The organism is Ideonella sp. FW305-24 (assembly GCF_058788035.1).
Genome location: NZ_JBYTAI010000008.1, coordinates 1 through 57,671 on the forward strand (window position 1 = coordinate 1; position 57,671 = coordinate 57,671).

The window sequence follows — 57,671 nt, forward strand, 5'->3', positions numbered from 1 at the left end:
GACGAGAAGGGCGACATCAAGAACGGCGCCCTGACGCTGTACACCTACAAGGGCGACGCCCGCGAGCAGATCGCCGTGATCCACTGAGATGGCGAGGCTGGCGCCGCGCCAGCCTTTCATCCGGTTTTTCTTTCGTGAGTGCGGCCTGGCCGCCAGGCGAGCGGACTGACCTGCTCGGCTGGCCTGCCGGGTCCCGAAACCCGGGGCGGCGTCTTGCAGGGACGTGGGGCGCTGCCAACAGGGGTCGTTGCGACATGCAGCAGGCGCTGAACCGCCGCCGCATGTCGTTTTTTTTGGCCAGCACGCTGGCTTCGTTTAGCACAGACTGCGCTTAGGTTCTAGGGGCAGGGATTCCGCAGGCGCGCGAGGGGTCTTCGCAACACGGCACCGTAACATCGCCGCTTTGTTTTTGGCGCACTCGCGCCACGGAGCCCGTGCATGTCGATCCATGTTTCACGGCGGCGCCAGTTGATCCTGGCCGCCAGCTTGTTCTCCCTGGGCCTGGCCGCGGAGGCGGTCACCCCGCCAGCAGCCCCCAGCCAGGCGGTCACCGAGACGCTGCACGGCGTGGACGTCGCGGATCCGTACCGCAACCTGGAGAACCTGAAGTCGCCCGAGACGCAGGCCTGGCTGAAGGCGCAAGGCGCTTACGCTGCCGAGCAGCTGGCGGCGATTCCTGTCCGCGATGAGATCCAGCAGCGCATCGAGATGCTGGCCCAGGCCACCGGGGACCTGGTGCGCGGCGTTGTCCGCATGCCGGGAGAGCGCTACTACTACCTCAAGCGCAAGGCCGGCGAGAACCAGTTGAAGCTGGTGCTGCGCACAGGGCTGGGTGGCGTCGAGAAGGTGCTGGTGGACCCGGAAGCGCTGACCAAGGCGGCCGGCGGCGTGCCGCATGCGATCAACTACTTCGTGCCGTCCTGGGACGGGCGCTACCTGGCCTACGGCATCTCGGCCGGCGGCTCGGAAGACGCTTCGCTGTACGTGATGGACTTGCGCAGCGGCAAGCCGGTCGGCGCGCCGGTGCCGCGGGTGCACGAGTCCGCCGTGCACTGGTTGCCCGACAGCAAGGCGTTGACCTACAACCAGATCCGCGAGTTGCCGGCCGGCGCGCCCGACACCGAAGCCTACATGGACAGCACGGTGTTCCTGCTGAAGGTGGGCGACATGGCCAGCGCCGCGCGGCCCTTGTTCGGTCCGCTGGTCAACCCGGAGTTGAAGCTGGACCGCCTGGACGTGGGCAATGTCTTCTTCAGCCCCGGCAGCGCCTACATGGTGGCGCGCACGACCGACACCACGGTGCCCGAGGGCAAGGTCTTCATCGCGCCGGTGGCCTCGCTGAAAGCCAAGACCGTGTCGTGGCAACGGGTCTCCGGTTTTGACGACAAGATCACCGACGTGCAGCTGCGCGGCAAGCAGCTGTTCCTGCGCACCTACGAAGGCGCGCCGCGTGGCCGCGTGCTGGCGCTGGACCTGGCCAAGCCGGTGCTGGCGAACGCCCGCACCGTGGTGCCCGAGCCGGCCACCGGCGTGCTGGAAGCGTTCGCGCTGGGCCGGGACGCGATCTATACCGAAGAGCGCCAGGGCTTCACGCTGCGGACGCTGCGTCATGCTGGCGGCAAGACCAGCGACATGGCCCCGGGCCTGGCTGGATCGACCTTCCTGGGTGGCGACCCCGCGCATGCTTACTCGGACATGCTGCTGACCACCAGCAGCTGGACCGAGCCCGCGACCATCCTGCTGGCCGACGGCCACGGCAAGGTGCGCAACACCGGGCTGCGCGATTCGCAGAAGCCGGCCGGCGTGCCCGAGCTGGTGGTGACCGAGGTGATGGTGCCCAGCCATGACGGCGTAAAGGTGCCGCTGGCCATCCTGCACCGCAAGGGCCTGATGCTGAACGGCAGCAATCCGACACTGCTGGTGGGCTATGCCGCCTACGGTTTTTCGATCGAGGCGACCTACGATCCGCGTGCCTACGCGTGGTTCGAGCGCGGTGGCGTGCTGGCCTTCGTGAATGCCAGAGGCAGCGGTGCCTTCGGCGACGCCTGGTACCGCGCGGGCTTCAAGGCCACCAAGCCCAACACCTGGAAGGACGGCGTGGCGGCTGCGCGCTACCTGATCAACCAGGGCTATGCGTCGAACAAGACGCTGGGCGTCTGGGGCACCAGCGCCGGCGGCATCTTCGTCGGCCGTTCGGTGACCAGCGCGCCGGACCTGTTCGCGGCGGCGATCTTCGACGTTGGCATCATGGACGCGGTGCGGGCCGAGGAGTCGGCCAATGGCGTGACCAACATCTCCGAGTTCGGTTCGGCCAAGAACCCTGCCGAGTTCCCGGCGCTGCTGGAGATGAGCACCTACCACCAGGTCAAGGATGGCACCGCCTACCCGGCGGTGATGTTCATCCACGGCTTGAACGACCCGCGTGTGGACGTGTGGCACAGCGCCAAGACCGCTGCGCGCCTGCAGGCCGCGACCAGCAGCGGCAAGCCCATCCTGCTGCGCCTGGACGGCCAGGCCGGCCATGGTGTGGGCAGCACGGCCGCGCAGGGCTACAGCAAGCAGGCCGACATCTACAGCTTCCTGCTGTGGCAGTTCGGCATGGCGGGCAACAAGCCGGCGAACTGATGCGCCGATCAGGCCACGGCGGCCAGGCCCAGCCAGCGCAGCAGCGTCTCGTAAAGCTGGTGCGCCTGCACCGGCTTGGCGACGTGGTCGTCCATGCCGGCGGCCAGGCAGGCTGCGCGGTCTTCGGCGAATGCACCGGCCGTCATCGCGACGATGGGCCAGTGCGCACGGCCTGGCAGCTGGCGGATCTGGCGCGTGGCTTCCAGCCCGTCCAGCCTGGGCATCTGCACGTCCATCAGCACCAGCGCGTAGTCCTGTTCGGCGGCCCGCTGCACCGCCTCGACACCGTCGCAGGCGTTGTCGACGACAAGGCCGGCAGCGCTCAGCAACTCGGTTGCGACCAGGCGGTTGACCGGGTTGTCTTCAGCCAGCAGCACGCGGGTGCCGCTGAAGCGCTGGCGCAGCTGCTTGTCCGGGGTGTCCGCGGCTGTGTCGGCAGGCAGGGCTGGCGTGGGCGGCTGGCCCTGCAGGCTGCTCAGCAGCGCTTCGGTGGCGGCGGCCACTTCGGCTGACTGTGCGGGGTCTTCGTCGGCTGTGATGTCGCGGGCCAGCGCCAGTCGGCCGTTGGCCTTGGGCACGCTGGCCTGCAGTTGTGCGGTGAACCAGAAACGGCTGCCCACGCCGAGTTCACTGTCCACGCCCGCCTCGCCACCCATCAGCTCGGCCAGCCGGCGGGTGATGGCCAGGCCCAGGCCGGTGCCGCCGTAGCGGCGGGTGGTCGAAGCGTCGGCCTGCTCGAAGGCCTGGAACAGGTTGGCCAGCTTGTCCTGCGCGATGCCGATGCCGGTGTCGCAGACTTCGAAGCAGGCCAGCAAGGGCGGGTTGTGGCCGTGGCCGGCCTGGTTCGCAGCTTCCGCGGCAAGGTCGGGTGGCAGCGGCAGGCTGCTGCAGCGCAGCGTAATGCTGCCGTGCTCGGTGAACTTGCTGGCGTTGTTGAGCAGGTTCAACACGGCTTGTGACAGCCGTGTCGGGTCGCCGCGCAAGCCGTCGGGCAGGCCTTCGACTTCCAGCTTCAGCGCAATGCCTTTGGCACGCACGTGTTCGGCCACCAGCGTGCTCATGCGCTCCAGCATCGCGCTGAGCGAGAAGTCTGTTTCCTCCAGCACCAGCTTGCCGGCTTCGATCTTGGACAGGTCCAGGATGTCGCTGATGACGGCCAGCAGGTGCTGGGCGGCATGGTTGACCTGGTCCAGCCGCAGCAGCAGCGCAGGGTCTCGCTGGTCCTGGCGCATCAGGTAGGTCATGCCGATGATGGCGTTCATCGGCGTGCGGATTTCGTGGCTCATGTTGGCCAGGAAAGCGCTCTTGGCCTGGCTTGCGGCTTCGGCGCGGTCGCGGGCCTGCTGCAGTTCGCGGTTGAGCTGCTGCAGCTGGCGTTCGGTGCGCTTGAGCTGGGTCACATCATGGAAGGCGACAAAGACGCCGCGGACTTCGCCGGCGTGAAGGTCCGGTGTGAAGGTGGTCCAGGTCTGGGTGATCTGGCCGTCCACGCCCACCAGTGCACGTTCGATCTGGCGAGCCTCGCCTTGCAGCGCAGCTTGCAGGCAGGGGTCGGTTTCCCCGGCGATCTGCTCGCCTAGCAAGTCGTCGGCATGCCGGCCGATGAGTTGGGCCGGCGTGCTCTGCATCCACTGCGCGTAGGCCTTGTTGGCAAAGCGGCAGCGCGACTCGCGGTCCCAGTAGCTGACGGCACCCGGCATGTTGTCGGTCATGGTCTGCAGGAACTGGTTGCTTTCCTGCCGCGCGTGCACTGCGCGCTCCAGTGCCACGCTGCGCTCAGTCACCAATTGCTCCAGGTGGTGGCGTTGCTGGTCCTGCGCCTGGGCCAGGCGCTTGCGCTCGGTGATGTCCCGGCAGGTGCAGAGCACGAGCGCACGGGCGCCGGTATGCGTCGGGCTGGCGCTGATCTCGACGTCCAGCAGGCTGCCGTCGGCCCGCCGCCAGCGGGTTTCCAGCAGCGGGTGGCTGGGCTGTTTGTTCGCCAGCGCCGCCAGGGCCTGTTCGCGGGTCCACTCCACGTCCCAGTCCCACAGGTGGAGTTGGGCGACCTCTTCGCGCGAGCGCCGCAGCATGCGGGCAAAGCTTTCGTTGGCCTGGAACACGCCACCTTCTGGCGTCAAGACGACCACACCGTCCTGCGTCTGCTCCAGCAACGCGTGTCGCAGTTCGGCTTCCTGCTCGGCCAGGTGCTGCAACTGACGCTTTTCGGTCAGGTCGCGCAGCACGCCGAACAGGCCGATCAGGCGACCATGCGCGTCATGCAACGGACCTTTGGTGACGCTGAAAAAGCGGTTGTCCGGCCAGTTTCGCTCGAAGTCGATGTTGCGCTGTTCGCGCAGGACCTGCGCGTCCTGAGCCGCGAGTTCGGCCGCACGCTCAGGGCCGTAGAGTTCCAGGTCGTTGCGACCGATCACGTCTTCCGGCTTGCGCGCAAAGCTGCGCCCGGCACCAGGATTGAACAACAGGTAGCGGCCGTTCAGGTCCTTGGCGAAGATCAGGTCAGAGGAGCCTTGGGCGATGGCGGCAACCAGCGCGGTTTCGCGCAGTTGCGAGAGCTGCTGGCGGCGGCGCGCGCCGTGGCGGTCCCGCATGGCCCGCCAGCGCCGATGCCGCCATGCCCACAGCACGACCAGCGTCAGCAAGATGCCAAGCAGGGTGCCGACAATGGCTGCGATGGCGATGGACAGCTCGGTCACAGTGGCATTCGAAGCATGCCCGTGCTGCGCACCGGCCTTTTGCAGGCCAAGCGTCGCTCAAGGGGTGTGCCACGGTAGCACAAGCGGCCTGGTGCCCAAAGCGCAGGTCAGACCTTGAAATCGGCGTCTTTTCCGGGCACCGCAGGCAGGTTCAGGGCTTGTGGCCCAGCAGCCGCGCTGGCAGGTAGAGCAAGGCGCGTAGCAGCGCAAACATGGCGCCGACGACCACGCCCAGCAGGCGCAATGGCAGGCTGAGCAGCCACAGCAAAGGGGCGACCAGCAACAGCGCCAGCGCCACGGGCCAGCACAGCACCCACAACAGGCACCACAGCAAGAAGGCGATCAGCAGCGGCATTGGGCGGTCTCCCGATCAGCTGCGCAGGCCACGCGAGGGCTGCAGGCTGCAGCTCTGGGCGACCACCGTGCTGCGCTGGAACTGGGCTTGCGTCAGTTCTTCGTGCTGCCGGTTGGCTTCCGATCCCAGGGCCCAGAGGCTGGCGGTGGTGATGCCGAGCGCCAGGCCGAGGCCGGTCAGGCGGGGAAGGAAGAGCGGGGATTGGGCAAGCGGCATGGCGGGGCTCCGGTTCCAGTGGTCAACGCACACAGCGGGCGTTCAACAGGCTGGACTCTAGGGAGCGTGCGCGCCGCTTGCGACGGACAGGCGACGAACCGTCGCTCGGAAGGCATGAACCGCAGGTGTCAACGACGAACCCGACGGTGGGCTGGGCAGCGCCCTCCCTTGATCAAGCCAATTGCCGCGAGGGGCAGACAGCTCAGCGGCGACGTGGGCTGTTGCCGCCCATAGGAGCACCGGTGCGCTCGATGTGGCGGAAGGTGATGCGCCCCTTGTTCAGGTCGTATGGCGACAGCTCCAGCGACACGGCATCCCCGGCAAGGATGCGGATGTGATTTTTCTTGACCTTGCCGGCGGTGTAGGCCACCAGCTGGTGACCGTTTTCCAGCGTCACGCGAAAGCGCGAGTCTGGCAACACTTCATTGACGACGCCACGCATCTCGATCAGTTCTTCTTTGGCCAAAGGGACTCCTGATGACAAAAGGTGCTGGCCAAGCCTCGGCTCGAGGGCAGCGGCAACAGCGTCGGCGCACGAGCCGCGAGGGCAGGAAACGCATGGCGCCTTGCAGCGCAACGCGGAAGACCATTCACGGTCGGCCTACCGGCAAAAGCGGCGAACCGAACGCGGCCCGACGGCGCCAGCGCGGGGTGAACAGGCTTGGTGACCGGGGATGGCTCAGGGCCGGTCGGTGACGGGCGGCTGCAGGTGAGGGCAGCGGGCCACGATGCCTGGAAAACCCAGCGCGCCGGATGGTGTCGCGGGTCGTGCCTCCGCTTCACCATGCGTCGAGCCGGGCATTGTAAGAGTTTTCGAATTCTTCTACCTGGCTTTCCTCACGTTTGGCCAGCAGGCGTTGGTAACGGTCCATCACGTCGGGGTCGGTCACGCCGAGCCGCTTTGACAACTCTGCAGGCGCAACACCTCGGCGCAACTGCCGCAAGGCATAGGTGTGGCGCAAGCGGTAGGAGCCTCCGTCGACCTGGCCAAGGCCCGCGGCCGTCAGTGCCTTTCGCACGGCCTCGTAGTGCGCCACCTTGCCCCATGGCGCACCGGCTGAACGGGTCGACGGAAAAACCATGCTGCCGGGAAATGAAAACTCGCTGCGCAGCGTGAGCCACTCGTCCAGCAATCGTGCGGGCCAGCCGTTCAACTGCACCGTGTGCGCCGGCGAATTGCCGTTGGCGGGCAATGTCAGCGCGGTGGGGCGCCGTGGCACCGCCGAGTCGGCTACCGCTTGCTGCACGTGGCGCAGTTCCAGCGCCCTGATCTCGCCCGGCGTGAGACCTGCGCCAAGTTGCAGGCCGATCGCCGCGCGTATGCGCATTTCTTTCCAGGTTGCCGAAGATCTGGCGGCGGTCTCCGGCTCGCCGGGCGACAGCCAGCGCAGCAGGGCGGCGGCTTCCTGGGCGCTCAGCGCCTCCGGCAGTCCGTCTTGCTGGCTAGCGTTGGCATATTGGATGTCTGGGCGGCGCGCGAGCAGGTCTGCGCACGCATTGTTTGGAGGCGTGGCCTGCCGCATCGCCTCGAATTGCATCACCCGGTCAATCAGCCTGACCATGCGCCAGGCATGCCTCGGGCTGAGCTCCGAGTCGCGTCCGCGCTCGTCCAGGAATCGCGAAAGCTGCGCAACATTCAGGTCCGGCAAGCGGATGTGCTGCGTTTGCAGCCATGTGGCGAACGATTGCCACATGTGCGTGTAGACCGCCAGCGATGCGGGCTTTGACAGCAGACCTCGACTTTGGACGTGGGCTGTCCAGCGTGCCCAGGTTGCATCAGCGTCTTGGCTTGACGTCTGATCGTCGGAAAGTGGCAGGGAAGGCATGCCCAACTATAAATGAACTAACGGCAGACGGCGCGGCTTGCTTGTAGCCTGAGGTCAGCTTCGAAAAAAAGACATGCCGTTAGTTCATTTTTAGCCCGGTGCTTTTGCTTGGCCCGGCAGGTATGCCGGGCCAAGCAGCGTGCAGCAACGCCGCTGATGTGGACACCCATTTCAGCCGCGCATCCACACCCGGATCAGCGACAGCAGCTTGTCCACATCCAGTGGCTTGGCCACATAGTCGTTGGCGCCAGCTGCCAGGCATTTCTCCTGGTCATCACGCATGGCCTTGGCCGTCAGCGCAATGATGGGCAGCTTCTGCCAGGCCGGGCGCTTGCGGATCTCGCGCATCGCCTCGTAGCCATCCATCTCCGGCATCATGATGTCCATCAGCACCAGGTCGACCGGACCGTCACCATCAGCGGCGCCAGGCAGATCGGCGCTGGCCAAGGCATCCAGCGCTTCACGGCCGTTGCGGGCGATCACCACCTTGGCACCCTTAGGTTCAAGCAAGCCGGACAGGGCAAAGATGTTGCGCGCGTCGTCCTCGACGATCAGGATCTTGCGACCCTCCAAGGTCGCGTCACGGTCGCGGGCGGCCTGCAGCATGCGCTGGCTCTCCGGCGGCAGATGAGATTCGACCTGGTGCAGGAACAGGCTGACTTCGTCCAGCAAGCGCTCGGGTGAACGCGCGTCCTTGATGATGATGGACTTCGAGAACTTGCGCAGCCGCTGCTCTTCGTCGCGGCTGATCGAACGGCCGGTGTAGACGATCACAGGCGGCGAGGGCTGCTGCGACTGCGTCGCCGCCATGCGCTCCAGCAGCTCAAAGCCAGAACCGTCCGGCAGGTTCAGGTCCATCACCATGCAGTCGAACCGCTCCGCCTGCAGCTGGGCGAGCGCCTCGCCGACCGACGCCACATCGGTGATCTGCACCTCGTCTGCGGCCAACAGCTGGCGAATGCTGTCGCGCTGCCGGGCGTCGTCCTCGACCACCAGCACCTGGCGAACCCGCTGTGAAAACGTGGCTTCCAGTTGCTGCAGCGCGCTCACCAGCTGTTCTCGCTTGACTGGCTTTAGCGCGTAACCCACCGCGCCCAGCGCAAGCGCTTCATGGCTGTAGTCGGCCACCGAGACCACGTGCACCGGCACGTGCCGGGTCTGCGAGCTTCGCTTGAGTTGGTCCAGCACGCTCAAGCCCGAGCGGTCCGGCAGGTTCATGTCGAGCAAGATCGCGCTCGGCTTGTATTTGCGCGCCAGCGCCAGTCCGTCTGAGGCGGACTGCGCGACCATGCAGGCAAAGCCCATCTCCTGAGCGAGGTCCCGCAAGATCATTGCGAACCGCTCGTCGTCTTCGATCACCAGGATGCGCCGCGCCTGGCCGGACTCGTGGTCGACCGCCATGTCGCTCGGCTCGTCAGCCTGAACCGACACCTGCGGATCCGGCTTGGCTTTCGCGAAGTCCAGGGGTTCGCCTGCCGGCGGCGGCGTCGCCGGCCCAGGCTGGCGCAGGCGTGGCAAGGGTAGGGCAGTGGCCAACCGGGCGGGTGCTTGCAGCGGCAAGGTCAATGTGAACACGCTGCCTTGGCCAGGCGTGCTGCTGACCTCGATGTCGCCACCGAGCAAATGGGCCAAGTCACGCGAAATCGACAAGCCCAGCCCGGTGCCGCCATACTTGCGATGGGTGCTGCCATCTGCCTGGCGGAACGCGTCGAAGATCACGCGCTGTTGCTGCTGGGAAATCCCGATGCCGGTGTCCTGCACCGTGAAGGCCAGTTGCTCGCCCTGCATCCGCAACGCCACTTTCACCTCGCCGCGCTCGGTGAATTTCAGCGCGTTGGACATCAGGTTCTTCAGGATTTGACGCAGCCGCTGCCCGTCGGTCTCCAGCCACTCGGGCACGTCGGGCTCGATCTTCGCCGTCAAGGCCAGGCCCTTTTCCCTGGCCTGCGGCATCATCATCTTCAGCAAGGAATCGACAGCAGGGGCAAGCGCCAGCGGCTCGTTGAAAACCTCGACCTTACCGGCCTCGATCTTGGACAGGTCCAGGATGTCGTTGATCAGTTCCAGCAGGTCATGGCCCGCCGCGGAAATGGTCTGGGCAAACCTGACCTGCTCCTCGGTCAGGTTGCCGCGCTTGTTGTCGGCCAGCAGTTTGGCGAGGATCAGCGAGGAGTTCAGCGGTGTGCGCAGTTCATGGCTCATGTTGGCCAGGAATTCGCTCTTGTACTGATTCGAGCGGGCCAGTTCGGTGGCCTTTTCAGACAGCACCGCATGCGCCTGTTCAAGCGCGTCGCGCTGCTGCGCCACCGCACGGGATTGCTCGGCCAACTCCGCATTGGTCTGGGACAGCTCTTCCTGCTGCAATTCCAACTGCACCTGCGACGCCTGCAAGACGCGGCCTTGTTCGCTCAGTTCCTCGTTGCTGACGCGCAGCTCCTCTTGCTGGGCCTGCAGTTCCTCGGCCTGGCGCTGGGTTTCTTCCAGCAATTGCTCCAACTGCGTGCGGTCGCGAGACGAACGCAAGGCCATGCCCAGCAGCGCCGAAGCGCGCGCCAGCAGTGCCAGTTCGGTCGGTTGCAAGCGGCGGAAAAATCCCAATTCCAGCACCGCCTGCAGATCGCCGTCGACCTCGGCCGCCAGCACCACCAACTCCCGCGGGTCGGCTTGCCCGGTGCCCGACGTCACCGGGAAATAGCCGGCCGGCACCTCGCGCACATGGCGCAGGCGCCGGTCCAGGGCAACCTGGCCGACCAGACCGTCACCTGGTCGCCAGGCACTTGCGTGGCCTTCGGCAAGCGGCAGGGCATGGCCGGCCAGGCGGCGAAAGCGCCCATCCGGCTCCGGCGCGTAAATGGCACCGACCTGGGCATTCAGCAACAGGGCCAGGTAGGCCAGGACCTTTTCACTCAGCACCTCCAACCGCAGTTCGCCTTGCAGTTCGGCACCGAGACCGGCCAGGCCATCACGCACCCAGGACTCGCGCTCGCGGGCCCGGAATTCTCGCGACGAACTGACTGCCGCCGCACCGATCAAGGCCAGCAGAAGCCCGGCTCCCACCCAGGTGGCAAGTGACGCAAATTGCTGAGCCTCCCGCCAGCGAAGCTGCCGCTCGGCCAAGGCCTGGCGCTCCGTGGCCTGCATCAACGAAATCGTCTCGCGCAACTGGTCCATCGCCGCCTTGCCGCGCGAAGTGCGCACCAGGGCCAGGGCCTGGTCAGCGTGGCCGGATCGCTTCAGCGCAATCGACTCGGCCAGTTCGTCCAGCTTGTCCGTGGTGATTTGCTGCAGGGTCGCCAGCCCACGCAGATGAACCTCGCTGTCTCCCAGCAAGGGCCCAGCTTCTGCGACGGCTGCGTGAACCCGGGCGCGGGCATCGTTGTACGGCGCCAGGTAAGACTCGTCTCCAGTGAGCAGGAATCCGCGCTGACCGGTTTCGGCGTCTTTCAACACCGACAGCACCTCCTGCAGTTGCGAGATGGCTTCGGCCGACCGAGTCAGCCGGTCAGCCGTGTAGCGACTTTCCTCCAGCGCCCGAAACGAGACCAGCGTGACCGCGACCAACGCGAACACCGCCGCAACAAAACCCATCAGCGGGCCCGCAGGCAAGAGACGCGTCTTCAGCATGCGCAGACCCGCAGGATCAAGGCAGAACCACGGCAAGCCACGGACATCTCGTTGCCACAGGCCGTAACCAGGAAACCACGCCGCTCGCGCACTGCAAATCCACCCGTCATGCCAACTCCCAACGCTGTCTTTGGCGCAAATACCGCGTGCAGTGTCGCATCTGCAATCCTGCCAACTGGGCAATACCGTGTCAATGTTCGTTATGTCAAATCTAAAACCGTTGGAGCCCAGCGGCAGCCGTGCTGCGGGTCTTTCCAGGCTTTCTGCAAGGGAAGGCGGCGATCGTTGACACAACTAAAACTGATGCTACCTAAAGGGCCCCTGCGCCCAGGAGACGGCCCGTCCGTACCCCCTAGAAATTGATGCCGTGGCAGCAACTAATGTTGGAACTTGCCGGGCATTTCAACTAATGTCGATGTACCGCTGCACCGTTAGGAGCGTCGTCATGCCAATCCGAGCAAGGATAGGAAGCCGAAACGGCGGCCACCTTGAGGTTGACATCGCATCGTGGGCCGCTGTAGATGTAGACGCCCTCACGGACGAGCGTCGTGAGCAGTTCTTGCAACGGCGCAAGGCCATCACGATGTACCTGGACGGCGCCACCGGGGACGAGTTGAAAGAAGCCACCGGCCTCCCCCGCTCAAACGTCTACCGCCTCATTGTCGAACGATGCCTCGCCACACACGCCGATGGAACCCTTATGGGCTGGCGCGGGGCGCTTCCGTTCCTTCGAGTTCAAGAGTACCGGCGCAAGACTCAGCCGCAGGTCCAAGGGCCAACCGGTAGTGGCACGGTGGGCTCCCTGCAATGGCTCTTCGAGTCGCGGGGCGGCGCCGACCTCGAAGCAAGGTTTCGGAAGCAGATTCTCGACAAAGTCCCGAAGCTTGCTGCTGCGAAACGACCAAAGCAAGAGCTGTTTATCTGGTTCATCAAGGAGCTGCGCACGGCGGGGCTGGAGGCGCGTGGCGAATGGCCCTTCAACGTCGAGAAGATGGGCTACGTCACCATCGCCAAGTTCATCGACAGGGTGATGGACGAGAACCCGCGGCGTCAGCGCCAACTGCTCGGAGGGAAAGAGGCCGAGCGCAAGGCACGAGCCGGCGACGGCACCGGCCGGCCCCAACTCAAGGTCTTCGAGCGGGTGGAATGCGATGCCCACAAGCTTGACGCCAGGATGGTTGTCCTCATCCCGTCGCCTCACGGCGGCTACGAGCCGCGCAAGATTCACCGCCTATGGGTCGTCGTCGTCATCGAGGTTGAGTCCCGCGCGGTTCTGGGCTACCACCTGAGCTTGCACATTGAGTGCAACGCTGAAGACGTGCTTCGGGCTATCAAGCGATCGCTGACGCTCTGGAGGCCCAGAGAGCTGCAGTTCAGCGAGGGCGCGTACGCAGAGGGGGCGGCACTGCCTTCGGCCCACCACGAGCGCTATGTCGGCGCCTGTTGGGATGAGTTCAGCGTCGACGGCGCGATGGCCAACATCTGCGACCGTGTCGAGCGCCAGCTGCGCGAGGTTGTCGGCTCGACCATCCTCAAACCACAGGACCCTGCAAGCTATTCCAGCCGACGCAGCAAGGACGACCGGCCGTTTATCGAATCGTTCTTCCGCCAGCTCGCCAAAGGCGGTTTCCACCGGCTCTCTCCGACCACGGGAAGCAAGCCGAAGGACAAGCAGGGAGCCGACCCGGACGCCGCCGCGGCGGCGACACAGTTCCAGTTCGAGTACGCCGAGGAACTGCTCGACACGCTCATTGCCAACTACAACGCGACACCTCACTCCGGTCTTGGCTACCGGAGCCCACTCGCCCAACTCGACTTCCTGTGCGGCCGCGAGCCAAAGCGCCTACGCCAGGCCGATGCCGGCGAAGTTCGACGCATGGTCGGTATCCGAAAGCTGTGCACCGTCAAAGGCGGCATTGACACCGGCCGCCGGCCGTACTTTCACTTCGAAAACGCTCGCTACTCAGCGGAGTGGCTCTGCCAGCGCACCGACCTGCTCGGCAAGCTGCTTTGGCTACACATCGAGGACGAAGACGACGCTCGGTGGGCAACCGTCTCGACGCAAGGCGGGGAGTTCCTCGGAGCGGTGCGCGCGGCGCCGCCATGGCATCTGTCGCCACACACCCTCTACATGCGGCGGGCCATTCGCGCACTCGACAAGAACCGGCGCGTGCACCTCACTAGCCAGTGCGATGCTGTCGAGGAGCTCATTCGGTACGCCGAAGGCTCCCAAGGCAAAAAGTTGCCCGTTCATCCCGCCTACTTGGAAGCGCGGCGTGTACTGCAGCAGCACGCCGAGGCCTTGGCTGAGCAGCCGATGGTGGCCCGGGCAAGGGTTCCTGTGTCGGACGCGCCTCCGAGCGTCACCGAGCCGCCGCACACCAAGAAGGCAGCGGCCGCGCCTACCGAGAGCTCGGCGGCCGCCGCCAAGCCGGCTCGCAAGCTGCCGCCCATGCACATGGCAAAGACCTGGTGATGGACGCCTGGACCCCAGCCCCTCTGATCGCGGAGCACATCCCAAGACACCACCCGCTGGTGACGCGGGATTACTCCCTGTACACACCGGCCATCGCCCAGATGGTCGAGACCATGGGGCATTGGCTCGATGACCAGGTGGACGGCGCGACCATCTTCGGACCATCGCGTTTCGGGAAGTCCAGCGCCGTCGATAACTGGCTGCAGTCATTGCTGTCGGAGCGCTACGGCGGACACGTGCCTCTCGTCATCTGGAGCCATACCGACTCGGGAGGGTCGCAGTCTGTCGGGCGTTTCCATGCGCACTTGCTGCACGCCAGTCGACATCCGCTTGCCAAGGCCGCACGCAGCCCGCTGGACCGGCAGCACATGCTCGTGGAGCGCTGGGCAGAACTGGCCTCACAGGGCGGCGGCCGCTTTCTGGTCCTGGTCATCGACGAGGCGCAAGGGATGACGCAGCGCGAATGGCTCTGGCTGGTTGAGTTGCACAGCCTTCTCGAGAAGGAACGCATACGGCTGTGCGTCTTTTCCATCGCCTCGCTGCAGTTCTTCGACGAGCCGGTCGGCATGGCCATGTCCGGTGGCGCACACGTGGCCGCCAGGTTCATGCTCGCTGCCGAGCCGTTCCACGGCGTTCGCGACATCGACGAGCTGCGCTTCGTGCTGTCCGGCTATGACCATGGCACCGAATGGCCAAAGCGTTCAGGCGTCTCGTTCACTGCTGGCTTGGCGCCGACGGCATGGGCAGCCGGCTTTAGGATGGCCGACCAGGCCGCAGGGCTCATGCAGGCGATGCAGGACGAGTTGCCGGCCAAGTACGAGGGCCCCATCGAGTTTCCGATGAAGACGGTCGCCCAGTCCACTCGGCACGCACTGCTGCGCATAGCCGGCGGAGCAGACCCGGGCGATGTCACGTCGGCCAGCTCCTGGCGCAACATCGTGGCAGGCTGCGGCCACAAGGCCCTGATGGCCGTGGTGACCGCCGTCGCTCCCCGCCTGCGGCGCAATGGCGCGAATGGATAGCCGACATGGAGCCGGCCAAACTGACTTGGCACCCGGGCAGCATCCTGCCTTTTGCGTCACTGTGGCACACGCTGCTGAGAGTCGCGGCGCTCAATTCGTTGCGGCCACATGACTTGCCAGACGCTGACCCCGCGCGCAGACCAGGTGGGCGCTCCTCCTTCCACAGTCGGGCCAGCCTGCTGTACAACGAATCGAACGACAAAGTCGAGTCCATATCGACTCGCGCTTTGGCGACCTGGCTCAACGAACCGCATGAGGCGTTCGCGTGGTCTCACCTTGGTCGCGTGCCGAGAGGCCTGCGCTTCTTGATCCTCGACGGATTTCGCATCTGTCCAGTATGCGTCGCGGGCGGTTACCACACCGCCTTGCTCTCGCTCCGGCTGCTTGACGCCTGCCCAATTCATCGATGCCCGCTTGTGGACCGCTGCTGGTGCGGTCACACCTTTGACGGAAGGTTGGACGGCAAAACACTCGGCCACGTGGGACATTGCCACTGCGGGCGCACGGCCTTCTTCACCAGGGAAACCTGCAGGCGTCCAACAATGACGCCAGGCGAGACTGCACCGATGCGCGAGGTCGTTGCTTGGTTGGAGCGGCTGTCAAGGGTTGGGCTGCCTCACGTTCGGCATGAAGGGAGCCAGACCAAATTCAATGCGCAATGGCTGCAGCACCTTCTCACCTGGTGTGAAGCGCTCGGCCTCGGGTACCCGGCATGCTTCACTGCGCCAACGGGGCTTCCGCGACCTCGCATCGTGACAACGGTCTGCGCGGCAGTCGAAATGAGACGGCCAGTGCCGAGACGAGCGCCGAGTTTCGCTGCTGGAACGCCATCAAGCCGTTCGAGTTACTGGCACGACGACCCGGCCACCTTGGTCTATCGGGCAATGCTGCGCCACCTTCGTCGTCACGTGTCCAGGGGCGCCGAGACACAGGCCCTCGACATCCTGAGCAGTCCTGACCCTCTGCGCATCGGCAGCCTGCTGCGCTCTAGTCGAACAGCCATGGTGGCGTTTGCGGAGATGGTTTGGTGTAAACGCATAGAGCCGGAAGTCATGCGACGCCGATGGCCGTACCGTCCCATCGCGCATGGTTCGGTCGGCTTTTACGTCGGGCACATCCAGCCACCGTGGATCGGCTACCACGATAGCCCGGGGGCCGGCGTCGTTGGGGAGAGACGCGCGTGGCTTGAGTACCACGCATGTGGCGCCTTTATAGTGTCGCTATGGCGGGAGGCTCAGCGCCTCGCTCTGGCAGCGGCACGCAGCGGCATCGCTGATTGGAGGCCAAATGCGGGTGGGGACGCTTTCAGTTGGGCGACCACCATCGAGGGAGGGAAGCTCCGATTTGTCTGCCTGGAACGCCAGACCGGCTTCGAATGGACCTTGCCGCTGCCCAACAAGCCGCTACGTCGGGAGATGTGGCTCGCGAATGAAGCAGAGAGGCGCCAGAAAGTCTCGGCGGAGTGCGCCGGGCCATGTCTCACCTGGAGCGCGCGTGGAGGGTGGGAGGTCAGGGATGCGCTGGCGCCGACAGATGCCAACGTAGCCCGCCACAGGCTGTTTGGCGTGTCGGCGGACCGGCCGAAGTTCTGGCTGTTCGTCAACGGCGACATGTTCGTGGCCCGGGCCTGTGCCTTGAAACTGCAGGTGGCTGCAAAGACGCCCAAGGAGGCCATTGAAGGACTTCGCTTGGCGATTCGCCAACACCAGCGAAGCTGCCCGCCGGTGCTTGCCAAACATCCGGTTCCGCTGGTTCAGCCGCAGCCCATCCGAGACCCTCCTAGGCGCGAGTACGAAATGAACCTCGACTACATAAGACATGCCTGCGACTTCTGGCGTGGCGCCTCAGTCTTCTACTCCGCGGCGCAGGATTATCTCGAAAGAAACCAGCGACCTGGCGCCGACTGAGAGTGTCGAACAGCGCCGAAAACTAGGTGCAGCCACGCTCGAAGCGCAGTTCAGATCAAGTCGCAATTTCGCCAGATGCCATTGACTCCCTGCGCTCGGCGATGCGCCAGCACTTGAGCCGATACCCGACAGACACACCTCGCCGCCGCTGCGATGCCGCCCTGCCCGACCCGTGCAGACCTCGAAACGGAACTGCAGATGCAGGTGTCCAAGTGCCTGCAGCGATTGGGGTTCTGGCATGGCGCCAGACACTTATAAGCTGGCCGAGGAGCACCTAGCGAAGGACAGGCGACTTCCCGCAGACGAACGCGCCGAGGCCTGGCCGTAGGTCCATGGCTACCTGGCCAATCTGTGCTCCGTAGGCCTCTCTCGCCCGACCTCGTCAGCTGTGTTACCTTGGTCGCCGCACGGCGAAGGTGATCTGACTCCGTATCAACGAATTAGACGTCACACCACATGAGTACTTCAGCAGGACAGATCAGTGCCTGGGGCAACGGCCTCGCGCTGCGGCTCACAAAGCCGATGGCCAAGGCCGCGGGCCTCGCCGAGGGTTCGCCGGTGCGCGTCACGGTTGAGCCCGGCCGCATTGTCATCGAGACCGAGGTGGAGCCGACGCTGGACCAGATGCTGGTCGCCTTTGATCCCAAGAAGCACGGCGGCGAGGCGATAGCAGATCGCGCGGTCGGCAAGGAGGCGTTTGCCAATGGCGACGCGTAAATCCTTGCTCTTGCTCACAGCACAAAAAGCCAGCAGAGTTGGCCAGCTGCTGAGGCGTCGTTCGACGCCTGCTCGCTGACCAACCCGGTTGGCACAGCGGTCACCGTCAAGGTGACCTCGCCGAGCGCTGACCTGGGCGGGTCACGTCTACTGAAGCAGATGTAGACGGCTATCGACGTGGTGGCTTCGACGGTCGCTTGATACGCTGGCCGATCAAGTCTGACGCAACCCTTGCCTCAAGAGCGTGAAGAAAGTCGGAGAGGCTTCCGCCCAAGACCTCCACCCAGAGCTTCAGCTCGATGACATCCAGCCGGCGCGATCCCAACTCGCATTTGCTGACATCGCTTTGGGAAATTTCAAGGCGTCGAGCAACCTCTACTTGGGTTAAGCCAGCGTGGCTTCTAGCTTCCCTAAGCATGCCCAAAAGTATCTCGTATTGGCGGGTATATAACGTCTTGAGCATGGGCCATGTGCTGAATGACCCTGGACGTTGAATTCCAGCTTGGAATATTCCAAAATCCACTATTCCGACTTCAGAGGTCTTGCATGTCAGTGCGAATCGCTCGTTCAGATGGGCAGACGCTTCCGCTTTCGGAGCGATTGACTGCATTCCTGTCCTCGCGCGCGGATCGCTCCTTGCCGTTTTTTCTGGGCGACTGGTTGGGTGTAGTTCAGCCAGGGGTGCTCGACGAGGTCCTAGCTTCGGTCGAGGCCTTTGAGCGTGGAGACCTGTCGACATGCGTGGATGACCTGCTTCTGCTGGTCATCGTCGCGCGATCGGCCGAATGTCGCAGCCCGCACCATCTCCTGGACGAGCAACGGATCGCCCGCTGGGTCCACACGCTTCGCGGTGCGACCATCATCGAGGCCTACAAGCGGTTCGGCTGGGTGGTCCTCGATGTGCCGTTGAGCATCGTTTCGGAAGTGAGGTCGTCTATACGGCTGACTTCCGAAGGCATAAAGCACCTCGGCGAAATCGGGTGAGGTGAGGCGTCCCTCGTACCAATGGTGCGCGGCGAGCTCGCATTCCGTCCGCCGGTGAGTGCAAGGACCTGCAAAGCAGGAAGCCAGACAAACGGGGGGAGACCTTCGTCCAGGGCGTGCGCAGACTTCTACAAGTACAGCGCAAACTTATTCAGCACTTGTGCAGACTTCTTGGAGTACACAGCCTCGCTGCCGAGGCCTGACTCATTAATGAGTTTCGCAGGTAAATCAACGACTTACATCCGCCACAAGGTAGCCTGCGCACGTGTCAACAAATTCTATCCACATCTTTTCCCAAAGATTTCCACAGGCTTGCGCACATAGGGCCTGCTAGGGCTCGAATAGAATCGTCTCACGATCATGGTCGTGGTTTTCACAGCGACATGATTGAGGCGAGGGCTCACGACTCCCCTACCACAGTTCGTCGGGAGCCCTCATTTTTGCAGAGCAAAACCGAACGATCATAGCATTGCTATTGACCGTTCGGTTGATCATCCGTTTCAAAATGATCAGACATCAGTACTCGCTCGAACTGATCGAGCACAAACATCAAACATCCATCATCCAGCAGCGCGCGTCCGACGGATACATCAATGCTACCGACCTTTGCGGGGCAGCGGGAAGGCGTTGGTACAACTACGTACGCACGGAAGAGACAGGAAAGTTCCTTCGTGCGCTCGCCGAAAGCGAAGGTGTCGCCACCTCCGTTCTTACCGACGAAGTCGTGGACCGACTGGGGGTGAAGTCGACCTGGGTGCACCCAAAGGTCGCTATTCACCTCGCGCAGTGGCTCTCGGCAGAATTCGCCGTTGCGGTCAGCGGGTGGATCTACGACTGGCTGTCAGGCAAAGGGACACCAAAGCCCGCTTCCGAAGCTGTGATGCCCTATCACCTTCGCAGGCACATGACAAACTTGCAGCGTGTGCCGCACACGCACTTTTCGATCCTGCAGGAGATGACCAATACGCTCATTGGTCCTTTGGAGGCCGCAGGTTACACGTTACCGGAAAGCATGGTTCCGGACATCTCCCAGGGGCAAATGTTCTGCCGATTCCTGCGGGAAAAGCATGGGTTGGACACAACGGCGCTTCCGACCTACATCCATCGTTATCCCGATGGCCGCGAGTTTGAAGCCAAGCTCTATCCGGTAGAGGTGCTGGCTGCGTTTAGGCACTATGTGGCGGAAGTGTGGATGCCCGAGCGCGCAGAGAAATACTTCAAAGAGCGCGATCCACAGGCCCTCCCTTACCTGGACAAAGTTTTGAGGTTGACGTGTTCTACAACCTCTCCGACGCCGCCGAGGCGGCGAAACGCGGTCGTTAAAAAAGCTGCCTGATCCGGCAGATCGTGTTGGAGGCCCGCCCAGTTGCGGGCCTCTTTCGTAGAAGTCACTGCCTCCTCTGGTCGTGCTGGACACTGCTATGGCGATAAGTCTTCTTATCGCCGTAGCAAGGCGAATCCCGTAAAGTCTCCAAGTGCCAAAACGCCCCACCATCCATCCCGAGAAGTCTCACCTGTCGGCGCCCGCGCCGACCGCACAGGGGTGGCCCGACGCAGCTGCTTTGGCGGCGCTTCGCGCGTGGTACGCCGGCATGTCGACTCGGGCGGCGGTCGAACACTACTTGGCCGATCGACTGGCGCCTGGGGCATCCAGCCGGGGCGTGCTGTCGGGGGTCCGCAGACAGTTGATTCGCTGGGCGGAAGTTCGCCATCGAGATGACCTGGCGGCACTGCTCGCCCACCCTGCCGATCAACGCACCACCCACGCTTCAGCGGTCGTGCACGCCATCGAGCGGCTCCGCGCGATGGCGCTACCGGTCCCTCGATTGACCGACGAAGTGCAGCGCTGGTTGCAGGCTCGATGCAGCAAGGCCCTTCATGCCCAGCGCATCCGAACGCTTGCGGATCTCGCCCTCACATCACGCAGTGGACGTCGCTGGTGGACCAAAATCCCGGGCTTGGGCTCACAGGCGGCAAAGACGATTCATCAGTTTTTCGAGGCGCACCCCCATCTGAAGACCGCCCTGCCAGAGCCGGTGGTGACCGCAACTGAGTTGCTACCTTGGGAATCGCTTGTCGTGCCTGGTGAAGTCGACGGATCGCGGGGGCTCTTCCGGGCGCCCGCTGCGACCTGCGCTCTGGCTGCGCGCAATGACTACGAAGCCGTGCAGGCATGGCTCGAATTGCAGGAATCGGCAGCAACCCGTCGCTCTTACCGGAAGGAGGCTGAGCGCCTCATGCTGTGGGCCATCGTCGAACGCGGCAAGGCGTTGTCGTCGCTCACGACGGAGGATGCGACGCAGTACAGAGCCATGCTGCGAAACCCGAAACCAAGGGCTCGCTGGGTTGGCCCTGCCCGGCCAAGAGCAGCAGCAGACTGGCGGCCATTCCAAGGGCCACTGTCATCTCGCTCTGTGAGCTATGCACTGCAGGTCGTGGGCGCCCTGTATCGGTGGCTCACCGCGCAACGCTACGTCCTAGTGAACCCATTCGCCGGGTTGAAGGCCCGGGGTGGGCAACTCGCTGAGGCGCTGGATGCGTCACGGGCCTTCACGGAGCACGAGTGGACGTTGGTCCGGTCGGCTGCAGACCACATCGAGTGGGTCGCGGGATGGCGCGAAGACGCCGCTCACAGGCTGCGATTCATCTTGGACTTCTGGTTCGCGACCGGACTGCGGCCAGCCGAATTTGTGGCCGCAAAGCTGGGAGACATTCGACGCGACCATCGGGACGAAGACTGGCTCCATGTCGTAGGCAAGGGAGCCAAGGCTGGGAAAGTCTCCCTTCCCCCCGTCGGAGCGGGAGCGCTGGATCGCTACCTTGCGTCTCGAAAGCTTCCTGTGACAAGGGCTCGATGGGATCCCGACGTTCCACTCGTGCCGAGTCTTGAAGGACGAGGCTTCATCACCACCGGGCGACTCTGGACGGTGATGAAGCGCTTCTTCACGTATGCGGCAGCCACGCTGACCGATTCGAGCCCTGACACGGCAGCCAAGTTGAGGCATGCAACCCCGCACTGGTTACGACACACACATGCGACCTATGCTTTGAATCAGGGCGTAGAGCTGACCACGGTGAGAGACAACCTTCGACACTCGTCCGTCTCGACAACCTCGATCTACCTGCACACAGATGATGAACGAAGGGCTCGTCAAATGCGAGACGCGTTCAAACCGCGCTAGCAAGCAGCGTTCGAACGCCAGGAGCCGCGGTAATCTCCGGCGAAGGCCTGGTGCAGCTGCAACGAGCCAGTCGTGCATATCGGCTTGGTGCACAGGGCCCCTGAGGGTCAGCTAGCTCTGAAGGATCAATTGGTTGTTTCCGGTGCCTGACGGTTTGCCGACATTCACGGTATTGCCGGCCGTAGCAGTGAAGGTCTCTTGATGCCAGTGGCAGTGAGTTCACCAAGTGACCGCCCCCGACCGCAACCGCTGTGGACCCGCTAGTCGACACGGCAAGGGCAGCTCCGGGCTGGCAAGAGTCATTCCGCGGCAACTCTTACCACGGTATTGGAGTCCGCGAAACGTGCCTTGACGGCGCGGCCAGACAGCCTTCGAGCAAACGCTCAGCGATCAACGCGCAGCGGGCGGCATAGCCGTTCGCTGCCGCAGCGGGATAGGTCGCACCTAGAGTTCCTTGCACGGATTGCGCGTTGGTCACGCGCTGCCCCGCTCCCCTTCGACTATTGAGCTGCGACGATGGGCATGGTCACGGTCAAATCGACCGCAGGCTTCACCGGCCACACGGCGTTGACCTTAAGGTTCAAGATCTTCATGTTCCTCGCCGAGGCCGCGTCTCGCGGTATGAAAGAGAAGACACAGATGTCCTTGTTCTGGTCCCACGACCGCGAGATGGCGCCGTCGTCTTCCGTAGCAGGCTTCCAATCCATTTCACAAATGCTCTTCGTAAAATCTCGGTAGGCAGCGACATAGCGGTTCATCACTTGGCCAGCATTCACTGTTTCCGGCGAAGATGAGGCTGCGGCCGCGACGAGGTCTTTGACGAGCCGCTTTAGATCGCCCACCGTCATGGTCACGGGCGCTTGGAGGTTGGAATCCTGTATCAAGTAGGTGTCGAAGGAGGAAAATCTCATCTCTCGGGAGATGGTTCCGCCGGCATTCCAAGTAGCTGATGCCGATGCGACACCAAAGCCGGCACCGCCTCCGCCCTGAACCCTGCCAGCAGCGTCCGTGGAGGACGACCCGTTGTTAGAGGTCCAGAGCAGGCGCAATTCACGCTGTATCTCGAACTTGTCGCTGTCATTGGCGTCGGGCTTGACGAGCGCAATCTCCATGATCGCCGAGACCAGCAATTCAAGGCGATCCCGAGTGCTCAGGCGCTTCTGGTCCGGCACGGAGAGCGGCACTAATGCAGCCATCACCGGAGAAGTTACGGTTGCCATGCTTACTGCCAAGGCACGTGAGCCGGACAGTTGCGCGTCAGCGAACGCCTTCGCCTCTGCTCCGGGAATTTGTGCCTCGAAGGTGAACGCGGAGTTCAGGTAGCTGGAGCAATCGATGGCATACACAATGGAATCGGAGCTCTGATCGATAAGGCCCAGCGGCTCGAGCCGAGCATAGATGCTCGAGCTCTTGAGCCGCACGTGGATCTTCTTGTTCGTTGCAGGTTCGAGCAATTGCAGCGTGGCCAGCGCAGCCGCCGCCGCTTGACCATTAATTGGATTGAAGAGCGGTTCCACATTGGTGGGGAAAAGCTTGGCCTCGAGATCCCGGGGAATAAAACCGTCTTTGTCGCCAACACTGGCTTTGATTTTGGCGGCAACCGATGCAGGCAACTGGCAGGCGAACTCTTTGAACAATTGTCGAATCTCACTCTTCAGCGAGGATGTTTTTGGCTCGACAACTTCTTCGGGCTTGAACAACGCCTTCTTGTCTTGGTATGCTTTCGTGACCTTGGCGAGCAAGCTGGAATCCGCGGTCGCCTGCTGGGCACTCGCCGGGAACCCGGTTCCTCCGATCAATGCAAGTACAACAACCGCTGGGCGCATCGCTCCACACTTCGTCATAGCCATTCCTCCCTCGTTTAGTTGGAGCGAATGTCCACGTGCAAGGCGGGCTTTTGTATTCGTTGATACCCGTGAGACCGGGGGGCTCATCCACAGAGTTGCGGATGCGGCAAGACCCGATGGCCTGCTCCCATCAGGGCGTCCCAGACTGAAGAAGCAAGGGGTCCGCCATTCAGACTGGTTGCCGTCTCTCACCAACAACTGCATTGCGGCCCCTTAGCTGTGGGTAGCGAGTCCAATGGGCTTCGCACGGCGCCGCCACCACCGTCCGAGACGGCGGAAACATCACGACGCGATCCTTGCCGCCTTTGCCGGAGCGGGCTATTCCGTAAGTCCAGGCCCTTGACCCGGAGTTGCAGGACCTCGGTGATCCGAAGTCCAGTCCCATAGAGCAAGCGCGCAAGAAGTGAAGCTCGCCTGAAAGATGAGCGAGCGTCGCTGACACCTCCTTCGGTGACATCACCACTGAAATACTGCGCGTGACCTTTAGGCACCCGATTTTCGTGAGAGGGGGCTATATTGGCAGAATTGTTTGCCCTGCCCGCAATTCCCTTGGCCAGCTCACTCGCTCGGCCAAGGCAAGCTTTCAAAGAAGGCTTGAACAGTGCTGTATGCGACTTCAAACTCCGGCGGCCTTGTCGCTATGAGTGTGGCCACTGAAGGGTAGTCCTTGGCAGACAGGGCTTTGACCTCGGGGTTTCGCATGGCCGAGGAATTCATGGGCACCTGCCGATCCGCAGAAGCAGAGCGCAACTTTTCTAGCACGGTTTGCCTATCGCCCTCGTCTAGTGAGGTGCACTCCAACAGGAGGCAAAGGTCATAGATGTCCTGAAACCGTGAGCGGTTACGGATTGGCTGTTGCAGAACTGATCGCAACTTCTCGGCCATCAGATCGTGATAGGCATACATCGTCAGCGCCCCACCGTCCACGTCGTTGCGCTCAACTTCGGATGCCCACTCGTTAAAGCTGTAGTCGATCTGGACAGCCTTCGCTGACTGCTTGTTGTCGAATCTCTGCATTTCGTTGCGTGATGCTCGATTCGCGTAGCCAATCTTCAATTGAAGTGTCGGGAAATCGTTGTCTGGACGATTCTGCGGGTTGATTGCGTGCGACTGCAGTCTGATGGCCAGGCCGTACTCATTGTCTGAACTGACAGGACGTAGTGCACGTTCAATGTCAGCAATTAGGGTTGGCAGGTGCACCTCTTGAAGTCGTCGCTGCGTAGAGAAGTCGACATCTTTCGTAAACCGGGCGCTCTTGTAGCGAATTGCTAGCAGGATGCCGCCCTTCATTACCATCAGTGGTGCAAGATCATTCGAGTTCGCCACTGCGCGCAGGATGAGTCGTACCGCTTGCCGGAACTCTCGACGTTGGGAATCGGTTTCGGCGTCCACCCAGGCCGCTAAGTCGATGTTCATTCTGTTGGTACGGGTGTGTTGATCGAAAGCGCCCACCGCTCTGAAAACGAGGAGCTGTAATCGGCGCTGGCATCTAGCTTGCGCGAGCCTCCGCGTTGCGCAAGGGCGGCCCAGGCATCGATTCGCAAGTCTGTGAGCCCGGCTACTTGCTCCAGCACCCACCCAGCACGCACCTTATCAATGGCTGCGCCATGCTGATCGAGTTCATCCAGAATCAGTCTGCGATTAGCGGCGGCATGCTCCTTGAACACCGCGAGCACATGGCTGAGACCTCCGCACAAAGAAGGCTCGCGCAGCATGTCGAGGAAAGTTCTGCCAAGTGTGGCAACGCGGAGATGCTGCTCTTTGAAGCTGCGATAGGCGCCGAGGTGCAAACTCTTGAAGAGATGCACCGGTCGGTTGTTCAGCTTGGTGAACGCGCTTCGCTGCACTGCCGGCAATCCGGCGCCAGTGTAGTCGGGGTAGTCATCGCCAAGGTCGCGCTGCATCCGATCTTGAGCGAAGGCCCTCCACTTTGCTGTTGCAGGCGTTGAGATATGGAGTTGCTCAGGCATCCGGTCTGTGATGCCATGGAACTCCATGGCGCTCAGGTGGGAGACGTAGCAGAAGGGATCAATTGCGCAGGCAAGTACGCGGGCGTCTGAGATGTTGGCCCCCACAAGTACGTATGCCGCGTTTTCAGGAACGCCTGGAATGGGTTGCAGCACCCCGTTCGCAACCAACTTGGCCTCGATCCGGCCGAATGCTGCACGGTCGAGTTGCGTCTTGTGGTTTCGCAACGGCGTGCCGTCGTGACTAGACTGCTTGTAGAGGCTCCAGGCCAGATGGGCAAGCTCATAGCGAGTCACTACCAAAGCTCCGCGCTGCCCTAGCATCTGCGTCAAAGCTGTTGGGATCGAAATTTGTCGCTTTTCAACCATCTACCATGCGTCCTTAGGACGCATGGTAGATGGTTCAATGAAACTTTTCAAGTAGGGAAGACGCCGAGAGCAATTTCAAGTCTCATGGTTGGCGGTAGACTGCGTCCTAAGGACGCAGTCTACCGCCAGCTTACCAAATTTTCAAAGTGATTTTTTCAGATAGTGTGCTGTTTTCAGCACTTCTTCGCATAAGGATTAGCTGAGTCAGCTGATGAGCCGGCGATTTCACGTAAATCTCTCTAATCATCGATACGCTGCGTCCTTAGGACGCAGCGTATCGATGTTCGTGAAACTTGTCAATACGTCATGCTGAAGCTAACGGTTCCTCCTGGGGACTTTATGCTTTACAGACCGTCTCACCGTCTATACAATGCGTCCTAAGGACGCATTGTATAGACGGACATAACTTGTCTGAGCAATGAATGACCCGTGTAGCAGCCACTAGCAGTCCTCCCCTGTAAGCCTATGGTGAAGTCATCTTGACGGGCCATGACCAGCCAGCAGGCAAGGGAAGCCAGGTCGCTCAGGCTCCAGCCAGAGGAAGCGGGAAGCGCCAGTCGGCAACCTTGGCGATGAAACTCCCTGGGTAACCAGGCTCGCTCCATCTACATGGTCTTTGACGCTTGCGGCAACCAGCAACCATCATTGACGCTCACGGCAACCAGGCGCATTGTTTACAACTGGGCTTGCCAGCTGCATAGAACACGACTTCTCTTGTGTGAGCGACGCTTGCAGAAACAAGTGCTCTCGTTGAAAGAGCAGCTTGCCGAGGTCGGACGCTTGCGGCAACTAAATTTGATGCGCATCAAATTTGGTTGTCGATCAGCATCAACTTTTGTTGTGCAAGCGGTGCGGTCTCGCTGCGAAGGGCTTTTCCGCGGATATTGCCTATAGATAAGCGTAATAATCTTAGTATTGAAAATTTCCGACAATTCGGACATCAATCCGCCGGCCAGCAATAAGCCCTGTGAAATCAAGCACTTACGCACCTCGGATCGGCGCCCACCATTTCGCTCACTTGCGCGCAGTGGCCGAGGGTTTGCCCATTGCTGTGTCGGCCCAGCGCTACCTGGGGATCGAGCACGGCAATCAGGCCGTTGGAGCGCACCGGCAGGTGGTGGATCACCTGCGCAGCCTGGCCCGCAGGCGGGGCGACAAGGCCTGGCGCCTGGTCGGGCTGACGATCCACCTGCGCGACCACGCCGGCCAACCTTCACTGGAGGACTTCGTCGCGGAGCGTGACCTGGAGGACTGGTCAGAAGCCGAGGTGCTGCAGCTCTACGCGGAGGCGTATCCGAACGACGGACGTGCGGATCGCCGGCAGCGTCTGCGCGAACGGCAACTCCAGCTGCTGCGCGCGCTGGAGCTGACCGCCACGGAGACGCCCCGACCAGAAGACCCGCTGGACGCCTGGCTGGACCCGCAAATGGCCGAACGGCTGATGCGCGCTGGCTTGGTGTGCTTGGGCGATCTTCAGGCGAGAGTTGCCCGGGGCGGCCACTGGTGGCGGGGTCTGGCCTCCATCGGACAAATCAAGGCGCAACGCCTGGCGCAGCATCTGCAAAGTCTGTTGCCGCCCTCCTCTGCCCCGCCCGCAGCCAATCGCAGGTTCGCACTGGCAATGCGCAGGCAGCCAGAAGGGGCTGGATCGCCAGCGCAAGACGGCACCGCGGGGCGACACCCGTCGGGCGAAATCGTGGCTCGTCAGGAGGCCGACAGGCCCATTCGTGGCGACACCACAGCGCAAAGGCCACCCGCCAGAACGCCGCCAGCGGCGTTTTCTGAGGTCGACGCACCCACCAGTGGCTTGGACACCTTTTTTTCGCCCAAACAGGGCATTAAGGGCCTTGCCGGGCAAGCAGCCGATTCTGTCGCTTTTGACAATCCGCCACCACCATTGCCGCGCTCGACGTCCCCTCCCCTGATCAGCGCCCGCAATGACCTGGAGGCGATTCAGGCTTGGATTGCAGCTCGCGCCGGAGCCAGCACCACTGCCACCAGCTATCGCCGCGAAGCGCTGCGCTTGTTGCTGTGGCTCAACGAGGTGCGCAGAAAAGGACTGCACGAAACCGATGTGGACGACTGCCTGGCCTACATGGCGTTTCTGGAGAACTTGCCGGCGGATTGGATTTCACGTCGCCACAGCGGTGTGATGGGTGAAGGTTGGGCGCCCTTTCGTGGGCCACTCAGCCTGGCCAGCCGGCGGCAGGCAGTGATCGTGCTGGGCAGCTTCTTTCGCTGGCTGGTCGACGTGGGCTATCTGGCGGCCCGCAACCCCTGGATGCTGGTGAACCGCCGCACCGGCGACGATGCTTTGCGGCATGAGCTGGATTCGCGCGCATTCACGCCGGAGGCCTGGCAAGCCATGCTGGCCTGCATCCAGGCTCAGGCGCCCTCCCCTTCTAGGGACCGCATGCTGTTCGTGCTGGGATTTGTGGAGGCCACCGGCCTGCGCGCGGCCGAGTTGCTGAGCGCCAAGCTGGGTGCCTTTCGCTCGCACAAAGGACGCCTGGCGCTGCAGGTGCACGGCAAGGGTGCTCGCAACCGGGTCGTCGCGGTGCCGGGACAGGCCGAGCAAGCGCTGCAGACTTACCTGACGCAGCGCGGCTTGCCTGCGATGGTGCTGGCAGCGCCTCCCGAGTTACCACTGGTGGCCAGCGCGGCGGACCCACTGGCGCCCATCGGCTACCAGGCGCTGTACCAGACGGTGAAGCGCTGGGTGATGCTGGCCTTGCGTCAGAGTTCGCTGGCCCCCACGGAGTTGGCGATTGCGATGAAAGCGTCTCCCCACTGGCTGCGCCATACCTTCGGCACCCGTGCGCTTGAGCGCAAGGCGCCGCTGGAGGTAGTGCAAAGGCAACTGGGCCACGCCGATCCACGCACGACGATGCGCTATGCCAGGGCTCAACTAGAGCGCCTGCAGGCCGAAATGAACGAGGCATTTGGCGGCAACTGACTCGCCTGGCCTCCAGTCGCCGCCAAACTTGGCCCGTTGAACCGTTCAACGGTGGCCAGCGGCCACGTGTATTCAGCCCTTGAGGAAGCTCTCCAGCAGGGACATCAGCTCCGCTTGCCTGGCCGCAGGCACCGCGCCCGCTTCAAGTTTGACCGTCACCCTGCCCTTGGCATCGCGGCTAACCGTCGCCAGCGCCTTGCCTTTGCGCAGGATGCGTTGAGGCTCGTCTGTGGCCACTGCCGAAGCAGCAGCCGGCTTGATCAGCGCGTCAAACACCTGCACCGCCGACCCGGCAACAGCACCTTCTTCGCGCAGGGCCCGCGCGCGAGCCAGCGTGCCGTCCGGGTCTTTTTGCAAGGCTTCGGACAAAGGCTGAGCCCAGCGGAACTGGATGTCCAGCGGCGACGGAAAGGCGGCAACCACTGCATCCGGCAGGCGTGCGAGAGAAACACTCTTCGACACCAGCGAGACGTCGACCCGCACCGCTTCAGCCAACTTGCGCAGCGATGGATAAAGCCCTTCGTCCAGTGCCTTGCGGTACATGCAGCCCTGCTCCCAGGCGCTCAGGTTCTTGCGGCCGCGGTTTTCACGCTCCATGGCCTCAAACAATTCCTGGTCTGTCGCCGGCTCCACCATCGCGCGAACCGGCAGGCCAAGCTCCAGGCAGGCCCGGTGCCGGCGGTGGCCAAACACCAATTCGTACAACGCGCCCTGCCCTGCCCCGGCCTCTGTTGAACCGTTCAACAACTCTGCTGCCGCCAACGGCCGCACGCGAATCGGTTGCACATTTCCACCGGCGGATTCGATCTCGTCGCGCAGTTCAGCGAAGTCCGCCGATGCAAAAGAGGCGTCGTGCCGATTGGCCCAGCGCGAGGCACGAATCAGTGCCGGGTCGATCAATCGAACCGGCGAAGCACCATCAAAGGACTTCAGGCGCTCGCGCAAATCATCGGCTTCCTTGATGGCGGCGCTCTGGCTGGACATGAAGTGCAACATCGAGCCCGGCGCCGTCTTGGGGCGATTGACGTCTTGCACCAGCTCCGGACGGGGTGCACCGGTGGCTGGCAGGTTCAGGGTCTGGATCAGCCCCGCCTTGGCTGCAAGCTTTTTGCTCATCGCTTGGCTCCTTGCTTAGGTGTAGGCACCGAAGATGCTGTTGAACGGTTCAACACCCCGCCAGCCCCCTGCCCCGCCGGCACCTTTTGCGGGGGCCTGGCCTCCAGCTGCTTTTGCCAGACGGAATGAACCGAGCCGTCGATGTAGCCAACGAAGGAGTCATAAGCATCCCTTGCCCGTTTGAAAGTACGCGCCGAACCGTCGTACCTGGCCACGTCGTAAACCGTTCCAAACTCGGCTGCCGTCACGCCGATCACGGCGGTTTTCGGAATTTCGACAGGCAGCACCTTCTCGGCATAGGTCTGGCCAATCCACTGCCGCACGATGTTGCTTGCGGAGTCGGTTGAGTCCACGCGCGACAGCAGGATGTGAATGAAATCGAACTCCTTGGTCAGCCCCCGCTTGGTCAACAGCTCGCTGGTGAGATCTGAGAACAAGCTCCAGAACTGCGAGGCCGAGGCGAAATCCAGCGCGTTGGGCGGCAAGGGCATGATGATGCCGTTCGAGGCCATGAACGCGTTGATGGTGGTGTACGACAGCGCGGGTGGCGTGTCGATGATGATCACGTCGTATTCGTCACGCACATCGTCAATGCCCAGGTCCAGGACCCGCCAGAACTCGAAGCCAGGCTCCTGCGTCTGGCGGGCCGGCAACGCAAACTCGGCACCAAACAACACCGGCGCGGCTGCGACCAGGTCAATGCCATCCCAGTACGTGGGCCTGATGGCATAGCGGATCGAGGTCTCCGAGCCCATGGCCAGCGGCAGGATGGTGTCCTCCTCCTCCACCTCGGTGTCCGGCAGGATGCCGAACAAGGTGGTCAAGGACCCCTGAGGATCGGTGTCGATGACCAGGACCTTGTGCCCCAGAAGCGACAGGCCCTGGGCCAAGGTGACCGCCGTGGTGGTCTTGCTCACACCACCTTTGAAATTACCGATGCTCAGCGTGACGGCTTCAGCCCCCTCTGGCCTGAGACCGTCCTTGCGGTATTCGCGGATCCACGTACGCGCTTCTGCCAGGCTGAATTCACGTCGGCTACCCGAAGCATTCAGCTGACCCGCTGGCAAATCGCCCTTGCTCAGGCGATGGCTCAGCGAGCCTTTTTCAATGCCGCATTGTGCGGCCAGCTGGCTGAGATTGAAAATTGGTGGCGACTTGCGCGCCGTGGGCGCCAGCATTGCCGAGCGGATCTGCACCATCATGGCGACTGCGCGTTCCGCCTGGTCCGCGATGTCTGCCAGCGAAATACTGCGCGGTGCTTTGAATGTGATTCTGTCCAACGTAGGGCTCCCAACAGTTGACGATTCGAAGCCTTGACGCTGAATCGTTGAATGGCCTGCATTTTGTCAACTTATGGCCTTCTAGGAAAGCCTTCTCTTTCCTTGGCTTCTGCCCGAGCCTGCTGTTGAACCGTTCAACACAGTGGGTTGAAGCGGATTTGAGCGCCTTGGCTGTTCAAGGAAGTTCAGATCCTTTGAGTTCTTTAAGTCCTTTAGGCGGAATATTGTCCTTTCATATCAAAGACTTAGCTCTCTTTGGATGCGTGGATACGGGATGAGTCGGCGGGTTTTCGGGGCCAAATGGAGTGCGCGCAGGGCGGAGTGGAGATTCGTCGGGAACCAGCATGCGTGCATGCGGGATTGCCTTGCAAATCGCTGAACGGCTTTGGGCCCCGGCCGGTTGGAGGCAGGGATCGGGCTGGCGCCCTCGGCGCATGAGCCCGAACCGGCGGTTCCAGGTGCAGGTTTTCGGGAGAGTGCGTGCTCTTCCCACGCTGGCTGGCCGGGGAAGCCGGGCGGTTGGCGCTGTGGCGCCGCAAACCAGGGCGCTGCGAGCTGTCTGGCAGGTTTTCCGGGCTTGAAAGTGGGTTCAGACCGGTGCCGTCACTGCGCCCTGCCCTGCGCATTTGCGCCTGCAGCATTCAGGTGAGACTTTTCGGGAGCTGTTTTTCGGCCTGCTGTCCTGAAAATCCTCCGGTCAGCCCAGCCTGTTGCGCTGATACGGTTTCGTAGTCGGAGGCCGAACTGGCAATGCGTTGGCATGTTCGTGATGCGTCAGGCGTCAGCGCCTGTGTCGCGGAGGTGAGGGTATTCAGGACCGGCGTGAATGTCTGACTCACCTGCCGGAGCGCGGGCTAGGGGCCTCGAAACCGTGGTCATTGCTCATGTGAAAGCGCTACTAACATCTACGGTACAGTCCAGACATGAGTGCGCGCGACCGCCCTGCCCCTCCACCGGATCCGGAAACGGCCCATGCACCTGCGCCGCAGCCGGCCCGCCGGCGAGTCCCCTTGGGTCAAGGCCTGGCCACGCGTGGCTTTGCTGCCGACGCGGTTGGCGCGCCGCCGCTGCGCAAGCCGGTCAACACGCTGGCCATCGTGCCCAAGTCGGCCCGCATCACCTCGCTGGGCCGCAAGGCCTACAACGTGCTGCTGTACGAAGCGCAGGAGCAGGGGCTGGACAAGGACGTGTTCCGCATCCCGCTGGAGCGCGTGGTGCGCGGTGTCGATTTCGATTCGAACGATCACGCGCTGATCAAGAAACACCTGCGCGCCATGGTTTCGACCACCGTGGAGTGGCAGTCGCCCACCACCGGCGAAGGGGCGGCCTGGAACGTGTCGGGCTTGCTGGCGCATGCGCGCCTGGCCAAGGAGCGCGGGCAGGTCTGGGTGGAATGGTCGTATGCGGTGAACCTGAAGCAGGAACTGCTGGAACCCACGGTGTTTGCCCGGCTGAAACTGGAAGTCATCAGCCAGTTGCGCTCTCACGCCGGCATTGCGCTCTACGAGATCTGCACCCGCTACAAGGATGTGGGCCGAACCTCGCGTCAGCACTGGCGCTGGTGGCGGCCGGTGTTGAGCGGCCAGCCCGAGTCCGAACGCACCGCCAAGCTGGAATACCGCATCTTCAAGCGCGACACCTTGAAGCTGGCGATTGCCGAAGTCAGCAGCATCACCGACCTGGAGGTCGAGCTGGTCGAGCACAAGGAAGGGCGCTTCATCAGCGAGATCCAGTTCCTGATCCGCCAGAAGCAGCAGTCGGCCTTGCCGCTGCGCCATCCGCCGGATGCGATCGACCTGAGCCTGGTGGTTCGCGCGCGCGAGCTGGGGGTCGACGAGGACAAGGCGGAGGAGTTGCTGCTGCAGCATGGCACGGAGCCCATGCGCAGCGGCCTGGACCTGCTGGCCAAGCGTGCAGCTTCGGAATTCCCGGGGCCGCTGCGCGACCCTTACCGCTACCTGCGGTCCTTGATGCCCGGCGAAGTGGCGCGGGTCACTGCCGTTGCCGAGGCGAAAAGCGCCCAGGAAAAAGGGCAGGAAAAGGGCAAGGCCAGGCCGGTGACCGATTCAGCATTGGGCAGCCGCCAGTTGCCGGCGGCAGGACCGTCGGCGCCTCGCGAACCCGGACGCGAGGCCAGCCGTGAAGGGGAGGGCGTGTCGCGCGGCAGCGAAGGCCGCGAACTGCAGGCCAGGCGCCAGTCGCGCTGGACCGAAGAATGGATACGCCGCCGGCGTGAGCAGGTGGCGGCCGACATTGCCGCGCTGTCTGCCGAGGCACAGGCTGAACTGGCGGCGGACCTGCTGATCGACATGGAAGCGCGGCAGGTCCACCCGTCGATCCGCAAGCGCCTGCAGACCAGCGGTTGGCAGCATCCGCTGGTCCTGCCGGAAATGTTGCGCTATTTCGCCCAAGGCAGCCTGGGTGACAACTGGGACCAGCCGACACCGCAGCAACTGCTGCAGGTGGCGGCCGAACTGGGTGACGCGGGCTGAAACGTGGCGCAGGCAGGCTTCGAGGCTTTGTCCCCGTCTGAGGTGCGCAAGCCTGTGGACAAACCCGGGAGGGCGCCGCCAAGCCCTTGATTTCACTGACGCTTTGTTCCGGTGCCCCGGAATGCGGCAGCCGGGTGGTCGGCCGACGGCATCTCGTGCGACAGTGGCCATTGCTTTTGCTGCCCACCAAGCCACTGTGTCCGAAGATCAACTCACCCCGCTGCCAGACAGCTTTCTAGCCCTGTATGGTGGTGCGTCCTCGCACCGCGCTCGCCGATTGACGGTGCCCATGGGCGAAGTGCGCGCTCGCTACGAACTTTGCGAGGACCTGGCCGGCCACCTGGTCAGCAGTGCGCAAGGCCTGCACCATGACGATGGCTTGGCGGAAGACGATGTGCTGCTTCGCTGCCTGCAGGCGCTGCAACAGCCGGCCTCCGGCTTGCAGCCAGGCGAGGGTGCCTGGGTGGTACAGCGCCTGGCCGAGCTCTTGCACTGGACTTGCCCGGACCTGGCCGCGTCGTCCCGGCATCATGAATTGAAGTGAGCGCCTGCCTTCATTTGGCTGGGCAGACACCTTTCGCCTCGGCCAGCCAGTGCGACAAGGATTCACCGTCCATGGGCCTGGCGAACAGGTAGCCCTGACCAAAGTCGCAGCCGGCCGCCTGCAGCAGCTGCCGCTGCTCTTCGGTTTCCACGCCCTCGGCCACGACCTTCATGCCCAGTTCGTGGGCCATGCCGATGATGGCCTTGCACAGCGCGATGTTCTTCGACGTGGCCGACAGCCCGCGCACAAACACCTGGTCGATCTTCAGGAAGTCGATGTCGAACTTCTGCAGGTAGGACAGCGACGAATAGCCGGTGCCGAAGTCGTCCAGCGACACCGGCATGCCGGCCTGCTTCAAATGGGCCAGTTGCTCGAAGACATGGCTGTCCGCCTCCAGCAGCAGGCCTTCGGTGATCTCCACCACCACACACTCGCCCGGTAAGCCCTGGTCGGCCAAGTGCCGGGCCCAGGCCTGCGCGGTGCCGGCAGCGCTGCGGAACTGCACCGGCGACTTGTTGACGCTGATTTGGAACCGCGGGTCGTGCGACACGCGCCAGGCTGCCACCTGCTGCACGGCCTGGCGAAACACCCAGTCCCCGAGTTCGACGATCACGCCACTGGCCTCGGCAATGGGCACGAACAGGCCCGGGCTGACCAGCCCGCGCTGCGGATGCTGCCAGCGCACCAACGCCTCGGCCTTGTGCACTTCGCCGGTGGCCAGATCGACGATGGGCTGGTAGTGCACCCGGAACTGCGCCTCGGCCAGCGCGCTGCGCAAATCGGTCGCCAGCCGCATGCGGGTCTGCGCCGCCTCCTGCAGCGCAGGCGTGAAGTGGCTGAAGCGGTTGCGCCCGCCGTCCTTGGCGGCATAGAGGGCCTGGTCGGCATGCTTGAGCAGCTCGTCGATGACCTGGGCGTCGGCCGGGTAGCAGGCAATGCCGATGCTGGCCGAAATGAAGGCGCGTTCATGTCCCAGCTGGAAGGGCGTGCTCAGGCTGTGGATCAGCTGTTGAGCCACCGCCTCCGCGCGTGCGGCGTCCTGCATCGCCGGCAGCACGACGGTGAACTCGTCGCCGCCCATGCGGGCCACCGTGTCCTTTGGCCCGAGACATGCGCCGATGCGGCGTGCCGCCTCCAGCAGCAACTCGTCACCCTGCGCGTGGCCCAGTGTGTCGTTGACCTCCTTGAAGTGGTCCAGGTCGATGAACATCAGGGCCAGCGTTTGGCCGCCCTCGGCGGCGCGGGCCAGTGACTGCTCCAGCCGGTCGCGCAGCATGCGGCGATTCGGCAGCCCGGTCAGCGCATCGAAGTGGGCCTGCTGCCAGATCAGCGCCTCGGATTCCTTCCAGCGCGTGATGTCGGTGTGCGTGCCGATCATGCGCAGCGGCCGGCCTTGCTCGTCGCGGGCGATCACCATGCCGCGACTCATCACCCATTTCCAGCTGCCATCCTTGCAGCGCACGCGGTGCTCGTGCACATAGCTGGCCGTGCGGCCGGCGAAATGGTCTTCGCGCGCGCGCTCCAACGAGGCCAGGTCATCCGGGTGGGTGCGGCCGTCCATCGCGTCGGCCCGGTTTGGCAGCTCGGCTTCGCTGTAGCCGTACATCTCGCGAAAGCGCCGCGAGAAGATCTCGACGCCGGTTTGCAGGTGCCAGTCCCAGACGCCGTCGCCGGTGCTTTCCAGGGCCAGCTTCCAGCGCTCCTCGTTCTCGCGCAGCCGGGCTTCGGTGCGCTTGCGCTCGGTGATGTCGACGATCAGGCCGTAGCGCATCATGCCGTGCTCGCCCTGCTGGGCGCTGGAGGTCTGGAGGTGGATCCACTTCTCGGTCCCGTCGGCCAGCACGATGCGGTACTCCATCTCGATGTCCAGCCCAGCCGCTCGCGAGGCTTGCATTTGCGCCAGCACCCTGTCACGGTCGTCCGGGTGGCGAAAGCGGGCCAGGGCCTGGCTGTCGAGGATCACCTGCTCGGGCTCGATGCCGTAGAGCTCGCGCACGCCGGGGCTGACGTAGAGGAAGCGGTAACTGCCATCGGGTTGCATCCGCAACTGGTAGATCACCCCCGGCATCTGTGCGGCGATGCGGCGAAAGCTTTCCTCGTTGACACGGTGCGCCTCGGCGGCCGCCTTCAGCTGGGCCTGGCTGTTGCGCATCGCGCTCAGCGCGCTGAGCTGGCTTGCCAGTGCGGACTCCAGCCCGGCCAGCAGCGCGGCAATCGCCAGCACCAGGGTGCCGTCTGCCAGGCAGAAGTTGGCGATCATCACCAGCCAGGTGACGAAGTCGACCGAGCTCAGGCCTGGCAGCGGCAGCCATTGGGCCAGCCCGCCCAGGGTCACCAGGCCCAGCACGTTCAGCAGCAAGGCCAGCGCGGCCGTGCGCATGCCGCACAACAGCACCGCCAGCGCCGGCACCACCATCAGGTAGATCAGGTTGACCGGGCCAACCAGGGCCACCAGGCCCATGCCCAGCACGAACACCAAGCCCATCAACAGGTAGGCCCGCCCGGCCAGTGGCCAGTTGCTGCGCCAGCGCAGCAGGGCCAGCAGGCCCAGCAAGCTCGCATCCATCACCGGCACCGGCCACAAGCCATTGCGCCAGGCCAGCCAGGCGCTGGGCAGCGCGATCAAGCTGCCCAGCAGCAGCAGCACGGTCAGCAGCGTGTCCAGCACGCGGGTACGCCAGGCCCGCAGGTCTTGCAGATCGTGCGAAGGGCGGAGCAACAGTCGCAGGACGCGGAACAAATCGAAGCTCCGTAAACAGCCCGGAGGCCGGGGGCGGGCGGACAGCCAACAGCGCATCGCCAGCTGCAAGCATCCTACCGCTGCCTCGCTGCAAGCAAAACGGCCCCGGTGCAGCCATGCACAGAGGCCGAAGATCGGGTTCAGTTGAACGGCAGTTTGGTGGGTAGTCTCATGCGAGTCCCCAGCCGGTGAAGACCGGGTGTGGCTCAACCAGCTTGACGTTCTTTCGACAAGCGCCTAGTCTTTTTGACCCACTTCCTCATGGCCCCCATGCAAGAACAGTCCACACGAGCGACGTTTCACGGATTGAATGGCGCAGAGCCTCCTGCCTCGCACGGCGGGCCCAGGCGCTGGATGGTCGCCTTGCTGCTGGCCGTGGCCGCGGGCATGCCGATGCAAGCCGGCGCGGCCGAGTCTGTCGCCGCCGTACCGGCCAGCGCGCCTGCAGGCGACAAGGTCGTCTACCACGTGGGCGACACCGAGTCGCAGGCGCTGCAGGCCTTGCGCAATGTGCGCAACCATCTGGACGCCGACCCGACGGCGCAGATCACCGTGGTTACGCTGGCCACCGGCGTCGACTTCCTGATGGAAGGCGCCAAGGACAAGACCGGCGCGCCTTACGAAGGCCTGGTCGCCGCGCTGCACAACCGCGGCGTGCACTTCGAAGTCTGCGAAATCACGCTGAAGAACCGCGGCCTGTCCAAGGACAAGTTCCTGCAGGAAGCGGACTTCACACCCTCAGGCGTGGTGCGCCTGGCGAAACTCCAGATCCAGGGCTACGCCTACATCAAACCGTAGATGGGGCACCCGGTCTTGCGAGTACGCCAGACCACCCGCCGGGCGGGTTGCACAGCCGTCTTGGGGCGGCCCGGCGCCGGCTGCGCTGTCGCGTCGCGGGTTCGATCAGAGCAGCACGGTCAGCGGTGGCAAGCCAGCAAAGGCAATCGTGACCTGCTGGCCGCGGGCCACCTGCAGCGCGCCGTTCCAGCTGCCGGTCGTGACCAGCGTGCCGGCGGGCGCGCTTGCGCCGTGGCGCGTCAGGTGGCGCAGCAGGCCCGGCAGCACCGCGCCGGGGTGGCCCAGTGGATGGGTGCCCGTGAACTGTTGCGCTGGCTCGCCGCTGCGCGTCAGCGCCAAGGCTTGCGCGGCCCAGTTGCGTGGCGTGGGTGCCTGCCACGGCCCAAGGCCCAGGCCGCCATGGGACAGGCCGTCGGCCAGCTGCTGATCAGCGCTGGCGGCACCGGCCCAGCGGGAGGCGGCGAATTCCACCGCCACGGCCAGGCCGTCCAGCAAGGCCCACGCGCTGGCTTCGTCCAGCTCTGCGGCCATGGCCGGTGTGACCGGCTGGCCCAGCCGCAGTGCGATCTCGGCTTCCAGCGCGGCACCAGGCCAGGGGCGGGCGCGCCAGTCCAGCGTTTCTCCATCGGCCTGCAGCACGCCGCTCTCGCCCAGCGGCGCATGCCGCAAGGCATCCGGCCCGGGACCGCCGCTTTTCCAGCAGCGCGGCAGGCTGCCCGCCGGCCACCAGCCCAGCGTGTCGCCCACCTGCTGCTGCAGGCCGTAGGCCGCTTCGGCATCGGCCGGCTGGCCGGTCCATTCGGCGGGCGACAGCAGTGCGTGGTGGCGATGGGCGGCGACCAGGGCTTCGGCGAGCGGCTGGAGTTGGGGCATGGCGACGGGCCTCTGAAGTGCAGTCCTCGCAAGACGTGCGCGGACAGGGTTCCATTCCAGCATGCTCCGTGAAATCTTCCCGCATCAGAATTTTTGGCACTTTGGCTGGAACATGCTATAGTGCAAGGCTTGCCGGGAAGCAGCAATGCTTTGTCAGCAAAGCCCAGGTGGCGGAATTGGTAGACGCACTAGTTTCAGGTACTAGCGGGTAACTCCGTGGAGGTTCGAGTCCTCTCCTGGGCACCAACACAAAAAAGGCCAGCGCATTTGCGCTGGCCTTTTGCATTTCTGCGCCTGCAATGCGGGTGCAATGGATCCGTCTGGCGCGCGGTTTCAGGCGGTGAGAGGTTTGTCACGCTTTTTCGGGTGGCAAGGCCCGGTCAGGCCACTCATCCCCTGGCTGTGGGCTGGCCGGCATGATGCATGCATGTCAGCATTCCAGTCGCCCCATGTCCTGGAGTAAATACAGATGTATCGCCTGAAGACTTCCCGCGCTGTGTCGCCCCACCCCGTTCGCCGCCTGCGTTGCATGGCCAGTGGGCTTGCGTTGGGTCTGGCCGTTTCGTTGGCATCGTTGGCGGCACAGGCTGGCACCACCACCAGCACGGTCACCAGCCTGACCAGCCTGTCGCAGCGCATGATCTCGTACCGCCACCAGGAGCACTCGTGGCAGACGGCCGATGGCGGCATTCACGTGCTGATCAACCACACCAAGCAGTCCGGCAACAATTCGCTGACCCTGTATTCCAGCCATGACGCTGGCGCCACCTGGCAGCAGCAGCAGGTCCTCAACGGCACCGGTGCCAGCAATGTGTCGGACGGCTACTACGACAGCGCGACGTCCAGCTTGTCGGTCATCTATGACACCGTCGGCGGTGACATCCGTTTTGTCACCTTCCCGTACGACAGCAGCAAACGCAGCTTTGCGGCTGGCGCGATCCAGACGCTGCCGCGCGGCAGCGCCACCACCAGCGGCGCGAACCCCAGCTTTGTCACCGACACCAAGGGCAACACCTGGGCCGCGTTTGTCGAGACGGACAGCGCGGACGGCAAGTCGGTGATCGTGCTGCACCTGCGCAAGCCCGGCAAGACCAAGTGGAACAACACCGGCCTGCAGTTCGGCCCGAAGGACGCCACCGCGCCTGCTCCTCAGGTCAAGCGCAGCGCTCGCCTGGTGTTGACCCCCGCGGGCGTCGGCATGGTCTTCACGGTGCATGAAACCATGTATTGGTCCGAGCGGCCCGTCAAGGGTGATGCAGGCACTCCGTGGAGCGCGGCACAGACCCTCTACACCAGCCCCAACCCGCCAGACAGCGAGCCAGTGTCCAGCCACTTCAACACCGCGCTGGATGGCAAGGGCTACATCCACCTGGCCTTCGCCGACGGCGGTGCGCTGATGTACATGCGCTACGACGCCAAGTCGCTCGCCTGGAGCCCGTACGCGACGCTGGTGCCGGCCTCGGCAGGCGCGCAGATCACCTATCCGCAAATGGTCTGGCAGGGCAACCAGAACATTGCCATCATCAGCAACTACGGCGAGATGGCCCGCATCTACCAGGCGACCGACCGTGGCACTTCGGCTGCTGCCGGCGACACGGGCGACTTCGCCTGCACCGACCGCTTCCAGCATACGCCGACTTCGCAAACCGGCGGCCTGCAGGACTACACGCTGCCGCGCCTCGAAGCACCATCCAACGCATCGCTGTTCCAGCCGGTGCCGGTGTTCCAGCAGTTCATCGACTACACCAACGGCTACGCCCAGCAGCGCGCGTTGTTCAACTCGTTCTCGCAGTCCGGCACGCCAGGCTGCAAGAACTGACCGCCGGGTGGCTTCAGGCCACCATCGGCAACCCCACATAGTTCTCGGCCATCACCGTCTGCGCGGCCTCCGACTGCAGCAGGTAATCCAGCTCAGCCTGCTGCATGCGGTCGCCAAAGCCGGCGTTGTCCGGGAACTTGTGCATCAGGGACGTGAACCACCACGAGAAGCGCTCGGCCTTCCAGATGCGGGCCAGTGCGCGGGCCGAGTAGCCGTCCAGCCCGGCGGCGCTTTTCTCCTGGTAATGCTCGGTCAGCGCCTCGGCCAGGAACTGCACGTCTGACGCAGCCAGGTTCAGCCCCTTGGCGCCCGTCGGCGGCACGATGTGCGCCGCATCGCCCGCAAGGAACAGCCGGCCGAAGCGCATCGGTTCGGTGACGAAGCTGCGCAGCGGTGCAATGCTCTTCTCGATGGCCGGGCCGGTGACCAGTGCGGCCGCCGCTGCCGGGTCCAGCCGGCGCTTGAGCTCATCCCAGAAGGCCTGGTCGCTCCACTGTTCGACCTTGTCCTCCAGCGAACACTGCAGGTAGTAGCGGCTGCGCGTGGCCGAGCGCATGCTGCACAGCGCGAAGCCACGGTCGTGGCGCACGTAGATCAGCTCATGCGCCACCGGCGGCACGTCCGCCAGGATGCCCAGCCAACCAAAGGGGTACACCTTTTCAAAGGTGCGCAGCGAAGCCCGCGGCACGCTGGCGCGGCACACGCCATGGAATCCGTCGCAGCCCGCAATGAAATCGCAGCGCAGCTCATGGTCCCGGCCCTGGTGCTGGAAGCGCACGCGCGGCGTGTCGCCGTCGAAGTCCAGCACCTCGACATTCGTGGCCTCATACACCGTGGTCAACCCCTCTTCGGCGCGCGCGGCCATCAGGTCACGCGTGATCTCGGTCTGTCCGTAGACGGTGACCCGCTTGCCGCCGGTGCGTGCATGCAGGTCGATGCGCGAGCGCTGGCCGTCCACGCACAGCTCGAAGCCGTCGTGCGGCAGCCCTTCGGCGTGCATGCGGGCCGCCACGCCGGCGCGCTCCAGCAGGTCCACCGTGGTCTGCTCGATCACGCCGGCGCGGATGCGGCCCAGCACGTAGTCGCCGCTGCGCTGCTCCAGCACCACCGCGTCAATGCCGGCCTTGTGCAGCAGCTGGCCCAGCAGCAGCCCAGCCGGGCCGGCGCCGATGATGGCGACCTGGGTGCGCGTGGGAAGGGTGGTGGACGGCATGGCAAAGCTCCTGGCAATGGTGGCGGGAACAGCAGAAGCAGTGCGTTCGACAGCGCCCGCCGCGCCATCGTCGACTCAGATCAGCGATTGCAACTGCGCCTGCAGTTGCAGCAGCAAGGGCAGGCCACGCTCGGCCAGCTCGTCCATGCGCATGCGCGAGGCATGTGCGCTGAGGTTGGCCGAGGCCACGACCTCGCCCTTGAAGTTGCGCAGCGGCACGGCCACGGTGCGCAAGCCCAGCTCGAATTCCTGGTCCACCAGCGCATGGCCGCGCGCCCGCACCCGCTGCACCTCGGCGCGCAGCGCGTCGTGGTCCACCAGCGTGTGCGTCGTGCGGGCGGGCAAGGTCTGGCGGCGCAGCCAGGCGTCCAGCGCCTCGGGCGACAGCGCGGCCAGCAGCACCCGGCCATTGGCCGTGCAGTAGGCCGGCACGCGGGTGCCCGGCTGCAGCGTGCTGGAGGTCAGCCGGCCTGAGCTTGCGGCGGCGACCGAAATCACGTCGTCACCTTCCAGCACCCCCGCCGACGAGGACTCCTGCAGCGCTGCGGCAATCGCCTGCAGTTGCGGCTGAAGCAGACGTGGCAGGCGCGACGAGTGCATGAACGATTGCGCCAGCCGCAGCACCTTGACACTCAGCGCGAAGGTCTTGCCGTCGTGCTTCACATAGCCCATCTCGGCCAGCGTCAGCAGGTAGCGGCGGGCCGCAGCGCGGCTCAGGTCGGCCCGGCGGGCGACCTCGGCAATCGTCAGCTGCGGCCGGTCCTGGTCGAACACCTCGATCACGCGCAGCCCTTGCTGCAGGCTGGTGACGATGTCGGCAGTGCCGCGAGATTCGGTGGGAGGCAATGCCATGCCGGGCTCCATCAACGGCCGAACGCTGGCCAGCCCGGAGGCGGGCAGCAGCGCAAGGTCGGCAAGGCGGTTCGGCAGGGCGGGTCCCATGCGCCGGAGTCTGGGCCGGTGAGGGTCGCAGTAGGGAGGTAATGTGCGCTGTGCGCCCACTTTCCGTCAGATTGGGCGAATTGAAGCTGTGGAAAACCCGGAGACCCTGTCCCTGCGCCCGCCTCGGGGCTGTTTTGCCGTCCTTCGCATGTTTCATTTGTGAATGCAGAATCGACACGCACGACATCCAGGCCGCGACCCAGCCCAGGCAAGCTGCGAAGCTTGCCTGCATTGCAGGCCCGGCCCGAAGAGGCCGGCGTGACAGGCAACAAACGAGACAGCGCGCCGCAGCTGCCGCCAGGCGCGACAGGAGACGACAAGATGATGGCAAGTCCGCCCACCGCGGCGCTGGCCGAGTTCCCCGCGGGCGCGCTGTCGCTGGGCGAAACGCCGCCGCCCCGCGTGCTGGTCGTCGACGACGACGCCGACATGCGCCAGATGCTGGACGATGTGCTGCACCGCAGCGGCTTCGAGGTCGACTGCGTCGACGGCGCCGCGCAAATGCGCGAAGCCATGGCCAGGCACCGCCACGACCTGGTGCTGATGGACCTGCGCCTGCGCAACGAAGACGGCCTGGTGCTGGCCCGGCAGCTGCGCCAGGTCTCGCGCGTGCCCATCGTGATGATCAGCGGCAGCAGCGACGAGACCGACCGCGTGCTGCTGCTCGAACTCGCGGCCGACGACTTCCTGATCAAGCCCTTTGGCATGCGCGAACTGGTGGCGCGCGTGCGCGCGGTGCTGCGGCGCTACGAGCAGGCCGGCGCACCGGCCGTCGCTGCACCGGCACAGGTCCAGGCACCGTCCAACAGCCCGCGCTTGGCTTTTGGCGACTGGGTGCTGGACCTGGGCCGGCGCGAGTTGCGCAGCCGCGCTGGCGAGTTGTGCGCGCTCACGCAGGGCGAGTACCGCCTGCTCGAAACCCTGGCCAGGCAACCGCAGCGCCTGTGGTCGCGCGACGAGTTGCTGGAACAGACCCGCAGCGCCGACACCGAGGTCTACGACCGCACCATCGACGTGCTGATCCTGCGCCTGCGCCGCAAGATCGAACCCAACCCGCGCCACCCGCAGTTCATCTGCACCGAGCGTGGATTGGGTTACCTCTTTCAAGCGCCGGTGACGCCGCTGTGAGCGAAGCGGCGCCGCGGCTGGGCGACCGGGTCCGCACGCGGCTGCTGGCGGCCCTGGTCGCGCTGCTGGCCGCCGCCATCGTGCTGGCCTCGCTGGGCTGGTACGGCATGCGCAGCGCGCAGCGGGCGCTGGTCGGCTTCCAGGGCGAGCTGCTGCCCAACGTGACGCAGGCGCTGGAACTGGCCCAGCGCACAGCGCGGCTGGCCGCGATCGCGCCCAACGTTGGCGAGTCCCGCACCGCTGCCAACCTGGCCGAGAACTCCGCTGCGGTGGACGCACTGCTCGCCGAAGTGCGCCGCCGCGTCGACACGCTGAGCAACGAAGGCGCGCTGGGCCCGGCGCTGCGCACCGTGCTGATCGACCTGACGCGCGACATGGGCCAGCTCGCCGAGCTGACCGGCCAGCGGCAGCAGGTCGAGGCGCAGCTGAAGCTGCAGGTGGCCGAGCTGGACCGCCTGGGGGAGCAGTTGCCCGCGGCCGGCAACGGCCCGGGTGCTGCAGGCGCCAACGCGGTGACCGCGCTGTGGGCCACGCTGGTGACCAGCGCGGGCGGCGGCGACGCCGCGAAGATCGGCAAGCTGCAGGCCGACGCCGAGGCGCTGTGGATCGCCGCGCGCCGCGAGCAGGCCGCGGGCCTGGCCAAGCCATTGCCGGCCGCGCTGGAACGCAGCCTGCTGGACCTGGCCTTCGGCCCGCAGAACCTGCTGGCGCTGCGCCGCTACCAGCTGATGCTGGAAGGCCGCATCGCCTACCTGGTGGTGCTCACGCGTGGCAACGCGGATCAACTCAGCAGCAAGGTCGACGAGTACGTGGACAGCCTGCGCAGCCAGGCGGCCGAGCGCCGCAGCCAGGTGCAGCAGGCCATCCGCTCCGGCGAGGCCGCGCTGCTGCTGCTGGCACTCGGCAGCGTGCTGATCGCCGCGCTGGCTATGCGCCATGTGCGCCGCTTCATCTCGCAGGTCGAGACCATCACGCAGGCCATGACACGCCTGGTCGGCGGCGACACCGCGCCGCTGGCCCAGCGCACGGCCACCATCACCTTGCGGCGCGACGAACTCGGCGCGCTGGCCCGCAGCTTCGAGGTCTTCCGCGATGCGCTGCTGGCCAAGCAGACGCTGGTGCGCGACCTGCGGGCGCAGGGTGCGCTGCTGGCCGCCGTGCACCAGAGCATGACGGACGCGCTGGCGGTGTTCGGCCGAGGCGGCGAGCTGCGCCTGTGGAACACCGGCCTGGCCGAGCTGTTCAGCCCGTTTGGCGTGACGCTGCATCCCGGCCAGCGCGCCCACGCGCTGATGCAGGCGCTGCCGGCCGATGCGGTCTGGAGCGTGCCGGGGCAGAGCGGCAATCCCGGTGACACGGCCGACCTGCTGCAGGCCCACCACATCGAGCTGCAATTGCCCGATGGCCGCCTGTTCGACCTTCGCAGCCAGGCCATGCCCGACGGCGGCACCGTCACGCTGGTAACCGACCTGACGCTGCGGCGCGCCATCCAGCGCCAGGAGCAGCACACCCAGCGCCTGGAAGTGCTGGGCCAGCTCACGGGCGGCGTGGCGCACGATTTCAACAACTACCTCGGCACCATCATCGGCAACCTGGACCTGCTGGAGGCCGAGGCCACGCTGTCGCCAGAGGCCAGGCCGCGGCTGCAGCGGGCCTTGCGCGCAGCCGCCAGCGCAGCCGGACTCACACGCCGCCTGCTGGCCTTTGCGCGCCGCCAGCCGCTGGCGGCAGAGTGGGTGCCCATCGACGCGATGATCGACGAGATGCGCGACCTGATCGAGTTCAGCGCCGGCCCGCAAACCCGGCTGCGGCTGGACCTGCAGGCGCCCGAGGCCCAGCTCTTCGTCGACCGCGGCCACCTCGAAAACGCGATGCTGAACCTGGTGCTCAACAGCGCCGCGGCCATGCCCGAAGGTGGTGAGCTGTGCATTGCCACGCAGCGCCTGTCGGCCGGCGCAGACGGCAGTGGCGAGACGCTGCAGATCCGCGTGGCCGACACCGGCAGCGGCATTGCCGAGCATCTGCTGGGCAAGGTCTTCGAACCGTTTTTCACGACCAAGGCGCCGGGCGAGGGCAGCGGGCTGGGGCTGAGCATCGTCTACGGTTTCGTGCGCCAGTCCGGTGGCGAGGTGGATGTGACGAGCCGGGCAGGCGAGGGCACTTGCTTCACGCTGCGCTTCCCGTGCGCCGCGGGCGCCGGCCCGGCGCTGTTGCCCGGCCCGGCGCAGGCGGCCAACGCCGCTCCGGGCGGCGAGCTTCAAGGCCTGTCGGTGCTGGTGGTGGACGACGACGCCGCCTTCCGCGAAACCGTTGTCGACATGCTGCGCAGCGCCGGCGCGCAGGTGCAGGCGGTGGCCGACGGGCCTGCGGCCTTGCGCGCGGCAGACGAGTCGCCGCTGCCCGACGTGGTGCTGACCGACGTCTGTCTGGGCGGCAGCATGGACGGCGTGCAGGTCGCCAACGCGCTGCGCCGCCGCCACCCCGAGCTGCGCCTGTGCCTGATGTCCGGCCTGGCCTTCGAGGCCGTGCTGCCGCGGCTGGACGCGCCCGAGGACGTGGGCCTGCTTCCGAAGCCGTTCGAGCGCGGCGCGCTCACCGCATTGCTCGCCGAGCCGGCGCCCGCGCCGCACTGAAACAAATGCAATCCGCCGTTCACCTGCGGCGAGTCTGATGCGTTCCGGGCCGATCCACGTGCCCCGCCTGAGGTGGTCATGAGCACATGCCCCCAGGACGCATCCCGACAGGAGACAAGACATGAAGCCATTCCCACGCGCGGCCGCTGCAGCCGCCTTCGCCCTCGTCGCCAGCCTGGCCACTGCGCAAGCACAGGCCGCGTCGATCAAGATTTCTTGCGGCGCCATCGGCTATGAGCTGGAACTCTGCAAGAGCGCGGCTGATGCCTGGGCCAAGAAGACCGGTAACGAGGTGCAGGTGGTTGCCACGCCGGCCGACTCGAACGAGCGCCTGGCGCTGTACCAGCAGATCCTCGGCTCGCAGTCCGACAAGATCGACATCTTTCAGATCGACGTGGTCTGGCCCGGCCTGCTGGGCACGCATCTGATCGACCTGACGCCGTATGCCAAGGGCACGCAGTCGCAGCACTTCGAGAGCATCGTCGCCAACAACACCGTGGGCGGCAAGCTGGTCGCCATGCCCTGGTTCACCGACGCCGGCCTGCTGTACTACCGCAAGGACTTGCTGGAGAAATACAAGCAGCCGCTGCCCGTCACCTGGGACGACCTGGCCAAGTCCGCCAAGCTGATCCAGGAAGGCGAGCGCAAGGCCGGCAACGACCGCATGTGGGGCTATGTCTGGCAGGGCCGCGCCTACGAAGGCCTGAGCTGCAATGCGCTGGAATGGCTGGTCAGCTTTGGTGGCGGCAGCGTGGTCGAGCCCAGCGGCAAGATCAGCGTCAACAACCCGCAGGCCGCCGAAGCGCTGCAGACGGCCGCCAGCTGGGTCGGCACCATCTCGCCATCGGCCGTGCTGAACTACGCCGAGGAAGAATCGCGTGGCGTGTTCCAGGCCGGCAATGCCGTCTACATGCGCAACTGGCCGTATGCCTGGGCGCTCTCGCAGGCGGCGGACAGCACGATCAAGGGCAAGGTCGGCATCACCGTGCTGCCCAAGGGCAATGGCGCCAACGGCCGCAGCGCCGCGGCGCTGGGCGGGCACCAGCTGGCGGTCTCGAAGTACAGCAAGAACCCGGCGATTGCCGCGGACCTGGTGATGTACATGACCAGCGCCGAGGTGCAGAAGGAACGCGCGATCAAGGGCTCGTTCAACCCGACCATGCCGGCCCTCTACAAGGACCCGGAAGTCCTGAAGGCCAACCCCTTCATGGGCGAGCTCTACGGCACTTTCGCCAGCGCCGCCGCGCGCCCGGCCACCGTCACCGGTTCGCACTACAACCAGGTCAGCAACGCCTTCTGGAACAGCGCGCACGAAGTGCTGGCCGGCCAGGCCAAGGCCACCGCCGCACTGCCGCAGCTGGAGACCTCTCTGGGCCGCACCAGCCGCGGCGGCAAGTGGAACTGAAGCTGTGACGGAGCTCGCGGTGAAAGCCCAAGCTGCCGCCACCGCGGCGCCGGCCGCCCGGCCCGCCGTGCACGGCGGCGGCATTGCCCGCCACCGCAGCCGCTGGGCCTGGGCGCTGCTCGCGCCCATGCTCCTGCTGCTGCTGGTGATTGCCGGCTGGCCGCTGGCGCGCACGCTGTGGTTCAGCCTGACGGACGCGCAGCTCTCGCAGCTGGGCAACTGGCACTTCATCGGGCTGGACAACTACCTCGGCGAATACGGCGTGCTGATGGACGCCGGCTGGTGGCAGTCGGTCTTCACCACGCTGCGCTTCGCGCTGCTGTCGGTCTCCATCGAGACCGTGCTGGGCCTGGGCGTGGCGCTGCTGATCAACCACCCCTCGCGCCTGCGCACAGGGCTGCGCGCCGCAATGCTGCTGCCCTGGGCCATTCCCACCGTGGTCTCGGCCAAGATGTGGAGCTGGATGCTGCACGACCAATTCGGCATCCTGAACCACTACATGGTGGCGCTGGGCATCCTCAGTGCGCCGCTGGCCTGGACGGCGGACCCGAACCTCTCGCTGTTCGCCATCGTGCTGGTGGACGTGTGGAAGACCACGCCCTTCATGGCGCTGCTCACGCTGGCCGCGCTGCAGATGGTGCCGGCCGACTGCTACGAAGCGGCGCGGGTGGACGGCGTGAAGCCGCTGGCGGTGTTCTGGCACATCACGCTGCCGCTGATCCTGCCCGGCCTGGCCGTGGCGATGATCTTCCGCATGCTGGACGCGCTGCGCGTGTTCGACGTGATCTACGTGATGACCTCCAACGCCCGCGAGACCAAGAGCATGTCGGTCTACGTGCGCGAGCAGCTGATCGACTTCCAGCAGGTCGGCGTCGGCTCGGCCGCGGCCATGCTGCTGTTCTTCACCATCGCGGTGGTCACCATCACCTATGCGGTGGCCATGCGCAGCCGCGTCGAAAAGGCATCCGCATGAGCACCACCGCTGCATTGCAGGCGCCACGGCGCATCGGCCTCGGCACCATCGGCTACTGGCTGCTGGCGGCGGTCTTCACCGTGTACTCGGTGTTCCCGTTCGTCTATGCCATCTCCACCTCACTCAAGCGCGGCAGCGAGATGTTTGAGCCGCGGCTCATTCCGCCAGCGCCCACGCTGTTCAACTACGTCACCGTCTTCCGCGACCAGCCGTTTGCCCACAACCTGCTGAACTCGCTGCTGGTGGCCGGCGGCGTGGTGCTGCTGTCCATGCTGGTCAGCCTGCCGGCCGCCTGGGCGCTGGGCCGGGTGGAGTTCCGCGGCCGCGGGCTTTTGCTGCTGAGCATCCTGTCGGCCTCGATGTTCCCGCAGGTCGCCGTGCTCTCGGGCATGTTCGAGCTGGTGCGCTGGTTTGGCCTGTACGACAGCCTGGGCGCCTTGCTGTTTGCCGACCTGATGCTCACGCTGCCCTTCACCGTCTGGGTGCTGGTGACCTTCATGAAGCAGCTGCCCAAGGAGCTGGAAGAGGCGGCCATCATGGACGGCGTGGGCCCCATCGGCACCATCTTCCGCATCTTCCTGCCGGTGCTTTGGCCGGCCCTGGTCTCCACCGGGCTGCTGGCCTTCATTGCCGCGTGGAACGAGTTCCTGTTCGCGCTCACCTTCACCATTTCCACCGAGCAACGCACCGTGCCGGTGGCCATTGCCTTCATCAGCGGCGCTGGCGGCCACGAGCTGCCCTGGGGCCCGATCATGGCCGCCTCGGTGATGGTCACGCTGCCGCTGATCCTGCTCGTCATGTACTTCCAGCGGCTCATCGTCGCCGGTCTCACCGCTGGCGCGGTCAAAGGCTGAACCCAACCCTTCACTTCACTCACCATGCAGCAACCCAGTACCGACCCCGCCTGGTGGCGCGGCGGCGCGCTCTACCAGGTCTATCCGCGCAGCTTCCAGGACAGCAACGGCGACGGCATCGGCGACCTGCCGGGCGTCACCCAGCGCCTGCCCTACATCGCCTCGCTGGGCGTCGAAGGCCTGTGGATCTCGCCGTTCTTCAAGTCGCCGATGCGCGACTTCGGCTATGACGTGAGCGACTATTGCGACGTCGACCCGATCTTCGGCACGCTGGCCGATTTCGATACGCTGGTCACCGAGGCCCATGCCTTGAACCTGCGTGTGCTGATTGACCTGGTCATCAGCCACACCTCGGCCGAGCACCCGTGGTTCCAGCAAAGCCGCGTCAGCCGCGACAACCCCAAGGCCGACTGGTACGTCTGGGCCGACCCGCAGCCCGATGGCTCGCCGCCCAACAACTGGCTGTCCATCTTCGGCGGCAGCGCCTGGCAATGGGAGTCGCGCCGCAAGCAGTACTACCTGCACAACTTCCTCGCCAGCCAGTCGGATCTGAACTTCCACAACGAAGAGGTACAGCAATCGGTGCTGGACGTGGCCGAGTTCTGGCTGCAGCGCGGCGTGGACGGCTTCCGCCTGGACACCGTCAACTTCTATGTGCACGACAAGCAGCTGCGCTCCAACCCGCCGCAGCCCGATGGCCACTACGCCGTGGGCGTGCCGCACTGCAACCCGTATGCGCTGCAGCAGCACATGTATGACAAAAGCCAGCCCGAGAACCTGCCCTTCCTGGAGCGCCTGCGTGCGCTGATGGACCGCTACCCCGGCACCACCAGCATCGGCGAGATCGGCGACGACCATCAGTACGAGCGCCTGGCCGAATACACGCGCGGCCGGCGTCTGCACATGGCCTACACCTTCAACCTGCTGGGCCACCCCTGCTCGCCGGCCTTCATCCACAGCACGCTGCAGGAGTTCGTCGCCAGCACCGAAGGCGCCTGGGCCTGCTGGAGCCTGAACAACCACGACGTGGACCGCGTCGTCACCCGCTGGCAGCAGCTGGGCGAGGCCAGCCGCATCGCGCCGGTGCTGCTGGGCCTGCTGGCCTCGCTGCGCGGCACGCCCTGCCTGTACCAGGGCGAGGAACTCGGGCTTGCCCAGGCCGAGCTGCCGTTCTCGGCCATCCAGGACCCGTATGGCAAGGAAATGTGGCCGGACTTCCCCGGTCGCGACGGTTGCCGCACCCCCATGCCCTGGCAGGCCGCCGCGCCGCACGCCGGCTTCAGCACAGCCACGCCCTGGCTGCCGGTCGCCCAGCCGCACCTCTCGCATGCGGTGGACCGCCAGGAAGGCGACGACCAGTCGCTGCTGGCCCTGTACCGCCGCTTCCTGCACTGGCGCCGCGGCAACCCGCTGCTGCGCAGTGGCGAGATGGCGCTGCTGCCGGCGCACGAACAAGTGGTGGCGTTTGTGCGCCATGCCGAAGGCGAGCCGCCGATGCTGGCCGCCGAGGGCGACGCACCAAAGCACCTGGTCTGCGTCTTCAACCTCTCGCCACTGCCGGCCCGCTACGAGCTGCCCGCCGGTTCAGCGGTGATCCCCGTCCACGGCCACGGCTTCATTGGCAGCCACGAGCCGCAAGTCATCCTGCTGCCACCGCACCAGGCCTTTTTCGGCCACTTGGTCTCACAAAGCCAGTTGGCAAGGAGCGCGTCCTCATGTCCCGCATCGAACTGCGAAACGTCGCCAAGCGATTTGGGTCTGTCTCCATCTTTCATGCCATCGACCTGAGCATCGCGCCAGGCGAGTTCGTCGTCTTCATCGGCCCCTCGGGCTGCGGCAAGTCCACGCTGCTGCGGCTCATTGCCGGGCTGGAAGACGCGAGCGACGGCGAGATCGAGATCGACGGCCGCATCGTCAACGCGCTGCCGCCCGCCAAGCGCGACGTGGCGATGGTCTTCCAGAGCTATGCGCTGTACCCGCACATGAGCGTGTACCAGAACATGGCCTTCGGCCTGCAGCAGCAGAAGCTGCCCAAGGCCGAGGTGGAAGCGCGCGTGAAAGAGGCTTCGCGCATCCTGCAGCTGGACGAACTGCTGGACCGCAAGCCCAAGCAGCTCTCCGGCGGCCAGCGGCAGCGCGTGGCCATTGGCCGCGCCATCGTGCGCAAGCCAAAGGTGTTCCTCTTTGACGAACCGCTGTCCAACCTGGACGCCGCGCTGCGCGTCAACACCCGCGTGGAGATCGCCAAGCTGCACCGCCAGATCGGCTCGGCCAGCATGATCTACGTCACCCACGACCAGGTCGAAGCCATGACCCTGGCCGACAAGATCGTGCTGCTCACGCCCGGCGCCGGCGCCCGTGGTGAGCCCGGCATCGCCCAGGTCGGCTCCCCGCTCACGCTCTACCACCACCCCGCCAACCGCTTCGTCGCCGGCTTCATCGGCTCACCCGCGATGAACTTCGTGGACGCCAGCGTGGCGGCGGCGGACGCCGAGCGCGTGCTGCTGGACTGCGCCGGCCAGTCGCAACTCGCGTGCGTGGATGGCCGCGGCATGCAACCCGGCCAACGCGCCACGCTGGGCATCCGCCCCGAGCACCTGCTGGCCCAGCGCGAAGCCCCAGGCCAGGACACCGGCTGGCCCGCCCAGGTCCAGCACGTCGAACACCTGGGCGAACACGGCTACGTGCACGCCAAGCTGCGCGACGGCAACGCCACCCTCATCGCCAAGGTCCACGACGAGAACTTCCAGGTGGGCGAGATGCTGCGGCTGGTCGGGCCGCCGGAAAGCGTGCATGTGTTTCGGGAGGATGGGACGGGGTTGGCGAGGCGGTTGGTGGCGGGGGCAGCGAGCGCCTGATCGACCCCAGGGATCACGAAGCCGCTGAGCATTGATGGCCGTTGTCAGCTTCGTTGCGGGCCATCGGAGGGCTCGTCTACATTCTGATCTCCAGCCACTTTGCCGGGTTCTTAAGGGCACTTCTAGAAACCGCCCCAGCTGACCCGTGAGTGGTCCCAGATGCGGCAACATGGCGGAATGATCACGCCGCGCATCAAGCCCTCGGGCTTCGTCCCCGAGCAAGCCCCCGACGGCATGTTCCTGGTGCGCCATCGCAAGGCCAAGCTCGAAGGCTACGTGCAGACGCTGGCGGCGATGGACCAGCTGATCGACTTCTCCGCGATGGCTGCGGCCGTGGATTGGGCTTGCCCGCGAGCCGACCGCAGCAAAGGCGGCCGCCCGCCCTATGCCACCGAGGTGCTGGTGCGCATGGTGTTCCTGCAGGGGCTGTACAACCTCTCGGACGAGCAGTGCGAGCATCAGGTGCTCGACCGTCTGAGCTTCCAGCGCTTTTGCCGACTCGACGGCGCGCTGCACATCCCGGACGCACGCACGCTGTGGACCTTCCGGCAGCGACTGGCGCAGGGCGGCCTGGGTGGCAAGGCCATCTTTGAGACGCTGAGCCAGCAACTGCAGCAGCACGGCTTCATCCCGCGCGGCGGGCAGATCGTGGACGGCAGCATCGCGCAGGCGCCTGTCACGCAAGCCAACGCCAAGGAGCGCGAGACGCTCAACCGAGGCGATGCCCCTGAAGGCTGGAGCGCCAAGCGCCTGGCCCACACCGATCGCGAAGCCCGCTGGACGAAGAAGCACGGCAAGGCCTTCTATGGCTACAAGCTTCATGGCAACGTGGACGCGCGCTACAAGCTCATCCGCGAGCTGAAGGTCACGGCGGCCAACGCCGACGACGGGCAGCAGCTGCCACATGTGCTGCCACCGGCCAACACGCGAGACCAATTGCTGGCCGACCGGGGCTACGACAGCCATGCCAACCGGCAGGTGCTGCAAGTCCGCGGACTGCAAGACGGCATTGCCCGCCGAGCCAAGCCCGGACAGACCGCCAAGACAAGGCTGAATCCAGGCAACAAGACCATCAACAAGACCCGGGCGCGGGTAGAGCATGTCTTCGCCAGCCTGGCGCAGCAAGGTGGCAAGTGCGTGCGGGTGATGACCCTGGCCCGCAACGCGCTGGCCATCACGCTGCAGCGCGTCGCCCTCGCGAGCGTGCTTGCGCCACGCCGGCTCGGTAAGTGCTGGCCAATGCTGTGGGCAAGACCTTGCTGCGGCTGATCTCACGGCTGATGGTCGAGCAGCTGAAGGACAACTGCCGAGCGATGGCCGCTGCGCTGCGCGGCACCTGCATCAAGGCCTGGATCGACATCCGGTCGGCCTCGTTCACGTGCGAGTAGTGGGTTCCCATTTGGGCGACACCTTACAGGTTGCGGTGTGTCGCACTTCAAACTTGAGCCGGCCTACCGTCCTGAAGAAGCTCGCCCTCAACTATCTCTCACCCGTTAAAGCTCCCACGAATCGGCAGGCGAACCGCCCTGGGCTGTTTGTCGAGCGTGTCTACGAACAAACGGGACTCGACAAGTAGCCATGTTTCTGAGATTTGGTATTAAACTTCAACATGTGATATATTTTCCAACGCAAGCCGTAGTTCTCATAGGCATCAAGAAGAACATGCTGCACCACCTGTGCAGGAAGAGCATTGTTGTCCCTACTCCAAGCCGTAAGCAGGGAGTGCGCGGCCGTGGCGTGCATAGAGAGCACACCTTAACGAATTTAGTTTCGTTCGAGGTGGTGAAAAATCTGCGCGGGGCCTGCGTGTCGTCTTTGAAGGTGAGTGATGCAATCTGCGATATTCAAGGGAGTGGCATATCTCTTAGTTCCCTCTCCACATCAGGTATTGTGTTTTTTGAGAAATGCGTCGAGAAGTGGGGCGAAAAACGCAAAGAACCGTTCAGGATGTCTGATGGCCAGCGGGCCTTCGGCTTCATTTTGGGCCTCTCGTCCGCACGCAGCGAATTGGCCGCGGGCATTGAACGGCTAGCTGCCTAAAGCTCTGCGACGTGGAAGCCTCAGTCCTTCGCATCGAGAAATTTAAAGACATTTCTTTAGCGGACCCCTTTTTTGATAGTCTAAAAGCAGACTACCTACACTTTTCGGACTGGTTCGCATCGAAGGCCGACAAGGGAGCATTCACGTTTGTAGCTGAGGACGGCGGGCTGGATGGCTTTCTGTACTTGAAGGAAGAAGAAGGGGCGGTGACGGATGTACACCCACCACTGCCGGCTGCGCGTCGCTTAAAGATTGGAACGTTCAAAGTCAATCCGCATAGCACCCGATTAGGCGAGCGCTTTATGAAGCGTGCCTTCGACACTGCTGTTGAAGCGAACGCTGAGGCACTATATGTCACGGTCTTCGAAAAACATGAAGCGTTGGTGCAACTCTTCGGCCGCTACGGCTTCGTAAAGGCCGGCACGAAAGTGTCAGGCGGCGGTCCCGCAGAGGCTGTCTACGAGCGTCGTTTGGACAAAACCGTTGGCGACGTGGTGCTCGACTACCCTCGAATACCTTTCAAGCAGAACCGGCACTTCGTCTTGTCGATCTATCCACAATGGCATTCCCGTCTTTTGCCCGACTCGCTGCTGAAAACGGAAAGCGAATCAATTCTCAAAGATGTTTCGCATACAAACAGTATTCACAAGATCTACCTTGCTGGGATGCAGGGTATCGAACAACTGCGGCGCGGTGACACGTTGATGATCTACCGCACCGCGGAGGGTGGACCTGCATATCACACGTCCGTGGTTACCTCCCTGTGCGTCGTCGAAGAAATCACCAACATCGAGCAGTATAAGACCGAGGCCGAGTTTTTGAAGTATTGCGAGCCGTACAGCATTTTCAGCGCTGATGAGCTGAAGGTGTTCTACAAGACCAAAAAGTACCCGTGGGTCGTTCGGTTCACGTACAACCTTGCGCTCACAAAACGCCCGAACCGAGCGGCGCTGCTGGAGAGCGGGGTGATTACCAACGGCGCATACTCAGGGTTCTTTCCGCTCAAGCTCGATCAACTTCGAACCATTCTTAAGCTCTCAGGTGACTATGAAAAAGCGCGTACTCTTGTCTATTCATCCTGAGTTCGCTGACGCCATCTTCGATGGCCACAAGCACTACGAATTTCGTCGTGTCTTGTTCAAGGAGGACGTTGATGAAGTCGTTGTGTACGCGACGATGCCTGTTGCGCTAGTGATTGGCAGTTTCCAGATTGCGGACATCTACGAGGACGCACCGAAAGCACTGTGGGCGAAGACCAAAGCTGTGGCTGGCGTGACGAAGGAGAAGTTCGACAGCTACTTCAAAGACCGGACCATAGCCTTTGCGATCAAGGTAGGTGATCCTGTGCGGTTCGCTGTCCCGCAGCCTCTGTCGAAGTACCTGGCCTCGAACACTCCGCCGCAGTCTTTTTGCTACATCTGACATGGCCGACTCAACCTTCTACGGACTTTTGATGCTGGCGAGCGGTCGCGCCGGACAGCCTAGCGTGCTACCAGAAGTGCATTTGAACCTCTGGGAGAAAAAGAAAAAATGGGTTTTCGACTCGGCCTTCCTCGACATCGGACTCATGCTGGATGTGAACGACTCGGCGCAGACTTTTGAGTTTGTTCTCCCGTGGTTAATTTCTGACTCGGACATCGAAGACCTTTCGCTTCGTCTTCAGGAGAAGGGTGCGATCCCAGCGATCTTCAATGAAGGCTGGATTTGCTCGAATTCGAATGGCCGTGCCGGACATGTTACGGATCCGGTGAAGAACGAGACTTTCACTTTCGTTGAACTTGGGACTGATCTTGAGGTGAAGACGCATCATCCGAACACGAATCAAGCCCAGCAGGCGATAAGCCTTAACGTGCCAAACGTTCGGGCGAAGTCCGTATCGTCGAGCGCGTCGGCGAAGAGAATGTATGTCCGTTTTCGAGTGAAAAATGTCCCGAAGCACTTCTACCGCGTGAGTATCAACCCACGCGACCGTTTCTTCTTGAGTTCGTGGCAACGAACTGAAATCATCGACTTCAGAATGAACGTTCGTCGAGGAGTGCCTCTGGGCTTTGAGCAGAGAGTCAACGCGGCTTTCATCGACTTCAAAAAGGTCCATCTGTTCTTGATGAAATCTCGCGCTCAAGACATCGTGTTCGAAGACAAGCTGTTCAGGTCGTGCCGTTCCCTTGAAGATGAGCATTTCTGGGCTAACTACTCTCTCGCCGCCAGCCCGAACGATTGGCACAAATTTTGGAGTCGCAGGCGAGTGAAAAGCAGTCTCGGCTACCAATGGACAAGGACTATCGAGAAGGACCCAATCACTGGCAATGACATGCCAGTTTCCGAGTTCGGATCGTTAGCGCGATTCAAGAATGTTCGATTCGGTCTTGTGAAGTTTGTCATCGTTGCGGGGCTTGTCGGTGCTCTAGGAAACATGGTTTGGGATGCGGTCAAATACCGATATGACGGCTCGCCAATAGCTATTAGAGTTCAGGGGTGGCTTGCCCGTATACCTGATGAGGAGCGCTCAAAGTGAAGGTTTTCATCTCACACTCGACAATTGCCTCCGATCCAGAGCGTATGATGCAATTCGTTCGAGCCATCTCGGACGACATGGCGTTCCTGCGCGAGAGCTACCCCGGCTTTGATAAATGGCTTCTGGGCAAAGTGATTCCAGGCATCTACGCTGGCGAGCGAACCGCCGTAGTGGAGTTGCGCGACTCGGCCGTGGCTGGCTTGTTGATTGTCAAGCACTCTGACACTGAAAAGAAGCTTTGCACTTTGCGAGTGCGCCCCGATTTCGAAAGCAGGGGTCTTGGCATCCGACTGTTTGAGACGGCGTTTGATTTGTTGGAAACTGATCACCCGTTGCTTTCAGTATCTGAGCCTTCAATACCAAAGTTCTCCCGCTTGTTTAATCACTTCGCCTTTTCCAGGGAAGCTGTCTACGGCGGGCGATACCTGCCGAACGTAAACGAGTTCGTCTATAACGGTTATCTGGAGCCAGTGTTGATGTCTTGCGTTGGCGTCGGCACCCGCTACTGGCCGACACCTGCCGTCCGTTGCCCGACGCATGAGTGTCAGTAACCGCGGCGCCTCACTTTCGCGGCAACGGCTGCACGGCTATGCATTCGCCGACGCCGCATTCGATTTTTCTTAACGCCCGCAGCGGTTCGTGGACCGTCCTTCGCGATTAAGAACGCAGCTGAAGCCCA

General features: G+C 64.1%; 43 protein-coding genes and 1 tRNA gene. 27 read left to right on the plus strand and 17 right to left on the minus strand.

All coding sequences use genetic code 11. The annotated features are described in order from the left end of the window. Positions 1-438 precede the first annotated feature (438 nt). The gene (locus AC3WR5_RS20765) at positions 439-2,625 is read left to right on the plus strand and encodes a prolyl oligopeptidase family serine peptidase (RefSeq protein ID WP_492486814.1); all 2,187 of its coding nucleotides are present in this window, start codon (positions 439-441) and stop codon (positions 2,623-2,625) included. 8 nt (positions 2,626-2,633) lie between these two features. Here the strand turns inward: AC3WR5_RS20765 and AC3WR5_RS20770 are convergent, their stop codons facing one another. The 6 genes from AC3WR5_RS20770 to AC3WR5_RS20795 all read right to left on the minus strand — a co-directional run bounded on the left by AC3WR5_RS20770 (position 2,634) and on the right by AC3WR5_RS20795 (position 11,342). Then, complete coding sequence (locus AC3WR5_RS20770) at positions 2,634-5,321, minus strand: PAS domain-containing protein (protein ID WP_492486816.1); 2,688 nt, start codon at positions 5,319-5,321, stop codon at positions 2,634-2,636. 151 nt (positions 5,322-5,472) lie between these two features. After that, complete coding sequence (locus tag AC3WR5_RS20775) at positions 5,473-5,676, minus strand: hypothetical protein (RefSeq protein WP_141284965.1); 204 nt, start codon at positions 5,674-5,676, stop codon at positions 5,473-5,475. A 15-nt stretch (positions 5,677-5,691) separates the two neighbouring features. Next, positions 5,692-5,892, minus strand: a complete 201-nt coding sequence (locus AC3WR5_RS20780) for a hypothetical protein (RefSeq protein ID WP_141284963.1) — start codon at positions 5,890-5,892, stop codon at positions 5,692-5,694. Between the two features lie 202 nt (positions 5,893-6,094). Further along, a complete protein-coding gene (gene infA / locus AC3WR5_RS20785) occupies positions 6,095-6,358 on the minus strand; it encodes a translation initiation factor IF-1 (protein WP_141284961.1) in 264 nt (87 codons plus the stop codon). Positions 6,359-6,671: 313 nt separating this feature from the next. Further along, the gene (locus tag AC3WR5_RS20790; protein ID WP_492486819.1) at positions 6,672-7,586 is read right to left on the minus strand and encodes a tyrosine-type recombinase/integrase; all 915 of its coding nucleotides are present in this window, start codon (positions 7,584-7,586) and stop codon (positions 6,672-6,674) included. A gap of 303 nt (positions 7,587-7,889) precedes the next feature. Then, a complete protein-coding gene (locus AC3WR5_RS20795; protein WP_492487199.1) occupies positions 7,890-11,342 on the minus strand; it encodes a response regulator in 3,453 nt (1,150 codons plus the stop codon). A gap of 445 nt (positions 11,343-11,787) precedes the next feature. On the opposite strand from AC3WR5_RS20795, the gene AC3WR5_RS20800 reads away from it, so the two are divergent. From AC3WR5_RS20800 to AC3WR5_RS20815, 4 genes are all read left to right on the plus strand, one after another. Beyond that, positions 11,788-13,818, plus strand: a complete 2,031-nt coding sequence (locus AC3WR5_RS20800) for a hypothetical protein (protein WP_492486821.1) — start codon at positions 11,788-11,790, stop codon at positions 13,816-13,818. Then, positions 13,818-14,840 (plus strand): AAA family ATPase, encoded by a 1,023-nt coding sequence (locus tag AC3WR5_RS20805; protein WP_492486823.1) that lies wholly within the window; start codon positions 13,818-13,820, stop codon positions 14,838-14,840. Before AC3WR5_RS20800 ends, AC3WR5_RS20805 begins: the two co-directional genes overlap by 1 nt. A gap of 884 nt (positions 14,841-15,724) precedes the next feature. Next, positions 15,725-16,747 carry a hypothetical protein gene (locus tag AC3WR5_RS20810; protein WP_492486825.1) on the plus strand — a complete coding sequence of 341 codons (1,023 nt, stop codon included), beginning with the start codon at positions 15,725-15,727 and terminating at the stop codon, positions 16,745-16,747. Between the two features lie 522 nt (positions 16,748-17,269). Next, positions 17,270-17,464 (plus strand): AbrB/MazE/SpoVT family DNA-binding domain-containing protein, encoded by a 195-nt coding sequence (locus AC3WR5_RS20815; protein ID WP_492486827.1) that lies wholly within the window; start codon positions 17,270-17,272, stop codon positions 17,462-17,464. Between the two features lie 169 nt (positions 17,465-17,633). Here AC3WR5_RS20815 and AC3WR5_RS20820 read toward each other — a convergent pair whose 3' ends face one another. Continuing rightward, complete coding sequence (locus tag AC3WR5_RS20820) at positions 17,634-18,074, minus strand: helix-turn-helix domain-containing protein (RefSeq protein ID WP_492486828.1); 441 nt, start codon at positions 18,072-18,074, stop codon at positions 17,634-17,636. On the opposite strand from AC3WR5_RS20820, the gene AC3WR5_RS20825 reads away from it, so the two are divergent. The 3 genes from AC3WR5_RS20825 to AC3WR5_RS20835 all read left to right on the plus strand — a co-directional run bounded on the left by AC3WR5_RS20825 (position 18,011) and on the right by AC3WR5_RS20835 (position 21,630). Next, positions 18,011-18,448, plus strand: coding sequence for a hypothetical protein (locus AC3WR5_RS20825; RefSeq protein WP_492487214.1), 438 nt, complete (start codon positions 18,011-18,013; stop codon positions 18,446-18,448). The two genes, AC3WR5_RS20820 and AC3WR5_RS20825, sit on opposite strands and share 64 nt — an antisense overlap. 487 nt (positions 18,449-18,935) lie before the next feature. Next, entirely contained in the window at positions 18,936-19,784 is an 849-nt protein-coding gene (locus AC3WR5_RS20830) for a KilA-N domain-containing protein (RefSeq protein WP_492486830.1), read from the plus strand. Between the two features lie 157 nt (positions 19,785-19,941). After that, a complete protein-coding gene (locus AC3WR5_RS20835; protein ID WP_492487201.1) occupies positions 19,942-21,630 on the plus strand; it encodes a site-specific integrase in 1,689 nt (562 codons plus the stop codon). 500 nt (positions 21,631-22,130) lie between these two features. Here the strand turns inward: AC3WR5_RS20835 and AC3WR5_RS20840 are convergent, their stop codons facing one another. From AC3WR5_RS20840 to AC3WR5_RS20850, 3 genes are all read right to left on the minus strand, one after another. After that, complete coding sequence (locus AC3WR5_RS20840; protein ID WP_492486832.1) at positions 22,131-23,480, minus strand: hypothetical protein; 1,350 nt, start codon at positions 23,478-23,480, stop codon at positions 22,131-22,133. A 555-nt stretch (positions 23,481-24,035) separates the two neighbouring features. After that, positions 24,036-24,893 (minus strand): nucleotidyl transferase AbiEii/AbiGii toxin family protein, encoded by an 858-nt coding sequence (locus AC3WR5_RS20845; RefSeq protein WP_492486834.1) that lies wholly within the window; start codon positions 24,891-24,893, stop codon positions 24,036-24,038. Next, positions 24,890-25,813, minus strand: coding sequence for a type IV toxin-antitoxin system AbiEi family antitoxin domain-containing protein (locus AC3WR5_RS20850; protein WP_492486836.1), 924 nt, complete (start codon positions 25,811-25,813; stop codon positions 24,890-24,892). Before AC3WR5_RS20850 ends, AC3WR5_RS20845 begins: the two co-directional genes overlap by 4 nt. Before the next feature lie 1,027 nt (positions 25,814-26,840). Here AC3WR5_RS20850 and AC3WR5_RS20855 point away from each other — a divergent pair. Continuing rightward, positions 26,841-28,769: a site-specific integrase gene (locus tag AC3WR5_RS20855; protein WP_492486837.1), complete on the plus strand. Its 1,929-nt coding sequence runs from the start codon at positions 26,841-26,843 to the stop codon at positions 28,767-28,769. A gap of 72 nt (positions 28,770-28,841) precedes the next feature. Here AC3WR5_RS20855 and AC3WR5_RS20860 read toward each other — a convergent pair whose 3' ends face one another. Both AC3WR5_RS20860 and AC3WR5_RS20865 read right to left on the minus strand, forming a co-directional pair. Next, positions 28,842-29,753: a ParB/RepB/Spo0J family partition protein gene (locus AC3WR5_RS20860; RefSeq protein WP_492486838.1), complete on the minus strand. Its 912-nt coding sequence runs from the start codon at positions 29,751-29,753 to the stop codon at positions 28,842-28,844. A 128-nt stretch (positions 29,754-29,881) separates the two neighbouring features. Beyond that, a complete protein-coding gene (locus AC3WR5_RS20865; protein ID WP_231011619.1) occupies positions 29,882-31,165 on the minus strand; it encodes an AAA family ATPase in 1,284 nt (427 codons plus the stop codon). Positions 31,166-32,175: 1,010 nt separating this feature from the next. Here AC3WR5_RS20865 and AC3WR5_RS20870 point away from each other — a divergent pair. Both AC3WR5_RS20870 and AC3WR5_RS20875 read left to right on the plus strand, forming a co-directional pair. After that, a complete protein-coding gene (locus AC3WR5_RS20870; RefSeq protein WP_492486839.1) occupies positions 32,176-33,657 on the plus strand; it encodes a replication initiation protein in 1,482 nt (493 codons plus the stop codon). A gap of 289 nt (positions 33,658-33,946) precedes the next feature. Further along, complete coding sequence (locus AC3WR5_RS20875; RefSeq protein ID WP_492486841.1) at positions 33,947-34,201, plus strand: hypothetical protein; 255 nt, start codon at positions 33,947-33,949, stop codon at positions 34,199-34,201. Positions 34,202-34,211: 10 nt separating this feature from the next. Here the strand turns inward: AC3WR5_RS20875 and AC3WR5_RS20880 are convergent, their stop codons facing one another. Next, positions 34,212-36,920, minus strand: coding sequence for a putative bifunctional diguanylate cyclase/phosphodiesterase (locus tag AC3WR5_RS20880; RefSeq protein WP_492486843.1), 2,709 nt, complete (start codon positions 36,918-36,920; stop codon positions 34,212-34,214). Between the two features lie 414 nt (positions 36,921-37,334). On the opposite strand from AC3WR5_RS20880, the gene AC3WR5_RS20885 reads away from it, so the two are divergent. Further along, on the plus strand, positions 37,335-37,739 hold the full coding sequence (locus AC3WR5_RS20885; RefSeq protein ID WP_231011783.1) for a DsrE family protein: 405 nt from the start codon (positions 37,335-37,337) through the stop codon (positions 37,737-37,739). A gap of 105 nt (positions 37,740-37,844) precedes the next feature. Here the strand turns inward: AC3WR5_RS20885 and AC3WR5_RS20890 are convergent, their stop codons facing one another. Then, positions 37,845-38,612: a fumarylacetoacetate hydrolase family protein gene (locus AC3WR5_RS20890; protein ID WP_492486845.1), complete on the minus strand. Its 768-nt coding sequence runs from the start codon at positions 38,610-38,612 to the stop codon at positions 37,845-37,847. Between the two features lie 161 nt (positions 38,613-38,773). On the opposite strand from AC3WR5_RS20890, the gene AC3WR5_RS20895 reads away from it, so the two are divergent. Both AC3WR5_RS20895 and AC3WR5_RS20900 read left to right on the plus strand, forming a co-directional pair. Further along, a tRNA-Leu gene (locus AC3WR5_RS20895) sits at positions 38,774-38,858 on the plus strand. A gap of 283 nt (positions 38,859-39,141) precedes the next feature. Then, on the plus strand, positions 39,142-40,431 hold the full coding sequence (locus tag AC3WR5_RS20900) for a hypothetical protein (RefSeq protein WP_231011625.1): 1,290 nt from the start codon (positions 39,142-39,144) through the stop codon (positions 40,429-40,431). Between the two features lie 13 nt (positions 40,432-40,444). Here the strand turns inward: AC3WR5_RS20900 and pobA are convergent, their stop codons facing one another. Together pobA and AC3WR5_RS20910 are read right to left on the minus strand one after the other, a co-directional pair. Next, positions 40,445-41,644 carry a 4-hydroxybenzoate 3-monooxygenase gene (pobA, locus tag AC3WR5_RS20905; RefSeq protein ID WP_492486847.1) on the minus strand — a complete coding sequence of 400 codons (1,200 nt, stop codon included), beginning with the start codon at positions 41,642-41,644 and terminating at the stop codon, positions 40,445-40,447. Between the two features lie 75 nt (positions 41,645-41,719). Beyond that, on the minus strand, positions 41,720-42,496 hold the full coding sequence (locus AC3WR5_RS20910; protein ID WP_492486849.1) for an IclR family transcriptional regulator domain-containing protein: 777 nt from the start codon (positions 42,494-42,496) through the stop codon (positions 41,720-41,722). 312 nt (positions 42,497-42,808) lie between these two features. Here AC3WR5_RS20910 and AC3WR5_RS20915 point away from each other — a divergent pair, with 312 nt between their 5' ends. The 8 genes from AC3WR5_RS20915 to AC3WR5_RS20950 all read left to right on the plus strand — a co-directional run bounded on the left by AC3WR5_RS20915 (position 42,809) and on the right by AC3WR5_RS20950 (position 53,706). Beyond that, the gene (locus tag AC3WR5_RS20915) at positions 42,809-43,714 is read left to right on the plus strand and encodes a response regulator (protein ID WP_492486851.1); all 906 of its coding nucleotides are present in this window, start codon (positions 42,809-42,811) and stop codon (positions 43,712-43,714) included. After that, entirely contained in the window at positions 43,711-46,347 is a 2,637-nt protein-coding gene (locus AC3WR5_RS20920) for an ATP-binding protein (protein WP_492486853.1), read from the plus strand. Before AC3WR5_RS20915 ends, AC3WR5_RS20920 begins: the two co-directional genes overlap by 4 nt. 121 nt (positions 46,348-46,468) lie before the next feature. Next, complete coding sequence (locus tag AC3WR5_RS20925) at positions 46,469-47,752, plus strand: ABC transporter substrate-binding protein (RefSeq protein WP_492486854.1); 1,284 nt, start codon at positions 46,469-46,471, stop codon at positions 47,750-47,752. Between the two features lie 19 nt (positions 47,753-47,771). Then, a complete protein-coding gene (locus AC3WR5_RS20930; protein WP_492486856.1) occupies positions 47,772-48,725 on the plus strand; it encodes a carbohydrate ABC transporter permease in 954 nt (317 codons plus the stop codon). Then, positions 48,722-49,579 (plus strand): carbohydrate ABC transporter permease, encoded by an 858-nt coding sequence (locus tag AC3WR5_RS20935; RefSeq protein WP_492486858.1) that lies wholly within the window; start codon positions 48,722-48,724, stop codon positions 49,577-49,579. Before AC3WR5_RS20930 ends, AC3WR5_RS20935 begins: the two co-directional genes overlap by 4 nt. 24 nt (positions 49,580-49,603) lie before the next feature. Beyond that, a complete protein-coding gene (locus tag AC3WR5_RS20940) occupies positions 49,604-51,367 on the plus strand; it encodes an alpha-glucosidase (RefSeq protein ID WP_492486859.1) in 1,764 nt (587 codons plus the stop codon). Continuing rightward, on the plus strand, positions 51,295-52,437 hold the full coding sequence (locus AC3WR5_RS20945; RefSeq protein ID WP_492486861.1) for an ABC transporter ATP-binding protein: 1,143 nt from the start codon (positions 51,295-51,297) through the stop codon (positions 52,435-52,437). The genes AC3WR5_RS20940 and AC3WR5_RS20945 overlap by 73 nt, the downstream gene beginning before the upstream one ends. 177 nt (positions 52,438-52,614) lie before the next feature. Then, positions 52,615-53,706, plus strand: coding sequence for an IS5 family transposase (locus AC3WR5_RS20950; protein WP_492486862.1), 1,092 nt, complete (start codon positions 52,615-52,617; stop codon positions 53,704-53,706). Here AC3WR5_RS20950 and AC3WR5_RS20955 read toward each other — a convergent pair. Continuing rightward, a complete protein-coding gene (locus AC3WR5_RS20955; RefSeq protein ID WP_492486863.1) occupies positions 53,612-53,836 on the minus strand; it encodes a helix-turn-helix domain-containing protein in 225 nt (74 codons plus the stop codon). The genes AC3WR5_RS20950 and AC3WR5_RS20955 overlap by 95 nt on opposite strands. Positions 53,837-54,015: 179 nt before the next feature. Here AC3WR5_RS20955 and AC3WR5_RS20960 point away from each other — a divergent pair, with 179 nt between their 5' ends. From AC3WR5_RS20960 to AC3WR5_RS20980, 5 genes are read left to right on the plus strand one after another with little or no spacing between them, the layout of a single operon-like run. Then, entirely contained in the window at positions 54,016-54,477 is a 462-nt protein-coding gene (locus AC3WR5_RS20960) for a hypothetical protein (RefSeq protein WP_492486865.1), read from the plus strand. A gap of 11 nt (positions 54,478-54,488) precedes the next feature. Then, positions 54,489-55,559: a GNAT family N-acetyltransferase gene (locus tag AC3WR5_RS20965; protein ID WP_492486866.1), complete on the plus strand. Its 1,071-nt coding sequence runs from the start codon at positions 54,489-54,491 to the stop codon at positions 55,557-55,559. Continuing rightward, entirely contained in the window at positions 55,543-55,899 is a 357-nt protein-coding gene (locus tag AC3WR5_RS20970) for an ASCH domain-containing protein (RefSeq protein ID WP_492486868.1), read from the plus strand. The genes AC3WR5_RS20965 and AC3WR5_RS20970 overlap by 17 nt, the downstream gene beginning before the upstream one ends. A 1-nt stretch (position 55,900) precedes the next feature. Then, positions 55,901-56,992 carry a hypothetical protein gene (locus tag AC3WR5_RS20975; RefSeq protein WP_492486870.1) on the plus strand — a complete coding sequence of 364 codons (1,092 nt, stop codon included), beginning with the start codon at positions 55,901-55,903 and terminating at the stop codon, positions 56,990-56,992. Beyond that, the gene (locus AC3WR5_RS20980; protein ID WP_492486872.1) at positions 56,989-57,543 is read left to right on the plus strand and encodes a GNAT family N-acetyltransferase; all 555 of its coding nucleotides are present in this window, start codon (positions 56,989-56,991) and stop codon (positions 57,541-57,543) included. Before AC3WR5_RS20975 ends, AC3WR5_RS20980 begins: the two co-directional genes overlap by 4 nt. Positions 57,544-57,671: the final 128 nt, after the last annotated feature.

Coding starts and splice junctions, on each gene's coding strand:
- AC3WR5_RS20765 (WP_492486814.1), top strand. CDS start 439: ATGTCGATCCATGTTTCACGGCGGCGCCAGTTGATCCTGGCCGCCAGC.
- AC3WR5_RS20775 (WP_141284965.1), bottom strand. CDS start 5,676: ATGCCGCTGCTGATCGCCTTCTTGCTGTGGTGCCTGTTGTGGGTGCTG.
- AC3WR5_RS20780 (WP_141284963.1), bottom strand. CDS start 5,892: ATGCCGCTTGCCCAATCCCCGCTCTTCCTTCCCCGCCTGACCGGCCTC.
- AC3WR5_RS20790 (WP_492486819.1), bottom strand. CDS start 7,586: ATGTGGCAATCGTTCGCCACATGGCTGCAAACGCAGCACATCCGCTTG.
- AC3WR5_RS20795 (WP_492487199.1), bottom strand. CDS start 11,342: ATGCTGAAGACGCGTCTCTTGCCTGCGGGCCCGCTGATGGGTTTTGTT.
- AC3WR5_RS20800 (WP_492486821.1), top strand. CDS start 11,788: ATGCCAATCCGAGCAAGGATAGGAAGCCGAAACGGCGGCCACCTTGAG.
- AC3WR5_RS20805 (WP_492486823.1), top strand. CDS start 13,818: ATGGACGCCTGGACCCCAGCCCCTCTGATCGCGGAGCACATCCCAAGA.
- AC3WR5_RS20810 (WP_492486825.1), top strand. CDS start 15,725: ATGCTGCGCCACCTTCGTCGTCACGTGTCCAGGGGCGCCGAGACACAG.
- AC3WR5_RS20815 (WP_492486827.1), top strand. CDS start 17,270: ATGGCCAAGGCCGCGGGCCTCGCCGAGGGTTCGCCGGTGCGCGTCACG.
- AC3WR5_RS20825 (WP_492487214.1), top strand. CDS start 18,011: ATGTCAGTGCGAATCGCTCGTTCAGATGGGCAGACGCTTCCGCTTTCG.
- AC3WR5_RS20820 (WP_492486828.1), bottom strand. CDS start 18,074: ATGCAGTCAATCGCTCCGAAAGCGGAAGCGTCTGCCCATCTGAACGAG.
- AC3WR5_RS20840 (WP_492486832.1), bottom strand. CDS start 23,480: ATGGCTATGACGAAGTGTGGAGCGATGCGCCCAGCGGTTGTTGTACTT.
- AC3WR5_RS20845 (WP_492486834.1), bottom strand. CDS start 24,893: ATGAACATCGACTTAGCGGCCTGGGTGGACGCCGAAACCGATTCCCAA.
- AC3WR5_RS20850 (WP_492486836.1), bottom strand. CDS start 25,813: ATGGTTGAAAAGCGACAAATTTCGATCCCAACAGCTTTGACGCAGATG.
- AC3WR5_RS20860 (WP_492486838.1), bottom strand. CDS start 29,753: ATGTCCAGCCAGAGCGCCGCCATCAAGGAAGCCGATGATTTGCGCGAG.
- AC3WR5_RS20875 (WP_492486841.1), top strand. CDS start 33,947: ATGGGCGAAGTGCGCGCTCGCTACGAACTTTGCGAGGACCTGGCCGGC.
- AC3WR5_RS20885 (WP_231011783.1), top strand. CDS start 37,335: ATGCAAGCCGGCGCGGCCGAGTCTGTCGCCGCCGTACCGGCCAGCGCG.
- AC3WR5_RS20890 (WP_492486845.1), bottom strand. CDS start 38,612: ATGCCCCAACTCCAGCCGCTCGCCGAAGCCCTGGTCGCCGCCCATCGC.
- AC3WR5_RS20900 (WP_231011625.1), top strand. CDS start 39,142: ATGGCCAGTGGGCTTGCGTTGGGTCTGGCCGTTTCGTTGGCATCGTTG.
- pobA (WP_492486847.1), bottom strand. CDS start 41,644: ATGCCGTCCACCACCCTTCCCACGCGCACCCAGGTCGCCATCATCGGC.
- AC3WR5_RS20910 (WP_492486849.1), bottom strand. CDS start 42,496: ATGGCATTGCCTCCCACCGAATCTCGCGGCACTGCCGACATCGTCACC.
- AC3WR5_RS20925 (WP_492486854.1), top strand. CDS start 46,469: ATGAAGCCATTCCCACGCGCGGCCGCTGCAGCCGCCTTCGCCCTCGTC.
- AC3WR5_RS20935 (WP_492486858.1), top strand. CDS start 48,722: ATGAGCACCACCGCTGCATTGCAGGCGCCACGGCGCATCGGCCTCGGC.
- AC3WR5_RS20940 (WP_492486859.1), top strand. CDS start 49,604: ATGCAGCAACCCAGTACCGACCCCGCCTGGTGGCGCGGCGGCGCGCTC.
- AC3WR5_RS20945 (WP_492486861.1), top strand. CDS start 51,295: ATGTCCCGCATCGAACTGCGAAACGTCGCCAAGCGATTTGGGTCTGTC.
- AC3WR5_RS20950 (WP_492486862.1), top strand. CDS start 52,615: ATGATCACGCCGCGCATCAAGCCCTCGGGCTTCGTCCCCGAGCAAGCC.
- AC3WR5_RS20955 (WP_492486863.1), bottom strand. CDS start 53,836: ATGGGAACCCACTACTCGCACGTGAACGAGGCCGACCGGATGTCGATC.
- AC3WR5_RS20960 (WP_492486865.1), top strand. CDS start 54,016: ATGTTTCTGAGATTTGGTATTAAACTTCAACATGTGATATATTTTCCA.
- AC3WR5_RS20975 (WP_492486870.1), top strand. CDS start 55,901: ATGGCCGACTCAACCTTCTACGGACTTTTGATGCTGGCGAGCGGTCGC.